Annotated in this window: 60 protein-coding genes and 2 riboswitches; of the genes, 25 read left to right on the plus strand and 35 right to left on the minus strand. The window is 41.0% G+C overall.

The window, feature by feature from the left end; translation table 11 throughout:
- Nucleotides 1-102 precede the first annotated feature (102 nt).
- The 4 genes from ACTHRG_RS15370 to ACTHRG_RS15385 all read right to left on the minus strand — a co-directional run bounded on the left by ACTHRG_RS15370 (nt 103) and on the right by ACTHRG_RS15385 (nt 5,505).
- Complete coding sequence (locus tag ACTHRG_RS15370; RefSeq protein WP_048010725.1) at nt 103-894, minus strand: enoyl-CoA hydratase; 792 nt, start codon at nt 892-894, stop codon at nt 103-105.
- Between the two features lie 207 nt (nt 895-1,101).
- Nucleotides 1,102-2,727, minus strand: a complete 1,626-nt coding sequence (locus ACTHRG_RS15375) for a long-chain fatty acid--CoA ligase (RefSeq protein ID WP_076262440.1) — start codon at nt 2,725-2,727, stop codon at nt 1,102-1,104.
- 142 nt (nt 2,728-2,869) lie between these two features.
- Nucleotides 2,870-4,384, minus strand: a complete 1,515-nt coding sequence (locus ACTHRG_RS15380) for a coproporphyrinogen III oxidase (RefSeq protein ID WP_440231568.1) — start codon at nt 4,382-4,384, stop codon at nt 2,870-2,872.
- Nucleotides 4,385-4,638: 254 nt separating this feature from the next.
- On the minus strand, nt 4,639-5,505 hold the full coding sequence (locus tag ACTHRG_RS15385) for a Cof-type HAD-IIB family hydrolase (RefSeq protein ID WP_076262444.1): 867 nt from the start codon (nt 5,503-5,505) through the stop codon (nt 4,639-4,641).
- A 216-nt stretch (nt 5,506-5,721) separates the two neighbouring features.
- A riboswitch (TPP riboswitch) is annotated at nt 5,722-5,823 on the plus strand.
- An 86-nt stretch (nt 5,824-5,909) separates the two neighbouring features.
- On the opposite strand from ACTHRG_RS15385, the gene ACTHRG_RS15390 reads away from it, so the two are divergent.
- From ACTHRG_RS15390 to ACTHRG_RS15410, 5 genes are all read left to right on the plus strand, one after another.
- Entirely contained in the window at nt 5,910-6,515 is a 606-nt protein-coding gene (locus ACTHRG_RS15390; RefSeq protein ID WP_076262446.1) for a YkoF family thiamine/hydroxymethylpyrimidine-binding protein, read from the plus strand.
- Between the two features lies 1 nt (nt 6,516).
- Nucleotides 6,517-7,113 carry an ECF transporter S component gene (locus ACTHRG_RS15395; RefSeq protein ID WP_076262448.1) on the plus strand — a complete coding sequence of 199 codons (597 nt, stop codon included), beginning with the start codon at nt 6,517-6,519 and terminating at the stop codon, nt 7,111-7,113.
- Nucleotides 7,097-8,797, plus strand: coding sequence for an ABC transporter ATP-binding protein (locus tag ACTHRG_RS15400; protein WP_076262450.1), 1,701 nt, complete (start codon nt 7,097-7,099; stop codon nt 8,795-8,797). The genes ACTHRG_RS15395 and ACTHRG_RS15400 overlap by 17 nt, the downstream gene beginning before the upstream one ends.
- On the plus strand, nt 8,784-9,563 hold the full coding sequence (locus ACTHRG_RS15405; protein WP_076262452.1) for an energy-coupling factor transporter transmembrane component T family protein: 780 nt from the start codon (nt 8,784-8,786) through the stop codon (nt 9,561-9,563). The genes ACTHRG_RS15400 and ACTHRG_RS15405 overlap by 14 nt, the downstream gene beginning before the upstream one ends.
- Before the next feature lie 250 nt (nt 9,564-9,813).
- Complete coding sequence (locus ACTHRG_RS15410) at nt 9,814-10,014, plus strand: alpha/beta-type small acid-soluble spore protein (RefSeq protein ID WP_009331452.1); 201 nt, start codon at nt 9,814-9,816, stop codon at nt 10,012-10,014.
- Between the two features lie 66 nt (nt 10,015-10,080).
- Here ACTHRG_RS15410 and ACTHRG_RS15415 read toward each other — a convergent pair whose 3' ends face one another.
- From ACTHRG_RS15415 to ACTHRG_RS15425, 3 genes are all read right to left on the minus strand, one after another.
- Entirely contained in the window at nt 10,081-10,605 is a 525-nt protein-coding gene (locus ACTHRG_RS15415) for a D-glycero-alpha-D-manno-heptose-1,7-bisphosphate 7-phosphatase (protein WP_076262454.1), read from the minus strand.
- Between the two features lie 128 nt (nt 10,606-10,733).
- Entirely contained in the window at nt 10,734-11,084 is a 351-nt protein-coding gene (locus ACTHRG_RS15420) for a YlbF family regulator (protein WP_076262456.1), read from the minus strand.
- A 106-nt stretch (nt 11,085-11,190) separates the two neighbouring features.
- Nucleotides 11,191-12,330: a DUF445 domain-containing protein gene (locus ACTHRG_RS15425; RefSeq protein WP_076262458.1), complete on the minus strand. Its 1,140-nt coding sequence runs from the start codon at nt 12,328-12,330 to the stop codon at nt 11,191-11,193.
- Nucleotides 12,331-12,556: 226 nt separating this feature from the next.
- On the opposite strand from ACTHRG_RS15425, the gene ACTHRG_RS15430 reads away from it, so the two are divergent.
- From ACTHRG_RS15430 to ACTHRG_RS15445, 4 genes are read left to right on the plus strand one after another with little or no spacing between them, the layout of a single operon-like run.
- Nucleotides 12,557-13,972 carry a YheC/YheD family endospore coat-associated protein gene (locus ACTHRG_RS15430; RefSeq protein WP_076262460.1) on the plus strand — a complete coding sequence of 472 codons (1,416 nt, stop codon included), beginning with the start codon at nt 12,557-12,559 and terminating at the stop codon, nt 13,970-13,972.
- Entirely contained in the window at nt 13,932-15,035 is a 1,104-nt protein-coding gene (locus tag ACTHRG_RS15435) for a YheC/YheD family endospore coat-associated protein (RefSeq protein WP_076262462.1), read from the plus strand. Before ACTHRG_RS15430 ends, ACTHRG_RS15435 begins: the two co-directional genes overlap by 41 nt.
- A complete protein-coding gene (locus ACTHRG_RS15440) occupies nt 15,013-16,377 on the plus strand; it encodes a YheC/YheD family endospore coat-associated protein (RefSeq protein WP_076262464.1) in 1,365 nt (454 codons plus the stop codon). Before ACTHRG_RS15435 ends, ACTHRG_RS15440 begins: the two co-directional genes overlap by 23 nt.
- Complete coding sequence (locus ACTHRG_RS15445; protein WP_076262466.1) at nt 16,374-17,543, plus strand: YheC/YheD family endospore coat-associated protein; 1,170 nt, start codon at nt 16,374-16,376, stop codon at nt 17,541-17,543. Before ACTHRG_RS15440 ends, ACTHRG_RS15445 begins: the two co-directional genes overlap by 4 nt.
- Before the next feature lie 83 nt (nt 17,544-17,626).
- Here the strand turns inward: ACTHRG_RS15445 and ACTHRG_RS15450 are convergent, their stop codons facing one another.
- The gene (locus tag ACTHRG_RS15450; protein ID WP_169799746.1) at nt 17,627-17,797 is read right to left on the minus strand and encodes a hypothetical protein; all 171 of its coding nucleotides are present in this window, start codon (nt 17,795-17,797) and stop codon (nt 17,627-17,629) included.
- 98 nt (nt 17,798-17,895) lie between these two features.
- Here ACTHRG_RS15450 and ACTHRG_RS15455 point away from each other — a divergent pair, with 98 nt between their 5' ends.
- Nucleotides 17,896-18,102 (plus strand): YheE family protein, encoded by a 207-nt coding sequence (locus ACTHRG_RS15455; protein WP_076262468.1) that lies wholly within the window; start codon nt 17,896-17,898, stop codon nt 18,100-18,102.
- A gap of 89 nt (nt 18,103-18,191) precedes the next feature.
- Nucleotides 18,192-18,377, plus strand: coding sequence for a hypothetical protein (locus tag ACTHRG_RS15460; RefSeq protein ID WP_076262470.1), 186 nt, complete (start codon nt 18,192-18,194; stop codon nt 18,375-18,377).
- A gap of 317 nt (nt 18,378-18,694) precedes the next feature.
- Here ACTHRG_RS15460 and ACTHRG_RS15465 read toward each other — a convergent pair whose 3' ends face one another.
- On the minus strand, nt 18,695-18,955 hold the full coding sequence (locus ACTHRG_RS15465; RefSeq protein ID WP_076262472.1) for a metal-sensitive transcriptional regulator: 261 nt from the start codon (nt 18,953-18,955) through the stop codon (nt 18,695-18,697).
- A gap of 128 nt (nt 18,956-19,083) precedes the next feature.
- Between ACTHRG_RS15465 and ACTHRG_RS15470 the strand changes: the two genes are divergently transcribed.
- Both ACTHRG_RS15470 and ACTHRG_RS15475 read left to right on the plus strand, forming a co-directional pair.
- Nucleotides 19,084-19,977, plus strand: a complete 894-nt coding sequence (locus ACTHRG_RS15470; protein WP_076262475.1) for a PucR family transcriptional regulator — start codon at nt 19,084-19,086, stop codon at nt 19,975-19,977.
- Nucleotides 19,978-20,092: 115 nt separating this feature from the next.
- The gene (locus tag ACTHRG_RS15475) at nt 20,093-21,202 is read left to right on the plus strand and encodes an ABC transporter ATP-binding protein (RefSeq protein ID WP_076262477.1); all 1,110 of its coding nucleotides are present in this window, start codon (nt 20,093-20,095) and stop codon (nt 21,200-21,202) included.
- An 89-nt stretch (nt 21,203-21,291) separates the two neighbouring features.
- On the opposite strand, the gene ACTHRG_RS15480 is transcribed toward ACTHRG_RS15475, so the two are convergent.
- On the minus strand, nt 21,292-21,534 hold the full coding sequence (locus ACTHRG_RS15480) for a hypothetical protein (protein ID WP_076262479.1): 243 nt from the start codon (nt 21,532-21,534) through the stop codon (nt 21,292-21,294).
- Between the two features lie 296 nt (nt 21,535-21,830).
- Between ACTHRG_RS15480 and ACTHRG_RS15485 the strand changes: the two genes are divergently transcribed.
- Nucleotides 21,831-22,049, plus strand: coding sequence for an alpha/beta-type small acid-soluble spore protein (locus ACTHRG_RS15485; protein WP_035326833.1), 219 nt, complete (start codon nt 21,831-21,833; stop codon nt 22,047-22,049).
- 68 nt (nt 22,050-22,117) lie between these two features.
- Here ACTHRG_RS15485 and fumC read toward each other — a convergent pair whose 3' ends face one another.
- The 10 genes from fumC to ACTHRG_RS15535 all read right to left on the minus strand — a co-directional run bounded on the left by fumC (nt 22,118) and on the right by ACTHRG_RS15535 (nt 32,612).
- Nucleotides 22,118-23,500 carry a class II fumarate hydratase gene (gene fumC, locus ACTHRG_RS15490; protein ID WP_076262482.1) on the minus strand — a complete coding sequence of 461 codons (1,383 nt, stop codon included), beginning with the start codon at nt 23,498-23,500 and terminating at the stop codon, nt 22,118-22,120.
- A gap of 544 nt (nt 23,501-24,044) precedes the next feature.
- Complete coding sequence (locus ACTHRG_RS15495) at nt 24,045-26,057, minus strand: ABC transporter ATP-binding protein (protein WP_076262485.1); 2,013 nt, start codon at nt 26,055-26,057, stop codon at nt 24,045-24,047.
- Nucleotides 26,054-27,811 (minus strand): ABC transporter ATP-binding protein, encoded by a 1,758-nt coding sequence (locus ACTHRG_RS15500; protein WP_076262488.1) that lies wholly within the window; start codon nt 27,809-27,811, stop codon nt 26,054-26,056. The genes ACTHRG_RS15495 and ACTHRG_RS15500 overlap by 4 nt, the downstream gene beginning before the upstream one ends.
- A gap of 787 nt (nt 27,812-28,598) precedes the next feature.
- Nucleotides 28,599-29,387, minus strand: a complete 789-nt coding sequence (locus tag ACTHRG_RS15505) for an alpha/beta fold hydrolase (RefSeq protein WP_076262491.1) — start codon at nt 29,385-29,387, stop codon at nt 28,599-28,601.
- A gap of 207 nt (nt 29,388-29,594) precedes the next feature.
- A complete protein-coding gene (locus tag ACTHRG_RS15510) occupies nt 29,595-29,912 on the minus strand; it encodes a YbjQ family protein (RefSeq protein ID WP_048011864.1) in 318 nt (105 codons plus the stop codon).
- The gene (locus ACTHRG_RS15515; protein WP_061792357.1) at nt 29,893-30,096 is read right to left on the minus strand and encodes a hypothetical protein; all 204 of its coding nucleotides are present in this window, start codon (nt 30,094-30,096) and stop codon (nt 29,893-29,895) included. The genes ACTHRG_RS15510 and ACTHRG_RS15515 overlap by 20 nt, the downstream gene beginning before the upstream one ends.
- Nucleotides 30,097-30,111: 15 nt before the next feature.
- A complete protein-coding gene (locus ACTHRG_RS15520; RefSeq protein WP_048011862.1) occupies nt 30,112-30,312 on the minus strand; it encodes a hypothetical protein in 201 nt (66 codons plus the stop codon).
- A complete protein-coding gene (locus tag ACTHRG_RS15525) occupies nt 30,309-30,659 on the minus strand; it encodes a YxlC family protein (protein ID WP_440231569.1) in 351 nt (116 codons plus the stop codon). The genes ACTHRG_RS15520 and ACTHRG_RS15525 overlap by 4 nt, the downstream gene beginning before the upstream one ends.
- Nucleotides 30,613-31,230 carry an RNA polymerase sigma factor SigY gene (sigY, locus tag ACTHRG_RS15530; RefSeq protein ID WP_440231570.1) on the minus strand — a complete coding sequence of 206 codons (618 nt, stop codon included), beginning with the start codon at nt 31,228-31,230 and terminating at the stop codon, nt 30,613-30,615. Before sigY ends, ACTHRG_RS15525 begins: the two co-directional genes overlap by 47 nt.
- Nucleotides 31,231-31,325: 95 nt before the next feature.
- A complete protein-coding gene (locus ACTHRG_RS15535) occupies nt 31,326-32,612 on the minus strand; it encodes an MFS transporter (RefSeq protein ID WP_083675419.1) in 1,287 nt (428 codons plus the stop codon).
- 257 nt (nt 32,613-32,869) lie between these two features.
- On the opposite strand from ACTHRG_RS15535, the gene ACTHRG_RS15540 reads away from it, so the two are divergent.
- Nucleotides 32,870-33,193: an HPr family phosphocarrier protein gene (locus ACTHRG_RS15540; RefSeq protein ID WP_076262498.1), complete on the plus strand. Its 324-nt coding sequence runs from the start codon at nt 32,870-32,872 to the stop codon at nt 33,191-33,193.
- A gap of 144 nt (nt 33,194-33,337) precedes the next feature.
- On the opposite strand, the gene ACTHRG_RS15545 is transcribed toward ACTHRG_RS15540, so the two are convergent.
- Genes ACTHRG_RS15545 through ACTHRG_RS15555 form a run of 3 tightly spaced genes read right to left on the minus strand, consistent with a single transcriptional unit; the run spans nt 33,338 to nt 36,230 of the window.
- A complete protein-coding gene (locus tag ACTHRG_RS15545; RefSeq protein ID WP_440231572.1) occupies nt 33,338-33,946 on the minus strand; it encodes a class I SAM-dependent methyltransferase in 609 nt (202 codons plus the stop codon).
- On the minus strand, nt 33,925-34,083 hold the full coding sequence (locus ACTHRG_RS15550; protein WP_440231573.1) for a hypothetical protein: 159 nt from the start codon (nt 34,081-34,083) through the stop codon (nt 33,925-33,927). The genes ACTHRG_RS15545 and ACTHRG_RS15550 overlap by 22 nt, the downstream gene beginning before the upstream one ends.
- Before the next feature lie 56 nt (nt 34,084-34,139).
- Nucleotides 34,140-36,230 (minus strand): transglycosylase domain-containing protein, encoded by a 2,091-nt coding sequence (locus ACTHRG_RS15555; RefSeq protein WP_076262502.1) that lies wholly within the window; start codon nt 36,228-36,230, stop codon nt 34,140-34,142.
- Between the two features lie 319 nt (nt 36,231-36,549).
- On the opposite strand from ACTHRG_RS15555, the gene ACTHRG_RS15560 reads away from it, so the two are divergent.
- A complete protein-coding gene (locus tag ACTHRG_RS15560; protein ID WP_076262504.1) occupies nt 36,550-37,086 on the plus strand; it encodes a universal stress protein in 537 nt (178 codons plus the stop codon).
- Nucleotides 37,087-37,132: 46 nt separating this feature from the next.
- Here the strand turns inward: ACTHRG_RS15560 and ACTHRG_RS15565 are convergent, their stop codons facing one another.
- A complete protein-coding gene (locus ACTHRG_RS15565; protein WP_076262506.1) occupies nt 37,133-37,603 on the minus strand; it encodes a helix-turn-helix transcriptional regulator in 471 nt (156 codons plus the stop codon).
- A 269-nt stretch (nt 37,604-37,872) separates the two neighbouring features.
- On the opposite strand from ACTHRG_RS15565, the gene ACTHRG_RS15570 reads away from it, so the two are divergent.
- The 5 genes from ACTHRG_RS15570 to ACTHRG_RS15590 all read left to right on the plus strand — a co-directional run bounded on the left by ACTHRG_RS15570 (nt 37,873) and on the right by ACTHRG_RS15590 (nt 43,277).
- Nucleotides 37,873-39,012 (plus strand): histidine kinase N-terminal domain-containing protein, encoded by a 1,140-nt coding sequence (locus ACTHRG_RS15570; protein WP_076262509.1) that lies wholly within the window; start codon nt 37,873-37,875, stop codon nt 39,010-39,012.
- A 104-nt stretch (nt 39,013-39,116) separates the two neighbouring features.
- Nucleotides 39,117-39,659 carry a GNAT family N-acetyltransferase gene (locus ACTHRG_RS15575; RefSeq protein WP_076262511.1) on the plus strand — a complete coding sequence of 181 codons (543 nt, stop codon included), beginning with the start codon at nt 39,117-39,119 and terminating at the stop codon, nt 39,657-39,659.
- 206 nt (nt 39,660-39,865) lie between these two features.
- Nucleotides 39,866-41,158 (plus strand): hemolysin family protein, encoded by a 1,293-nt coding sequence (locus ACTHRG_RS15580; protein ID WP_076262513.1) that lies wholly within the window; start codon nt 39,866-39,868, stop codon nt 41,156-41,158.
- 297 nt (nt 41,159-41,455) lie between these two features.
- Nucleotides 41,456-41,857 carry a MerR family transcriptional regulator gene (locus ACTHRG_RS15585; RefSeq protein ID WP_076262515.1) on the plus strand — a complete coding sequence of 134 codons (402 nt, stop codon included), beginning with the start codon at nt 41,456-41,458 and terminating at the stop codon, nt 41,855-41,857.
- Nucleotides 41,858-41,921: 64 nt separating this feature from the next.
- Nucleotides 41,922-43,277 (plus strand): hemolysin family protein, encoded by a 1,356-nt coding sequence (locus ACTHRG_RS15590; protein ID WP_076262518.1) that lies wholly within the window; start codon nt 41,922-41,924, stop codon nt 43,275-43,277.
- 46 nt (nt 43,278-43,323) lie between these two features.
- Here ACTHRG_RS15590 and ACTHRG_RS15595 read toward each other — a convergent pair whose 3' ends face one another.
- Entirely contained in the window at nt 43,324-44,733 is a 1,410-nt protein-coding gene (locus ACTHRG_RS15595; RefSeq protein ID WP_076262530.1) for a sensor histidine kinase, read from the minus strand.
- Nucleotides 44,723-45,421 (minus strand): response regulator transcription factor, encoded by a 699-nt coding sequence (locus ACTHRG_RS15600; RefSeq protein WP_076262533.1) that lies wholly within the window; start codon nt 45,419-45,421, stop codon nt 44,723-44,725. Before ACTHRG_RS15600 ends, ACTHRG_RS15595 begins: the two co-directional genes overlap by 11 nt.
- Before the next feature lie 183 nt (nt 45,422-45,604).
- On the opposite strand from ACTHRG_RS15600, the gene ACTHRG_RS15605 reads away from it, so the two are divergent.
- Nucleotides 45,605-46,243 (plus strand): hypothetical protein, encoded by a 639-nt coding sequence (locus tag ACTHRG_RS15605; protein WP_076262520.1) that lies wholly within the window; start codon nt 45,605-45,607, stop codon nt 46,241-46,243.
- A gap of 83 nt (nt 46,244-46,326) precedes the next feature.
- Nucleotides 46,327-46,644, plus strand: a complete 318-nt coding sequence (locus ACTHRG_RS15610; RefSeq protein ID WP_035326772.1) for an ArsR/SmtB family transcription factor — start codon at nt 46,327-46,329, stop codon at nt 46,642-46,644.
- Nucleotides 46,645-46,706: 62 nt separating this feature from the next.
- Here the strand turns inward: ACTHRG_RS15610 and ACTHRG_RS15615 are convergent, their stop codons facing one another.
- The gene (locus ACTHRG_RS15615; protein ID WP_076262522.1) at nt 46,707-47,624 is read right to left on the minus strand and encodes a cation diffusion facilitator family transporter; all 918 of its coding nucleotides are present in this window, start codon (nt 47,622-47,624) and stop codon (nt 46,707-46,709) included.
- 216 nt (nt 47,625-47,840) lie between these two features.
- Nucleotides 47,841-49,136, minus strand: a complete 1,296-nt coding sequence (locus tag ACTHRG_RS15620; protein ID WP_076262525.1) for an NCS2 family permease — start codon at nt 49,134-49,136, stop codon at nt 47,841-47,843.
- Nucleotides 49,137-49,226: 90 nt separating this feature from the next.
- Nucleotides 49,227-49,328, minus strand: a riboswitch (purine riboswitch).
- 192 nt (nt 49,329-49,520) lie between these two features.
- Here ACTHRG_RS15620 and ACTHRG_RS15625 point away from each other — a divergent pair.
- Nucleotides 49,521-49,835 (plus strand): DUF948 domain-containing protein, encoded by a 315-nt coding sequence (locus tag ACTHRG_RS15625; RefSeq protein WP_048009322.1) that lies wholly within the window; start codon nt 49,521-49,523, stop codon nt 49,833-49,835.
- A gap of 416 nt (nt 49,836-50,251) precedes the next feature.
- Here the strand turns inward: ACTHRG_RS15625 and ACTHRG_RS15630 are convergent, their stop codons facing one another.
- Complete coding sequence (locus ACTHRG_RS15630) at nt 50,252-51,154, minus strand: YihY/virulence factor BrkB family protein (protein ID WP_076263414.1); 903 nt, start codon at nt 51,152-51,154, stop codon at nt 50,252-50,254.
- A gap of 320 nt (nt 51,155-51,474) precedes the next feature.
- On the opposite strand from ACTHRG_RS15630, the gene ACTHRG_RS15635 reads away from it, so the two are divergent.
- Nucleotides 51,475-52,368 carry a YitT family protein gene (locus ACTHRG_RS15635; RefSeq protein ID WP_076263412.1) on the plus strand — a complete coding sequence of 298 codons (894 nt, stop codon included), beginning with the start codon at nt 51,475-51,477 and terminating at the stop codon, nt 52,366-52,368.
- Nucleotides 52,369-52,397: 29 nt separating this feature from the next.
- On the opposite strand, the gene ACTHRG_RS15640 is transcribed toward ACTHRG_RS15635, so the two are convergent.
- From ACTHRG_RS15640 to ACTHRG_RS15665, 6 genes are all read right to left on the minus strand, one after another.
- Nucleotides 52,398-52,760 (minus strand): YidH family protein, encoded by a 363-nt coding sequence (locus ACTHRG_RS15640; protein WP_076263410.1) that lies wholly within the window; start codon nt 52,758-52,760, stop codon nt 52,398-52,400.
- A gap of 100 nt (nt 52,761-52,860) precedes the next feature.
- Nucleotides 52,861-53,637 (minus strand): sulfite exporter TauE/SafE family protein, encoded by a 777-nt coding sequence (locus ACTHRG_RS15645; protein WP_076263409.1) that lies wholly within the window; start codon nt 53,635-53,637, stop codon nt 52,861-52,863.
- Between the two features lie 64 nt (nt 53,638-53,701).
- The gene (locus ACTHRG_RS15650) at nt 53,702-53,929 is read right to left on the minus strand and encodes a sulfurtransferase TusA family protein (RefSeq protein WP_035326750.1); all 228 of its coding nucleotides are present in this window, start codon (nt 53,927-53,929) and stop codon (nt 53,702-53,704) included.
- 52 nt (nt 53,930-53,981) lie between these two features.
- Complete coding sequence (locus tag ACTHRG_RS15655) at nt 53,982-55,103, minus strand: MBL fold metallo-hydrolase (RefSeq protein ID WP_076263406.1); 1,122 nt, start codon at nt 55,101-55,103, stop codon at nt 53,982-53,984.
- Nucleotides 55,104-55,144: 41 nt separating this feature from the next.
- Entirely contained in the window at nt 55,145-55,723 is a 579-nt protein-coding gene (locus ACTHRG_RS15660) for a sulfurtransferase TusA family protein (protein ID WP_076263405.1), read from the minus strand.
- A 21-nt stretch (nt 55,724-55,744) separates the two neighbouring features.
- On the minus strand, nt 55,745-56,221 hold the full coding sequence (locus ACTHRG_RS15665) for a DsrE/DsrF/DrsH-like family protein (protein ID WP_076263403.1): 477 nt from the start codon (nt 56,219-56,221) through the stop codon (nt 55,745-55,747).
- Nucleotides 56,222-56,236: the final 15 nt, after the last annotated feature.

Genomic DNA, 56,236 nt, shown 5'->3' on the forward strand with positions numbered 1-56,236 from the left:
TAATTCAAGTATATAAAAAATACCTGTAGGTTGAACACTCTCTTTTTCGAGTGTCCTTCCTACAGGTACCATTTTAGCTCTTTGCTTTTCTTCTATCAATCTTTATTTCCCTTTAAACACAGGCTTTCTTTTCTCAATAAAGGCCTGGATTCCTTCTTTGTGATCCTCTGTTTGCCGCATTTTATGCTGGCCTAGCTTTTCGAGCTCAAGCACTTTCAGCAGGAGCGGCCGGTTTTTATCAGCAAGAATTTTCTTTGTCTTAATCATTGCTTCTGTCGGTCTGTTCAGCCATTGGCTTAATTTCGCATCAACTGCTGTGCTTAAATCTGCTTCTGCTATTTCGTGAATCAGCCCCATTTGCAGAGCTTCATCTGCAGTCAGCACTTTTCCTTCCCAGATTAAATGCTTCGCTTTATCTTCGCCAATGCGCTGCTGCAGGAAGAAATGAGCCCCTCCGTCAGGAATTAAGCCGATTCCAATAAAATTCATGGCAAGTTTGCTGTTCCTGTCTGCCAATATATAATCAGTGGCAAGGGCCAGGCTTAGGCCCAAGCCGGCAGCTGCCCCTGTTACAGCACTGATGGTCAGCTTCGGCATGCTATAAAGAGTTACAGCCAGCTCGCTGATGCAATCCATCACATCCGGGAAATCGCTTTCATTTGTTTCCAAAAGCATTGTTTTAATATCTCCGCCTGAGGAAAATGCGCGGCCCCTTCCTTTCAATACAACAATATCAATCTCATCCATTTGGCCAATATCTTTCATAGCAGCCAGGAGTCCTTTGAGCATTTCTACATTCAATGCGTTCAATGATTCAGGCCTGTTCATTTCAACCGTCGCCACACGCCCATCAAACTGCACGCTGACAGTCTCAGTTACAAAATCTGTTGTCAAAATCTTTCCCCTCCTTTAAATACTTCTTTTATTATAAAGAGTATTATTATATTTAAAAAGTGTTTTGTCTAAAAATTTTTAATTTTGTCACTTATTTTCCACTTCTTCGATACGCTCTCTCTATTAAACCATTTGGCTAAGTTATGAACTATTTTAATGATATTAAAAAAACAGCATCCCCAAAAAGATGCTGTAAATGACCCATTTTTACTTTGCATGACCTGTATATTCTTTTTGGACCTGCTCTCTTAAAGCCATTTTGAGGAATTTTCCTACAGAGGTTTTTGGTATTTCCTCAAAGAAAAGTATTTCATCCGGAAGCCACCATTTTGCAAATTGCGGCTTCAGGAAATCATAAAGCTCCTCTTTTGTGGTCTGCCCTTTAAATGGCTCTTTCAGAACAACGCATGCAACCGGCCTCTCCTGCCATTGCTCATGCGGGACAGCAACAACCGCTGCTTCAAATACCGATTCATGAGCCATTAAGGCATTTTCGATATCAACGGAAGAAATCCACTCCCCTCCGCTTTTAATTAAATCTTTTGTCCGGTCAACGATTTTCATAAATCCTTCTTCATCAATGGTAACCACATCTCCCGTGTAGAGCCAGCCATCACGGAATGCTTCATTCGTCCGTTCATCTTTATAATATTCAGAAGCGATCCATGGCCCTCTTATAGCGAGTTCCCCCATTTCCTTTCCGTCCCATGCTGCTTCCCCATCCTTGCCGGCAATCTTCATTTCCAGCCCAGGTACAAGAATGCCCTGTTTGGCTTTTATATCCAGCTTCTCTTCTGCTGATAGCTCTTCCTGATAGCTTTTTAAAGTCGAAATAACAACAAGCGGGCTTGTTTCAGTCATTCCATAGGCATGCATGAATGGAATTTTGTGCTTTTGCTCGAAGGCTTTAATCATGCCTTTTGGCGCTGCCGAACCTCCACATAGTACCGATCGGAGTGAGCTCATATCATATTTATTTTCATCAAGTTCTTTTAATAATCCGAGCCAGATTGTAGGCACTCCGGCTGTTATGGTAACTTTCTCAGATTGAATAAGCTCTGCCAGAAGTTTAGGTGTAAAATATGGCCCCGGCAATACAAGAGTGGTTCCAAACCAGACAGCAGCAAACGGCAGCCCCCATGCGTTTACATGAAACATCGGCACTACCGGAAGAGCGATATCTTTCTCGCTGACAGCTGCACTGTCTGCCATCCCAAGTGCCATACTGTGAAGGACAATTCCCCTATGGGAATAGACGACCCCTTTAGGGTTGCCTGTAGTTGCTGAGGTATAGCACATTCCCGCTGCCGAATTTTCATCCAGATCATCAGGAAATTCATAGGCACCGCCTGCTTCATTGATAAGCTTTTCATAGTGGAAAACCGGTGAAAGAGAAGTCTCAGGCAGTTCTTCTTCATCTGTCATAATGATGAACGCCTTGACCGTCTTCAATTTATCTTTAACCTTCTCAATTAGCGGGACAATGTCAGGGTCGATCAGCAGCACTTTATCTTCTGCATGGTTAATAATATATGTAATATGCTGAGGTGACAGACGGATATTAATCGTGTGGAGAACGGCTCCGCTGCATGGGATTGCGAAATAAGCCTCCAGGTGGCGATGATGGTTCCATGCAAGTGTTCCGACCTTATCTCCTCTTTCCACTCCCAGCTTTTGCAGGCTTTCTGCCAGCTTCCTGGTCCTTTCTGCAATCTCCTTATATGTCAATCTCTGAATTCCGCCGGCCGTTCTTGATACGACCGTTTTCTTTGGAAAATACTTTTCTGCCCGCCTGATCATTTGCGTCATAGTCAAAGGTGTCTGCATCATCATTACAATTCCCCCTTTTTAGAAAACGCTTACATTTAGAGTCATAGAGATCTATGATCTTTTACCTATTCATTCTCTTTATTTTCAGGAATTCCTTTAATATTTTTCTTAATTTTCCAAAATATTTTCATAAAAAAATCCCCGCCTATTCGGCTAGGGATTCATGTTTATTAAATAGCTCTTTTAATATTTTCAATTTCTCATCTGTATAATGTTTAAAACTGTCATTATACGATTTTGGATCCTTCGGGTTTGCAAAATGAGTGATTTTTCCTGTCTCAGGATCAATGAACTTACTGGAAGCCCCACATCCAAGCCCGATAATTGTCTGCTGTTCTTCCATAATCATAATGTTATAAATGCTTTCCTGGTTTGGAAGGGCATAGCCGACATTTTCAAGATTGCCGAGAATATTCTTCTGGCGGTAGAGATAATAAGGATGGTAATTATGCACTTTCGTCCAATCCTCAGCCATGTCCATCATTTTTTCAATCTCTTCACGATCGGCAACTTTATATTTTTGCTTGTTCTTTGTCATTTCCGAAGCTCGTTTAAAGGATAAAGTATGAACAGTCAGGGATTCCGGCATTAGTTTTTCTGTTTCACCCAGAGTATGCGCAAATTCCGGAACACCTTCTCCAGGCAATCCAATGATCAAATCCATATTGATATTGTTCATGCCCATATTACGGGCCAAATGGAATTTATCCACGGTTTCTTCTACTGTGTGGTGACGGCCAATCGCTTTCAAGGTCTCCTGAATATAGGACTGAGGATTGATGCTGATACGGTCAATATTCCATTTTTTAAGCACTTCAAGCTTTTCAGGTGTAATCGTATCCGGACGGCCTGCTTCCACAGTGACCTCCCGAATGTTTTCTACATCTGGAAAAGATTCATACATTTCCTCATAAAGCATATCCATCTCTTCTGCCGTAATGCTTGTCGGGGTCCCTCCGCCATAATAGACAGTGGTGATTTTTACATTATTTTCTTTTAGCCAAACACCAATTTTGCTCATTTCAAAATGAAGGCCGCCAAGAAATGAGTTAACAGAACCCTGCCTGCCATTAATCGCATAGGCAGGAAAAGTACAATACGCGCACTTTGTCGGGCAGAACGGAATGCCAATATATATGCTTACCTCATTTTTTAGGTCATAAAGATCCGGCACAACAGCAAGCTGCCGGTCAACAATATTCTGCATAAGCTGAATTTTTTCATCTGTTATCAAGTACTCTTCCTTCAGCTGCTGATGAGCTTCCTTGAGAGGTGTCTGATTCTGCATGGCACGGTGAAGCAATTTTGTGGGACGGACTCCGGTCAGAATCCCCCACTTTTGAGTAATGCCAGTCCAGTCCTGCAAAACAGTCAGGTATACATGTGATACTGCATTCTTAACTTGCCTGAAAGTCTCTTTTTCTGACTCAGCCGGAACAAATTCCTTTTCAAAATTGGCTGTAAGGTTCCTGCTGTCTTTATCAGTAAGCTTTGCAATGGCTTTAATGCGATCTCCTTGCTCAAGCTGAAAAGAAATTGTCAAATCTGCTGCAGCATTCTTACCAAGCACCACTTCACATTCTTCAAAAAAGAGGTTCCCGATCAGCCGAAGCGGCCGATGGAACCGTTCATCCTGTATGCCTAAAATTGAAATGTTCAAATCTATCACCTTTTTTTAGAAAATATAATAAATCTGCCGGTGTTTCATCTCACTGACGGCAGCTGCAGAGTCTTTATTATTCATGTTGACAAACTCCTTTTAGTGTACAGAAATGGGGAAACAAGGTCAATATCAGGGAAGTGAATCCCATTGGATCGCTTTGTTTATTTCCCTCTCTTTTTCTCTTTCTCTTTATCCAATGCCTGAATCAAAAAGAGAGCCCATCTGCCTGACTGGACTCTCTTTCATTCATTTTATTTTAACAGATTCATTTTCTTCAGGAAATCGATTGGATGCTGTTTGCGGAAATGTTCTTTAACCATGTAGCTTACGCCGCTCTGGTCATTGGATCGTGTCAGCCAGTCTGCTGCTTTTTTTACTTCTGCCGGGGCATTGCCCATTGCCACACCCAGACCGGCGGCTTCAATCATTTCCAGATCATCTCCAGAATCTCCTATAACGACCATTTGATTTCTGGAAATCCCAAGGTGCTCACATAAATAGAGCAAACCATTCAGCTTTGAAACTCCGGCAGGAACAATGTCCATCCTCAGATCATTCAGTTTAATGACTTCCACATTTTCAAACATGCCCCAAATGGCTGTCTTAGCATCCTCAAGGTCTTCTTTATCTTCAAAGTACACTTCAATTTTCGGCGGTGTAACAGGCTCATCTAAAATGGTGTCACTTAATGAATCCACAAACTGCTGGGAATAAAAAATGGGATCACCGGTTGTAAAAACAGTTTTAGCAAGCATATTGGTATTGAGCTTCGTTTTGTTGGCAAGGGAATATTTTTCGTGCACCAGCCTGATTTGACAGGTAAAGCCTTCAAGCAGGCGCACGATTTCAAACGTTTCATCTTCTTGAATCCTTTTTACAAAGATCGGCTTTTCCTGGGAAGCTGCAATATATGCCCCCCTGTGGGTGACCAGCAAAGAATTGATTTTCAATGCTTTAGCCACTTTTTTCGCGGATGGAAAGCTTCTGGACGTAACAAGTGTTACATAGATCCCCTTTTGCTGCACATATTCTATCGCTTCTTTTGTTGATTTATGAAGTCTTCCATTTGATTGGAGTAGTGTTCCGTCTATGTTTAAAGCAAGCATTCTGTATATCATCCAATTTGCCCCCTATTCTCGGTGTAAAATTGTCCTATTACACTTTTATGAAGGGAAGGACTTGATTAGAACATAACATGGACAATGTGGAAATATATTTTCATAGCTTAAGATCTTAATGATTTTCCGATCATGAGATATAAAAATGATAAATTATTCATTTACATTTTGTTTGCTCCGTATTAAGATGGAGTCATAAAAAAACTGCATATCCAAGTTTTGCACTAGGGGAGCTTTTTGGCTGAGAAGAACAATCCGTTCTGACTCTTATCACCCGATCTGGATAATACCAGCGTGGGGAAGTGCAGGTGAACGGCTATCATTCTAGTGTATTGATACATTCAACTGCATTTCCTTATGGGAATGCAGTTTTTTATTTTCATTATTACTAGGAGGATGGCAAAATGCAGGGAAATTTTTTATGTGGAACTAGTGAAATTACAGGGTGCAGGTTTTCAATTTACCCAATGACTGACAGGTTTGCAGATGTTATTTTATCAGCTCTAAAAGAAGTGGACAAGAGTAAGGTATGGATGGAAACAGATGATGTGAGCACCTGTGTGCGAGGCAGGTCTATTCATGTTTTCGATGTGGTCAAAGCTATTTATCTTGAAGCAGTTAAGCATGGAGACCATGTAGTGTTTAACGGCACTTTTTCAAATGGATGTCCCGGTGATACTGCAGGCGATGCTTATCTTGCTGAAAATGAGGAACGGGCGAATGAAGAATCAGCAGCAGGGATCAGCCAGGAAGTCGCTGTCCAGTTCGCCCTTTATCCGATGGGTATTCCTGATTACATGAACGTTATTATGGACCAGGTCGAGCTCGCAGCGAATCGGGGAACTTTTACTAAAGGGGTGCATTATGCTTCAAGACTAGATGGAGATGCACACGCTGTGTTTAAAACACTTGAGGATGCTTTTGAAAATTGCAAGAAAAGCGCTTCTACGCATATTGTTATGACGGTGAATATGTCAGCCAATAGTCCTTCCAAAAAGGGGGCTGAGTAATATGCTCGACAAGTGGAAGCTTCGTGAGGTCATTGTCCTGTCTGTACTCGCAGTTGTGTTTGCAGTTGTTTACCTGGTGTTCATGCACTTTGGCAACGTGCTATATGGAATGTTCGGCTTAATTGGCTATGATCTTATTTTTGGCATTTGGTTTATTGTTTCGATCATCGCAGCGTACATAATCAGAAAACCCGGTGCAGCCTTTTTATCGGAAACCATCGCTGCAGCCATTGAAGTCATGATCGGCAACGCAGTTGGTCCCCGTCTGATTCTGTCAGGGATGATTCAGGGGATTGGAGCGGAAGCTGTTTTTGCGGCCACGAAATGGAATAATTACCGGACATGGGTTTTAATTGCTGCAGGCATGGGTTCTTCTGTTACTAGTTTTATTTGGGGCTATTTCATTTCCGGCTATACGGCCCTCTCACCCGGTTATGTAACGGCTATGTTTTTTGTGAGGCTGATCAGCGGTGCTTTACTAGCTGGATTGCTGGGCAAATGGCTGAGCGAGAGCCTTGCGAAAACCGGGGCATTGAACAGCTTTCCAATTGGAAAAGAGCTGAAAAGGGGAAAACCGGAAAATGGAATTACAGGATAACCGGCATATATTAATAACTGAACAGCTTTCCTTCAGGTATGAAGATGTGAAAAAACCAATTATAAAAAATGTGCAATTCAGCCTTTATCCAGGGGAAGCAGTTCTATTATTGGGCCCAAGCGGCTCGGGAAAAAGCACACTTGCTTTCTGCTTAAATAAGTTGTATCCCGAGGCCGTTGATGGCAAATTGGACGGGACTATTTCATTCAAAGGAAAGATGATGGAAGAGTTCGGCCCTGGCGAAATTAATCAGCACATTGGCATTGTGTTTCAGGACCCTGAAAGCCAATTTTGCATGACCACAGTCGAGGATGAGCTGGCATTTGGGCTTGAGAATTTGAAAACACCTCCTGAAGAAATAGAGAGTAAGATTGATGAAGCATTGGAGCTTGTTCATCTTTTGCCATATAAACATTCCTTAATCCACACTCTTTCCGGGGGCCAAAAGCAAAAGCTTGCACTGGCATGTGTTTTATCATTAAAACCGGATATCCTGATTTTGGACGAACCGACAGCAAATCTGGACCCTGCTTCAAGCTATGAACTTACCCGCATCATCAAAGAGCTTAAAGAGAACCAGGCATTTTCTCTTCTAATAATTGAGCACAGGCTGGATGATTGGATTGATTTGACCGACCGCTGCGTGGTGCTAAACCGGGATGGCGAAATTTTATTTAATGGAAGCACCGCAGAATGCTTTAATCAATATGCAGAAGAACTTCTGCATGAGGGCATCTGGCTGCCAAGCGCGGTTAGAGCCGGCCTATCAGGAAAAAAAGAAGGTATTTACAAAGGGGAAAAACTCCCGTTAACTGATCGGGAATTAATCGCCGGATTTGCAAATCCCTTTAGCGCACTTCAGAATTTAGACAACCGGAAGAACAAACACCAAGCTCTTGAAGAGCAGATCATCCTATCAGCAGAGAACCTATCTTTTAATAAAGCTGGTAAGGACTTGCTAAGAAATATTAGTTTTTCAGTAAAAAAAGGCGAATTTGTGGCAATTGCCGGTTCAAACGGATCAGGAAAAACAACGCTTTCCAGACTGCTGGCTGGTCTATATACCCCTTCCAAAGGCAAAATTCTTTTTTATGACCGCCCTCTTTCCCAATGGAAGGAGCAGAAGTTAAGACAGAAATCAGGTTACGTTTTTCAAAATCCCGAACACCAATTTATTGCTGATTCTGTCTTTGATGAAATTGCTTTTAGTCTAAAGATACAGCAGATTCCTGATGCCGATATTCAAAAAACAGTTGAGGCTGCTCTTCTTCAAGTGGACTTGCTCCAGTACGCTGACATGCATCCTTTTTCCTTAAGCCAGGGGCAAAAGCGGCGGCTTAGTGTCGCATCAATGCTTGTGAATGACCAGGAACTGCTCCTCCTTGATGAGCCAACCTTTGGACAGGATGCCAGGACGTCCGGGGAGCTTATGAAGCTATTGGTAACAAAAATTCAATGCGGAGGTTCCGTGGTGATGATCACCCATGACATGGAAATCCTCCATTCCTATGCGGACAAAGTGGTTGTTCTTTCAGAAGGAGAGAAGATTTACGAGGGTTTGCCTGATGCATTATGGAAGAAAGATGAGATTATGAAAATTGCTTCCCTAAAGGTTCCTTACATAGAAAAACTCAGGAACGATATCAAGTCCATGGCAGGGAGGGAAAAGCTTGTTCTTACATGAATTTAACCCCAGCATTAAAGCATTCACTGTGATAGTCTGTGTGTTAATTCTATCGGTTTTCTTTGATCCCGTTACACCTTTTCTGACCTTAGTGATGACTGCAGCAGCCACCTTTATTTTTGGAAGAGTTTCATTCAAAAGATGGATTCTGCTTTTCTCGCCATTTATTTTCATGGCTGCAATATCTATTTGGTCAGCTTTAATTTTTTCTAAAACGATTGAAGGAGAAACCATATTATGGACATGGGGGATCTTCACATTGACTGAGGAGGGCTTTTTGCGCGCCCTCTCCCTTGGAATGAGGGTATTAAGCTTTACCTCTCTGTCCCTTCTGTTCATTTTAACTACAAAGCCGACAGAATTTCTGCTCAGTTTAATGCAGCAATGCAGGCTCCCTCCAAAGCTTGCATATGGAATTATGGCAGGCTACCGGTTTTTGCCATTAATGAAAGAAGAATTTGAGATTATACGAAGCGCCCACCGGATCAGGGGAGTACCCAAAGCCGGGACATTTCCGGAAAAAATGGCTGAGCTTAAGAGATATACAGTTCCTCTCCTTGCCGGAGCGATTCGTAAAGCTGAGAGGACGGCCATGGCAATGGAATCAAAAGGGTTTACCGGAGATAAAAACCGGGATTTTTATCATAAAATCTCGGTTTCCTGGAAAGATTGGGCTTATTTTACCTTCTTTATAGGGGCAGTACTGGCTAGTGCCTATATTTCATGGCTTTTCGGGTTTTTACAGCTTTATAATGGCGAACTTTAACAGCTTATTCTTGATTTCTGTGCGGATAGCACCTTTTTATGTCGGATGGAGCAATTTTATGTACGCATAAAATTTTTTCTGTAAGTACAGCTCCAATTTATGTGCGGAAAGCGGCTAAGAGCCGTACCCGCCTTTTTCACACACGAAAAAATACCATAAAATACCACAAACAACTATGAATAAATCTTATTTACTCTCCTAAAGCTATAATTGTAACAATCAAGAAAACTACACCAAGGAGATGATTTACATGGCAAGAAACAGCAATTCTAATCAGCTTTTAGTATCAGGAGTCAGTCAGGCAATTGATCAAATGAAGTATGAAATTGCAACAGAATTCGGTGTGAACCTTGGCCCGGAAACATCTTCAAGAGCAAATGGATCAGTAGGCGGAGAAATTACGAAGCGCCTTGTGCAAATGGCTGAGCAGCAGCTTGGCGGAGCACGCTAGTCCAAAAACGAAATCATAGTAAAATAAAATGCCGCTTCCAGCTAATCCCGGAAGCGGTTTTTCACCCTATTTAAGCATATTCAATATATCATCCACTGCCTCAAAAAGAGATGACGCCTGGATATCTGCACTAGTTGGATCAGAGCCGATAAAAACAGTTTTACAGCCTGCCTTCTTACCCGCCTCAATGTCCCGTTCATGATCGCCTACCATAATGCTTTTAGTTAGATCAAGATTGTGCCTTCCAGCCAAATCCACCAGCATGCCTGCATTTGGCTTGCGGCATTCACAGCCTGCTTTCGGCTTATGAGGGCAATAGGCAACCTCTTTAATATGTCCCCCTTTTACTGAGACAAGCTCCTGCAGCCTTTCATGAATTCTCTTTAGCTCCCTTTCTTTCAAAAAACCGAGTCCCACGCCGCCCTGATTGGTCACAACGAAAATTTCATAACCGGCTTTGGTCAGTTCTGCCACAGCTTCTGCTGCCCCTTCCAGTAAATATAACTGCTCAGGCTTGTTAACGAATTTTACCCTGTCTGATAGAACCTCGTTCAAAACGCCGTCCCGGTCCAAAAAAATGGCTTTTTTCAATGTGCTGCCCCTTTCATTAAATCGATATCTATCATAAAGGTACCCAAACCTTGTTCAGTTTAATATCGGAAGATGCTTTTTTCGTATAAAAAACTCCCGGATCAATTTCCGGGAGTTTTCTCATGGTATTATTCAGCTGCACCATAAAGGTCTTCAAGAGGCTTCATGATGATTTTGTTCATTTCTGCAATCATCATGCTCATGCGCTGTTCTGCTTCCATAAGCTTTGAAATCTGGGCGTGCTGCTGTACAAGCGCGACTGTCTTTTGAGCCTGTTCTACTTCTTCCTGTGTAATATCCTGGCCCATCATTTGTTTTTGCTGAAGTTCCATCTGGATTTTGCGGAAGTTATCAAACATTGCTTTTGCAGACGGATCTGCATTCACATCATCATATGCTTGCTTTAAAGCCTTATATTCATCGCTTTCCCGCACTGCTTTTTCTAATTCATAGGCTGAGTCATATAAATTTACTGCCATTAAAAACACTCCTTCCGATTCTTGTTCAAAATGGACAATACACTCTCCGTTTCGAACATCCACTACACTATAACAAACTATGACAGTAAACGCGAGGCGATACCCTTTAATTAATCAATATAGCAATGATTCCCTGTACGAGACCAATAATACCCCCAAGCAGAAAACCTAAATTTGTAATCATGGCTAACTCGCTTTTGATGATGGAAAAGACCATATCTTCTAATCTTTCAACCGAAAAATTGCTGACCTGTTCCCGGACAATTTCTGCCAGACGAAGCCGTTCCATAACCATTTCTGTCTTTCCTGAAAGCCAATCAGAAAGCATCTGAACACTTTTAGGAGCCAGCTCTTCTATCAGTACTGTCCTATAAGGGTCCATAAAAGATGAGATAGGCTTTCTAAATACATTCTCCAGATTAATGACTCTATGTGCAATATTCTTTAATACTGAAAGAATCTGTTCCTTTTCGAGCTGGTCTTCAATAACTGCAGCTTCCATCTCAAGGATTTTGCGCCACTCTTTTTGTAAAAGTGTTGTAATCAGGTCGGCCGTACCCTCATTACTTAAAAACCTAATGATTTCCGGCTGAATTTTATCCCCAAGATTGATGTTCCCCATGAACATCTGCAGCATATTGCTGAGCACGCCGCTGCGTTCACGAACAAAATCATCAGCCATTCTTTGGATCCTCATTTTACCTTCAATGCTGGAGAAATAATCAGCCCCCTTTTGAAGGATCATTGAACTGATAGCCGGGATTTTTTCATCCGCTTTATCCAAAAGGCCCTGAGGAATAACTTCTTTAAGAGGCAGGCCTCGATATTCACTTATAATCTTTTCATATTTCTGCTCAATTAATAAGTTTATGCGGTTCTCCGTTTTCGATTGGCCATCCGTGATTCCAAACGCTGCAAGAATGTCCTCTGCTGATTTTTCTGATTGCAGGATAGTTTCCATCTCTTTCTGAACAATCCCGGTTATATCACGCTGAAATTGATCATTGATGAACTTTTTCTTGATGCTTTCCGGTGTCAGAAGATGATTAACAACCAGCTTTCCCATCTGATCTGCCATTTCATCTCTTCGTTTAGGAATCAGCCCAGGGGTAAATGGAACCTTCCATTTACCTATGTACACGGCATTATAAGGTTTAAAGAGCATTTTAATAGCCAGGTAGTTAGTAAACCCGCCAATGAGAGCCCCAATTATCATCATTAAAATTATTGTCATTGCAATTTCCATAGATATCTCTACCTTCCTTAAGTTACAGGCGCCTCTCTTGACGCACCATTTAATTGCCCAGAACATACGATATGGTATCAGCTTTTGCCTATTTTTTCATTATACAGTGAAAACTTCATCAATGGGAGTTTTGCACATTCTGCGGAATAAATTCAGCATTCAATTTGCAGACTGCATGAGGTTGTTCAGAATAGGCTCAAATAAAGTAAGCAAATGAGGAATGATCATGACAGTTTCTTTATTGCCTATTACGATTGTTCCGGTAAAAATGTTTCAGGAAAATCATTTTCGCATTCAACTTAGCCATTCTCTCGTACATTACTGGAATATTGATTTGCAAATGCCCCATTTGCTGCGGATCGGCATGCATGCCATTCAGGTAACCATTGAAGGAGCAAACATTACAAAAGATGAAATTATGTTCTGTGAACGGCTTTTTCAGGAATGCTGCCTGCCAATGGAAGATATCCATTTTGTCGCCAGTTACTCCAGAAAGGACTTTACTATTACTGCCGGGCCGGTTATTGGACTGATGACGGATTTTAATGAAAGTGGCGAAGAGCCTGATTTCCGATCCATTCATTCTTTTTGCGAAGAATTGCATGAAGTTGTTTCCGGCCTGCGCGGATATTTCTATGTATTTCATTTTCGCGACTGCATTGAAGGAAAGCTGCAGGGTTATTGCCTGCGTGAGGGAAAATGGATAAAACGTCCCGTTCCTTTGCCTAGTGTGATTTATAACCGGATCCACTCCCGGATGCTTGAAGCAAGTTCTGCTTTTCAATCATTTAAATATAACTTGATAAACTGTAACATCCCAATGTTTAATGACCGTTTTTTATCGAAAAAGGAAGTTCATAACCTCCTCTTTTCTGAGGATCATATGCATCCCTATCTGCCTGATACAGCCATTGCAGATGAACAAACCATCAGGGAAATGCTGGCCAGACACAGGTTAATATTCCTTAAGCCCATACATGGCAGCCAGGGACGGAATATTATCAGACTGAGTATACAGGACGAAGAAATCATGACAGAAGTATCCACAGGAAACGGCAGGGAAAATACGCTCACATTCAAAAATTATGACCGTTTTGCACAATGGTTCAAGCAGTACCAAAAGAAAACGATTTTTCTGGCACAGCAGGCCATACCTCTGCAAACTTATAAGAACAGGCAGCTTGATTTCCGCGTGCTCTGCCATAAAAACTTTCAAGATATCTGGAGGGCAACTTCTGCAGTGGCAAGGATTTCTGCCGAGCAGCAATTTGTTTCCAATATTGCAAGAGGCGGGGAAATTATGAAGCCTCTAAGAATTTTCACGATGCACTCTGATCAGAAAACAGCGGTTCAGCAGCTGGCGTTACTGAAGGAGCTTGCAGTGGAAACAGCAACAATCATCAGTCAGAAATGCGAAGGCCTTGTTGGAGAACTCGGGATTGATATTGGATTAGACACTAATGGAAAACTTTGGATTATCGAAGTGAATTCTAAACCCTCCAAGAACTTTGAAGACAAAGAAAAAAGAATAAGACCCTCTGCCAAGGCACTGATCGAATATGCAACGGCTTTATCATTTATCCAAAAAGGAGGACTACAAAATGCTTTCATTCGGAATCATGACTTTAAACAAACGGAGTGAACAGCCATACTTTACGGAATTGGCGAAGAGAGCTAATGAATATAACATTAACTGTTTCAGGTTTGTGCCTACAGATATCAATCCTGTTTCAGAAAGGATTGCAGGTGATTCCTATAACCCTTCTTCAGGAGAATGGGAGCCGGCAGAATTTCCAGTGCCGGAGATTCTTTATGATCGCTGTTTTTACAGAAATGACTCCCGCTCAAAACAATGTATATCCATCGTGAATTGGCTAAAGGCAAGAAATGACATCCAATTCCTTGGCTACGGATTGCCTAATAAGCTTGAATTATATGAAATTCTCTCCTGCTCAAACATATCACCTTATTTGCTGAAAACGGCTCGATTTACCGGAGCTGACAGTTTCATAAACAGCCTCATTCCCGATCAGCCCTGCATTTTAAAACCGGCAAGCGGGTCACAGGGACATGGAATCTATTATATTGAGAAAACGGGCAAAGATATTCTTGTTAAAACAGATAAAAGGAATGCCCAGGTTTCACGCAGCTTTGAAACTGAAGAAAAGGCAGCCCGATGGCTGAATAAATTGACCTCGAAACAGCAGTACCTCATCCAGCCATATGTGAATCTCTCAAACAAGGACGGTCAGCCCTTTGATATAAGAATATTGCTTCAAAAGGACAGGAATGGTGCCTGGAAGGAGCTGGGCCGGGGCATTCGCACAGGCAGAGAAGGAGGCATCGTCTCCAACTTAAGCGCTGGCGGCAGCAATATTTCTTTTGAGGAGTGGATCACTCAATACCCACCTTCTTTAAAAAGTTTTCTTACCGATGAACTTTATGACATTATCGATACACTTCCTGCTGCCCTTGAACGAAAGCTTTCCCCGCTATTTGAGATGGGAATCGATATCGGAGTGGAATCTAACGGCTCTATTTGGATACTGGATATTAACTCAAAGCCAGGAAGGAAAACCATCCTGAACAGCCAGCCTGAGAAGGAGGAAGAGTTATATACCGCTCCCCTTCTCTATGCCAAATTCCTGGCAGCCAATAAGGAAATGGAAAGGAAAACGAATCATGAGAAAACAATATCAAATTGAAATTTCCGATTCCGCCTCCAAAACAGTTTATATTCCAAATGAGCTGAACCTTCATACTCATTTGACGAAACTGGCATTTGGCACTCATTCGGCAGATTCTTCTTTCTTACTCCAAAAAACAAAGAAGAACTCCATCATCATAAGTAAAGATGTTGCCGAAGCACTGCATTTCCCTGATCTCAAGATTCCTCTGCATGCATTTGCCAATAAGGGTACTCTGTACCTCGGCCCGCTCGTAGGTATCTTCACATCAGGATTCACCTCTTTTCCTTTAAGACCAGTTGGGGATCGGACCCTATTTTTTGCCAAACTGCTTTCGGTCAAAAAAACGGTTGGTGCCATTCCGTTTTTATTCGGTGACCAGCAAATCAACTGGGAAAAAGAAACCATCCATGGGCTTTTTTATCATGAGGAAGGCTGGGAAACCTTTGAAGTCCCTTTTCCGAATGTTGTTTATGATCGGCTTCCTAACCGAAGAAGTGAAAGAAGGAATGAGCTGAAGGAAGTTCGCGCCCGGCTTCAGAAAGACTATTTAATTCCCTGGTATAATCCTGGTTTCTTTAATAAATTAGATGTTTATGAAAGACTGCAGAACGATGATGATATTAGTCATTACCTGCCTGAAACCCACCCTTTTTCTTCTTTTTCTGTAATTGAAAGAATGCTGGCTGACTATGGCCATGTTTTCCTGAAACCTATTAATGGAAGCCTTGGGCTTGGGATTCATCAAATTATTTATGATAAAAAGGATGGGTTTTATTATTGCCGATATAGAGTGCGGGACGAAAATCGTCTGAGAAGGTTTAATACTTTGGAAAATTTAATGCGGAATGTTTTTGCAGGACGAAGTTTAAGCCGGATGCTGGTTCAGCAGGGAATTCATTTGCTCCGTTATGAACAGAGAGCGATTGATTTCAGGGTTCATACGAATAAAGATGAGAATGGGGAATGGAAAGTAACCGCTTCAGCTGCAAAAATAGCAGGACCTGGAAGTGTTACAACTCATGTGAAAAGCGGTGGTGAAATCAAAATCCTTGAAGAAGTATTTGAATCGGATGCAGAAAAAACAGAGGCAGTAGCGAAGTTAAGTGAGGCGGCACTTCATATCAGCAAGGCACTGGAACGAAACATGGAAGGTATTATCGGTGAAATCGGCTTTGACTTTGGATTGGACCGAAATGGTCATGTGTGGCTGTTTGAAGCAAACTCAAAGCCCGGAAGATCTATATTCAAACACCCTCAGCTCAGAGAGTTCGACTTTCTTACCCGCAAGCTATCACTTTCATTCGCCGTTTTCCTTGCCGAAGCATCTATTATGAAGCCACAGGAAATAGTCAGATGAAGGTTTATTATGACCGGGCCAGCAGGACCTGGTTCGGCAGCAGCATTTGTACCCTTGGAAGCAGCCAACACCCTTTAAGCATTATTAGCCTGCAGGCGGCACGAGATTTGCTTTCCTTTTCATTATCCTTGCGGAACGGTAACGCGGGGCCGGTGATTGGCATTCTTACCGGAAAAGGAAAGGATCAGGCTATTGCCGGCAATGGTCCTTTATTTAAGGCCCTCCAGAAAAGCATCCTTCAAAAAAACGGAGTTTCCTATGTATTTACACCAGAGGACATGAATGATAATTCCGTGAACGGCTATATTTATATTCCCCGGCAGGATAAGTGGATTGAAGCCAGGTGCCCACTTCCGCATCTTGTCTACAACAGGGTTCCATTCCGGAAATTTGAAAAAACAGAAGCCTTCCATAAAGCAAGCCGTTTTTTTAATGAGCAGGCTATTCCATTTTTCAATCCGGGCTTCCTGGATAAATTCGAAGTATACCAGCTTTTAAAAGACCATCCGCCCTTGCAGGATTATATTCCTGAAACCATTCTTGTCACCGGGCCAAAGGCTCTAAAGGATTTTATCCACAGATATAATAATATCTACTTAAAGCCGGCAAACGGGTCCAAAGGCAAAGGGATATACCAATTAATCAAGCTGGAAAAAGGCATCTCATTAAATGGTCTGCACGATTCATTCAGTTACGCTGATTTTGAACATTTCTGGAACCAATGGGACACTCACCTGATGAATAAACCTTATTTAGCACAGAAAGCGATAAGCCCTGCCAAAATAGAAGGCAAGCGATTTGATTTTAGAATCTTAGCCCATTTCAGCGGAGGCAGCTATTCGGTTACAGGGATTGGCATTAGGCAGTCTCAGGAACAGGACATTACAACCCACATACCGAATGGCGGGGTAATGATTCCATATGAAAGTGTCCGCGCAAAAGAACATGATGCGTTTATTCATACTGCAGCATCGGAGGCAGGAAATCTCCTTGGGAAGACGAAAGGTTTTCATGGAGAATACTCTATTGATGCCGGATTAACTGCACAGGGCACTTATGTGATTTATGAAATAAATTCAAAGCCGATGAGTTTTGATGAAGCCTGGATAGAAGAAAAAAGAATTGAAGAACTGACCCGCTTATTTTTCACCATGTCGGGGTTCTAGAATGCTAATAAAAATAGCCGTACACCCACAGCGTGTACGGCTATTTTTATGCGATTCTTTTACAAATGTCCTTGTCAAAGGATTTAATAAGTCGTCACAGGGCTTTTCGCTGTCTTAACCCTATTTTTTTTAGAGGCACTTCCGGCGAAAGATTTAAACTGGTCTTTAAGCTTTTGGCGTGACTCCGGGTTTCTCATTAAATAAGCTGCTCCAAGGGCCATGGCTGACATCATAAATTTGTTGTTTCTTTTCATCCTTTTTGCCTCCTTTTAATGTTAAAATGTTTCTACATCTGTTCCATTCCCCTTTTCAGGAACATTAAACGGATATTACAACATCTGGAGGAATCCTAATGCTGACACACTTTCAATTCAAGCCTTTATATGAAAACAAACAATTGCCGGGATGGACATTTTCTTTTTACTTCAAAAAGCAAAAAGTTACCGGCATCTATCATCCTGACGGAAAAATTGAATGGACATCCGGAGATCCTGCCGGCCATGAGGAAGACTTGAAATCCCAGATTCATGAATTGATGTTATTTCATGTATATGAATAGGAAAAAAATTAGAGAATCCATGCATGACGATAAAGCTCTTTTGGAAAAATAATCCCGCCAGGATATTTCATTAAAGGAGCGATTCACATATGGATAAGGAACGCCAGGTTACAGAGGACGTACAATATGAAGGCAGAGACAAAGCTTATATGGATATAGACAGGATCATAAACGAAGGTCTTTCCGGAGGCTCGGTCCATGGGCGCGGCGGTGATGTTAATATCGAACAAGCCAGGGAACTGCATGAGGAAGAACCTCCATATGAGGCTGAATAAAAATAAGAGGCACCTGAATTCAGGTGCCTTTTATAAAGATTAAATTCAATTTATTCTGCAGTTGGATAACTGTCTAGCTCCAAGCGCCATCGACTCGAGGTAATAAGCCAATCCGGCCACAAAAGGTTAAAGAACAACCTTTCAGCCGGCTCGTCTTATGCTTGAGGCCCGCAGGACAAGGAAGGCTACGTCAGCATAAACATCGCACGACCAAAAGCGACAGCTTTTGGGAGGAAGCGGGTCATGCAGACGTTGCCACAGGACGTGGCGGTTTTAGTCTGCGTTCCTTTATAAGCGGGCGCCTTCCGCTTTTCTGGTTATCTGCTTTTCACAATCATATTCACAGCTTCCTGGATTGCATCTTCCGCATTTTTGCCTTCATCATTTGCTTCACGGATGCATGTCTCCAGGTTTTTAGCTACAATATATCCCATTGCGCGGTCAACTGCAGAACGGACAGCAGATAATTGTGTAACAACATCCTTGCAGTGTTTTTCTTCTTCCATCATTCGGATCACACCCCGCACCTGGCCTTCCAGCCTTTTCAAGCGGTTTTTCATTTCAGGTGTATATTCCATGAGTCTCACTCCTCACACTCTCAATTCCCTTTATAGAAACATTCACAGATTAAGTTAATTTTTTCAATTAAATTATAACTGCTATAATATAAGAAACACAAAAATTTATCAAACCAAAGGGTAAAGATATGTTAAACAAATTACATGACCGGTATCCGGGCTCTCAACTTCAATTTATAAAACCTGATTTTAGCTATAATTCTGATTTGTACTGGTTTCATCATGAGGAGTCAGGCCAATGGCTTGGCATTCCAGCTCAAGAGGTATCCTCAGATAGTCTGATGGTATTGAAAACTTTGTTTGAATTCCATGACAGCTCCATTCACCTTGCCCCTGCTGCCCAAGCCTGGTTTCAATACTTATTTTCAAATGGGGATCATCCGTCATTCGCAAAAGATGTTCCGTACAGGCTGATTCAATTCAAAATGTCTGAGGGCGAATGGATACGTGAGGATATGGAAGCTGCTTTTAGAGGTTTTTTTGAAAAGGACATAACGATTTTATGGAACGGGAAAGCCACAGGGGTCATCATTGAAGAGAGTAAAGACTCTCTTGCGGAAGAAGAATTCCTTGCTGTTTCCAATGCTTTAGAAAGTGATTTTTTTGTGAAAACAGCCTTTTACATTGGCATTCCGAATAAGACGGGAACACAATTACACCAGCTTTTCAAAGAAGAACAGCTTCTATTCGAGCAGGCTTCCTCATTGCTTCCAGCTGAAAGAGTGCTGAATTTTGAAAAACTCTTCCCCTCTCTTATCACTGGCCATCTGGATGCATTTTTAAAAAAGAGCCTGCTTTCACGCCTTTCTTTACTGGAAGAGGACCCTGAACTCCTGCACACGATAAAAGTGTTTTTACAGAACAGCTCCAATGTTTCATTAACGGCGAAAAAATTGTATATTCACCGGAATACTCTGCAGTACAGACTTGATAAGTTCACAGAGAAGACCGGCATTCAGTTAAAGGACTTTAACAGCGCGCTGACTGTTTATTTAGCCTGTTTGCTGATTGAGCAAACCTGACTTGAGCACATTGCATAAAAACGCTTTCAGTTTTTTTGTGCAGTTTGGCCATATGGGAAAACCCTCATATCCATTAAACTGTTATTAAGAAAAAGATTATTGGGAGGTTACCCTGATGGCAGAATTAAAACTCGATAACATTTATAAAATTTATGATAATAAAGTTACAGCTGTAGAAGATTTTAACCTTCATATTAAAGATAAGGAATTTATTGTTTTTGTCGGTCCTTCCGGCTGCGGAAAATCCACAACTCTCCGTATGATTGCAGGTCTTGAGGAAATTTCAAAAGGCGACTTCTATATCGATGAGAAGCGTGTCAACGATGTTCCGCCAAAAGATCGTGATATTGCAATGGTTTTCCAGAACTATGCACTTTATCCGCATATGTCCGTGTACGATAACATGGCTTTTGGCCTTAAACTTCGTAAGTTTCCAAAGGATGAAATCGACCGCCGTGTAAAAGAGGCAGCAAAAATTCTGGGGCTTGAGCCTTATCTTGACCGCAAGCCAAAAGCATTGTCAGGCGGACAGCGCCAGCGTGTAGCTTTGGGCCGTGCGATTGTCCGTGATGCAAAGGTATTCCTCATGGACGAGCCTTTATCAAACCTTGATGCAAAGCTACGTGTTCAAATGCGTGCAGAAATTGCCAAGCTTCACCAGCGTCTTCAAACAACTACTATCTATGTAACACATGACCAGACAGAGGCCATGACAATGGCTACCCGCCTTGTTGTTATGAAGGATGGAGTGATCCAGCAGGTTGGCGCACCAAAAGAAGTGTATGAAAAGCCTGAAAACGTATTTGTAGGCGGATTTATCGGCTCACCTGCCATGAACTTCTTTAACGGAACGCTTGAAGACGGCAAATTTATTATTGGCAAAACTCAGATTGCAGTCCCTGAAGGTAAAATGAAGGTTCTTCGTGAACAGGGATATACAGGCAAAAACATTATCCTTGGCATTCGGCCGGAAGACATTCACGATGAGCCGGTGTTTATTGATGCATCTGCCGGTTCAAAAATTAATACCCGCATTGACGTTTCAGAACTGACTGGTGCTGAAACAATGATTTACTCAAGCATCGAAGGCCAGGATTTCGTTGCACGCGTGGATTCCCGCACAGATATTAAGCCGGGCCAAAACCTTGAGCTTGCTTTCGATATGAACAAAGCGCATTTCTTTGATGCAGACCATGAAAGAAGAATCCGTTCTGAAAAAGAATAACATTGAAGCCCCGTCAAAGCTGACGGGGTTTTTAATACTGTCTCCCTCAACCTCTCCGTAACAAGGTGCTGCCGCCATCTATATTCATTCTACTCTTTGATAAATTTTACCGAATCATGGCCGCATGATGGACACTTCAGCAAATGGGGGCATTCCTCCTGCTGATAATCCCGGGGATAGCCATCTTCCATTTTCATCTGGTCAATTGGCATATAAGCACTATAATCATCGTAATAGTCCATTACTCTTCCACTGTCCTCCATCCTGCTTCCGCAGGAGCTGCAGGCTGCTTTGATTTTTTCAAAGCCGTTGCAGACTGGGCAAATAGCCATTCAAATCCTCTCACTTTCGTTTTCTTTGCTGATATTTATTATGATTTGTCTGTTTAATCTTCGTTATGTAAGACTCTTAATCAGAGGATTTTCTCAGGAAAAAATTCCCGATTTCCTGAAAGAATAAACTTTTATAAATCAAACATAATAGAGAGTAAACACAGCGGCATCAAGCATTCGCAGTGAAAACCGATGGGTTACGCCAGGCAGTGGAGCAGGACAAAATCCTTGCGCTGGTGCAATTCCAGCTAACCCAGCCAAAAACCAATACACTAATATTTCGAGGAGGAAATCACATGAACAACCAATCATCTAGCAGAAGCAATTCCTCAAACCAATTACTAGTACCAGGAGTAGCTCAAGCACTTGATCAAATGAAGTACGAAATCGCTACTGAATTTGGTGTAAACCTTGGTGCAGAAACAACTTCCCGCGCTAACGGATCTGTTGGGGGAGAAATCACAAAACGCCTTGTACAAATGGCTGAACAACAGCTTGGCGGCGGTTCTTTCTAATAAAGCAAGATAACAATTGAATAAATATGGCTTTGGCCCTCCTTCTTGAAAGGGGGGCCATTTTATATTTAGACCATCTTTTCGGGCACAACCCAATTCTCATATTGTTCTTCCGTGATATACCCTGTTTTTAAGGCTGCTTCTTTCAAGGTTGTATTCTCCCTGAATGCGAGTTTGGCAATTTCCGCTGCTTTTTCATAGCCTATATGTGGATTGAGTGCCGTTACAAGCATTAGTGATCTCTCAACATGGCCATTAATCACTTCTTTATTTGCCTCCAGTCCCATCATGCATTTTTCATTAAAAGAGGCCATTCCATCTGCAAGAATACTGATGCTTTGAAGAAGATTATAGATAATAACAGGCTTGAACACATTCAATTCAAAATTCCCCTGACTTGCCGCGAATCCAATCGAGGCATCATTTCCAAAGACCTGGCAAACCACCATCGTAAGGGCTTCGCTTTGTGTCGGATTAACTTTGCCAGGCATGATTGAACTGCCTGGTTCATTTGCAGGGATCGATAATTCCCCAATTCCGCTGCGCGGCCCGCTTGAAAGCCAGCGTACATCGTTGGCTATTTTCATCAGATCTGCTGCCAGCCCCTTCAATGTCCCATGAAAATGGACAATTTCATTATGGCTGGTCAGTGCCTGAAATTTATTGTCCGACGAACGGAATGAATAGCCTGTAAGTCTGGAAATTTCGTTTGCCATTTCAGGTCCAAATGATTTCTCTGCATTAATGCCCGTTCCGACTGCTGTACCGCCAATGGCTAAGTCAAGCAGATACTGCTTTGCGTCCATAAGCATCTTTTCATTCTTTTCAAGCATGGCACGCCAGCCGCTGATTTCCTGACCTAATGTAAGAGGTGTTGCATCCTGTAAATGGGTCCTGCCTATTTTGACGATTGATTTGAAGGCCTCTTCTTTCGATTTAACCGTCCTTATTAATTCCTTCAATGACGGAAGCAGCTTTTGCTCCGCCTCCGTATAAGCTGCGATATGCATGGCAGTCGGAAAAGTATCATTGGAGCTTTGAGACATGTTGACATCATCATTTGGATGCACCTTACTATCTCGAATTCCCTTCTCAGCCAGCAGTTCATTCGCCCTTTTGGCGACAACCTCGTTTACATTCATATTTGATTGTGTGCCGCTCCCTGTCTGCCATACAGCCAGCGGAAAGTGGCTGTCAAACTTATGGTTTAGAACTTCATCGCAAGCCCCTGTGATAGCTTCCATTTTGTCATGGGAAAGCTTCCCTAGACTGTTGTTGACTACTGCAGCTGAACGCTTTATCTTGGCAAATGCATAAATTACTTCCATCGGCATCTTTTCAATGCCTATTTTAAAGTTATCCTTGCTCCGCTGTGTCTGGGCTCCCCAATATTTATCAGCGGGAACCTTCACTTCGCCTAGAGTATCTTTCTCAATTCTAAAATCAGCCAATTTCATACCTCCTTAAATGATTATTATGTTTCCTTTATATTCTTTTCCCTTATTTTCAAAATTTAATGATAAAAATCAGCAAAACAAAAGCGGAAGCGCCTTGCTCATCCCCGAAATGTACAAGACGAGCCGCTCGGGAAGGTGTTCTTTACCTTTCTGGGCGGCTCGGCTTGTGACCTCGAGGGGGCAGGCGCTGGAGCTAGATGCAAACACTCTTCCACAGAGTTATTCTCTTCGTTCAATTTTATAGTTTCCTCTACAATAAAAAAACTGCCTGGCTAGGCAGCCGGCAGCTATGCTTTTATAATTGTATATCCAATGAAGTATCCCAGAACCATAATACTTGCAATCACCAAGGTAATAGAAAATTCCTCCATTATAATCTCCTCCAGATATGTGTGATAACATAAGATTATCATGTATACAGGATTACAAATTCTTTATACCAGTACTATTCTGTGTCTGAAGTATGAATTTTTTTTGAACAAAGTCCCTTCTAGAATAAAACCATATTTAATAAGAAAGCGCCAGCTGGCGCTTTCCCCTATCCTGCAAGTGTTGAACCCTGCTGGAGCTGATACATCTGATAATATTTGCCCTTTTGCTCCATTAACTCATCATGGGTACCTTTTTCAACGATCCTGCCCCTATCCAGAACGAGGATTTGATCAGCATTTCGGATTGTCGAAAGCCGATGGGCGATGATAAAGGTGGTTCTTCCTTTTTTCAGGACGTCCATGGCTTCCTGGATAATTAATTCTGTTTCAGTGTCTATGCTTGATGTTGCTTCGTCCAGGATCAGAATGGCCGGATCAAAAGCAAGGGCACGAGCAAACGAAATGAGCTGCCTCTGCCCGCTGGAGAGCGTGCTCCCCTTCTCAATAACCGGCTCATCAAAGCCTTTTTCAAGATGCTGAAATATCTTATCTGCTCCGACATCCTTCAGGGCTTTTTCCACTTTCTCCCGCGGTATTTTAGGATCATCAAGGCTGACATTGGAAGCAATCGTTCCGGTGAACAAAAATGGATCCTGAAGGACGATTCCCATATGCTTTCTGAGCTCCTGCCTTGGAATCTGTTTTATATCAATGCCATCAATCATAATTTTCCCTTCCTGGCAATCATAAAAACGGAAAAGAAGATTCATGATCGAACTTTTCCCTGAGCCGGTATGGCCAACCAGCGCAACTGTCTCTCCGTGCTTTGCTTCAAAATTAAGATCCTTCAGCACATATTCCTTCTCCTTATAGCCGAAGTGCACATGATCAAAAGTGACATTCCCTTTATAGCGGGATATTTTATTATCACTGATATCAATGCCTTCTTCATCAAGCAGTTTGAAGACTCGTTCACCGGCAACCAATGCCTGTTCGAGATTGGCCAGTTGGTTGACAATGCCCTGCACAGGCTGAAACAGGCGGTTAATATAGTCCACAAAAGCATATAGCATCCCAAGTGAAATGACAGCTGCCGCATTGAGCGACTCTCCTCCGAAGTACCAGATAAATGCAACAAAAACCACATTTCTCAGCACGCCAACTAGATTATGAGATGTAAGAGAATTCAGGCTCAAAAGTTTATTTTGAAAGGTAAAATGCTCTGTATTCAGCTTTTCAAAATCCTTCTGTGTATCTTTTTCACGGCCAAACGCCTGAATAATGTTCATTCCCTGTATCGATTCGTTCACCATGCCATTGATATCACTCACCCTGGAACGGATAACGTGATTGTACTTTGATGCATACTTACGGTACACAATCGCCCATACATATAAAATCGGGAGCAGGATTAAACATATGGCAGCAAGCTTGGCATTTAAAATAAACAAAGCGATATAAATACCTGAAATATATATGGCACTTGTAAAAAAGGTTGCCAATACAGTCACATAAAGCTCACGGATGGCTTCGGTATCATTGGTTATACGAGCAACCACCTTGCCTGCCGGAAGATTATCAAAATAACTGATTGGCAGCCTTTGTATCTGCCCGAAGACATCCTCTCTCATTTGCTGGATAATCCTATTTGCTGACTTTTGCAGAAAGAAACGCTGGCCGTACTGAAAAAATGCAGCGATAACCAGTAATCCAAAGTAAAAGGCCAAAAGCTGAACAATCTTAGGAATCTCGGGTGAGTAGAATAGCATTAATTCTTCACCAGTCAATGCCTTCCCTGCATAAGTTTCGGTTTGGCCGCTTTTTTCAATAAAGAGTATGCCCTCTTTGAAGGTTCGCTCTCCATCAAAAGCAATGTCACCACTGATAAAGACGAATTGGCTTCCAGCCTGCAGGATGCGGGCCTGATCAATTTTCCGCTCACCCTGATCAAGGTTTTGCTCCTTTTTATAAAACTGGCCATCATACTCCACAGCATCTTTTCCGCCTTCTGTCTGATACCAGACAGATTCTATGCCAAGGATATGGTCATCAATCATCTTCTTCGCGATGAATGGCCCTGCCAGATCTGCTGCTACAGCGACTGTAAGCATCAGCAATGCCGCAATAATCGTTTTTTTATAATGAAGTGCATACTGGAATAACCGCTTTCCTGTGGTCATGAAAGCACCTCCTCTTCAGCAGATGCTTGAGTCTGCTGCCTCAAAAATTGTTCCTTGTACCATCCATCCATAGCCATTAAGTCCTCATGAGTGCCATCTTCTGCTATCATGCCTTCATCAAGCACAATAATATGATCGGCGTGCTGGACTGCTGACATTCTGTGTGTCGTAATGATTGTCGTTTTCCCTTTGCGCTCAGTCCGGATATTATCAATAATTTTCTTCTCTGTTTTAGCATCAACGGCTGAAAGAGAGTCATCAAGGATCAGAATTTCCGGATTCTTCACAAGGGCACGTGCAATCGAAATACGCTGTTTTTGCCCTCCTGATAAGGCCACTCCTTTTTCACCGACCATTGTTTCAAGTCCTTCCGGCAGAAGCTCAAGGTCTTTTCGGAAAGCTGCCAAATCAATCGCTTTTTGCATATCCTCTTCAGTTGCTTCCTCTTTTCCAAAAAGGATGTTTTCTCTAACTGTCCTAGAGAAAAGAACATGATCCTGTGGAACATAACCGATCCATCCCCTTGTTCTTTCAAGCTCCTGTTCTTCAATCGGAACATCGGCAATCGCAAGCTTCCCTGTGCCTGTCGGATATTCTCTTAATAGCTGCTTTATAAAAGTGGTCTTTCCGCTTCCTGTTTTCCCTACAATGCCCAGTGTTTCCCCGCGTTCAATATGCAGCTTAATCCCTGTGAGATTAGCCGTTTTTGAGGAAGGATATTGGAAATGAACATCCTTGAAGATAACATTTTCAGGTATGTCAACGATAGAAGGGTTTTCAGGATTCACAATATCCTGCTTAGCGGACAAGGTTTCCTGTACCCGGTCAAGGGATGCATTCCCCCTTTGCATGACATTAATTAATTCTCCAATAGCAAACATTGGCCAAATCAGCATGCCTAAATACACATTAAAGGACACGAGCTGGCCCAGGGTGATGGTTTGGTGGAAAACAAGATAAGCACCGTATCCTAGCCCTATAAGATAGCTTAAGCCCACAATCACCTTTATCGTCGGCTCAAATAGTGAATCAATTTTGGCCACTTCAATATTTTTGCTGTAAACATCTTCAGTGAGTTCATGGAAACGCTGCTGATCCGCTCTTTCCTGAACATAAGCGCGCACCACCCGAACTCCCGAAACTGATTCAAGAACCCGGTCATTTAGTTCACCGAAGGCATCCTGTGCGCTCATAAACCGCGTATGAATCTTCTTGCCGTAAATTTTTATCAGATAGGCCATGATAGGCAAAGGCAATATTGCTGCAAAGGTTAGTTTCCAGCTAACCAGAAATCCCATCGTAAACAATATTGTCAACATGAAGACGCTGGAATCCACCAGTGTTAATATTCCGAAACCGGCCGTTACCGAAATAGCTTTTAAATCATTTGTTGCCCTGGCCATTAAATCACCGGTCCGGTTTTTCTCAAAAAATGTAGGAGTCATTTTCAATAGGTGACCCATAAATTGTGAACGCAATTTTCTTTCTACCAGGAATGCCCCTCCAAAGAGCTGGTACATCCAGATATAAGTGATTGCATAGGACACAATTGTGATGATTCCCAATAAACCAAGGTACTCCATTATTTTAGCACTGCTCATTTGACCAAGATGTATATCATCAATTGCCATTCCAACAAGCCTTGGAGGCATAACATCAAGGATTCCGACAATGATCAGCAGAGTAATGGCAATTGTATACCTTTTCCAGTTTTCTTTAAAAAACCAGCTTAATTTTCCTAAAATCGAAAACAACGATCTCTCCCCTTTCCGGTATGAAGCTCACGTTTCTAAAGAGAGCTTTCATACAAAAACCATCAGCAAATACATAACTAGCCTCCATCCAGATCCTCCGGCAAAATTGTTTTTCTTTTCATTCTTACTGCATTCATAAAATTTTCCTCCCTTTTTTATGGCTGCCGACAACAGCCGCTATTAAAATATATGGAAACAGGCAATACCTGTATTTCCTAATGATGATATTTGATAATTAAACGAGAAAAAGACATACCGCGGCATGCGATATGTCTTAAGAGACAAAAGAGCCCACGTTACGAAATGTAACCTGTGCTCCATCAAAATAAATGTGCAGGAAAATCCTGTTTACATTTTTATATCTTCTAAAGGAGAGGTTACAAATTTTAATTTTTGTGTTGTTGTTTGATGATGATGAATTAAGATCATTTTGTAGCCCTCCTTTTCATTTTTTTCCATATTGGTAAGATTATCACCGCTTAAACTAAAAGTCAATCAGCTTTTTACCTACTTTTAGAAATTTTCTGTTATTTATTATAAAGGCTCTTTTCGTATGAAGTGCTGTTTTTCCTCTATCAATGTTGTCCGTTGATTTCCGCTCCAGGCTGCTCGCTTTCCGCGTGGCGGGCGGTGAGCCTCCTCGACGCTACACGTCTGCGGGGTCTCACCTGTCCCGCTACTCTCGCTGGAGTCTCGCACCTTCCGCTCCAATCAACTCAGTAAATAAAATACAAAAATCAATAAACCTTGTAAAACAGCATTTAAAAAAAGGATCCGCCGGGATCCTTTATGAAGCCAACCTTCTTTTTTGCCTGTTGATGAAGTCAATGGTAATCCTGTTAAAGGCATCAGGTTTGTCGATGTTGCATACATGTCCTGCATCTGTGATGATTTTGACTGTAGCTGTTTTAGCTTTTTGGGCAATGCTTTTTACAGACTTAATGAACAAGTGGTCTTCCTGTCCCATAATAAAAAGGGTAGGGATGTGGGAAATGCTGGATTGGATTTTTCCCAGGTACGGATTAACCGATTTTGTTAAGGACAGCCAGTTGATGAATTCTTTTTGACACATTTTTGCTGCCTGCCTTACAAAGGCATGTCTTGATTCAAGATGGTTCCTTTTTGGCATAATAATCCATGCAAAAAGCTTATAAAGCAGCATATATGGCAGCATATACTTAGTCAAATTCGCAATGGCTATCAAAAACCTTGTGCGCCAGTTCAATTCAGTAATGGCACCGCCCAAAATCATGGAAGCTACTCTTTCCGGATGATTCTGCGCGATTGTCTGGATCACTATAGTCCCCAGCGAAATTCCGACAAAGTGGGAGTCTGTAATATGAAGATGATCGAGCACATCCACTATATCCTGAGAAACTTCTGTAAAATGATCTCCTTCTTCCCAGGTGCCCTTTCCTGATTGACCATGTCCCCGCAGATCTACCAGCAGAACATTGAAATGCTTTTTGTACTCTCTCATTTGTTTATACCAAATTGCAGAGCTGCCCCCTGCACCATGAACAAAGGTAACCCATGGCAGGGACTCATCTTTCACATACGTACGGTAATATAGCATATATACTCCAATCCACATTCTAGTGTCATTTTCTTAGTTATGTTTTTAAGAAGTTTCATTCTATTGTAAAGGATTTCAGCGAAAAATGCTTATAATATCACAAAAAATTCATTAGTTTCTTTTCAAGTATTTTCTGCCAAATATTCATCCTTTCCCTATTAAAGACATTAAAAAACCAGCTAACTATGTCAGCTGGTTCTTCTCCTGCTATTCTTCAATTATTGCTGCAGTCCCATAGGCTATGATTTCTGCAGCATTCTGCATAACGGCTGAGGTTTGCAGCCGCATTCCAATGATTGCGTTTGCCCCTTTTGCCTTTGCATCTTCAACCATTCTGCCAATTGCCTTCTGTCTGGCTTCATCCATCATTTCAGTATATTCGCCAATTTCTCCGCCTACAATTGTTTTTAATCCTGCCAGAATATCTTTTCCTATATGCTTTGTCTGGACTGTACTCCCCCTTACAAACCCTTTAATCTCTTTAATCTCTTTTCCGGATACCGTATCAGTAGTCACGATAATCATTTTGTTCTTCCTCCTCTTTTTCTCTTTTTCTCTCAGCTATCAGCACAATAAATAATGCAATGATCATTAAAGCATATAAAATATAAAACATAATTGCAGCCTTCATATTAATAAACAGCATGACAATCCCGAGAAGCTGGCCGCCACCGGCTGCAAGAAGCAGCATCTGTTTTAATTTTTTCATCCTTCCATCCCTCAATTAATCTTTTTTCTGCCAGATCTTTCTGACGAAAATCAAGTAAAACAGCGTCGGCATTGGCGCCTGAATTAAACCGATAATTCCCCATAGCCAATAATTGTGGCCGTGCTTTCTTGCATCAAGAAATAGGAACGTGCTCTGTGCTATTAAGATGACTCCCACAATAATCAGCAGAGGAAGAGATATTTCTTCACTGTTCATGTGCCATTCACCTGTTTCACGAAGCTGACTGTGCTATAGGCCATAATAAAAACTGTGACAACTCCCTGCAGAATAAAAAATACAGATGGAACCTGATACAGCATGAATAATACAGAAGTTACAATGAGGAGTGCTGCAACAGTGAAGATAGCTAACTCCCTGATTAATTTCCTTTTCATTGCCTGTTTTTGCTCTGCAACTAAGTTTTCAAAAAATTGCAGATCAGGTGTATATACCGGGATGTTTTCTTCCAGCGTTTCCAATCCGTTTTCTATCTCCTTGACTGCAGCCAATAACTGCTCATCTTGATGATCTTGTTCCAGCTGCAGCACTTTCCTGTTCGCCATGAAGCTTCAACTCCTCTCTTACAGACATGATTCCATTGTGCACTCTTGATTTGACAGTGCCTGAAGATATGTTCATCATTTTTCCTATTTCCTCATACGAGTAGCCATAATAATGTTTAAGAACAATAGGTATCCTTATCTCATCTTTTAGTTTTCCCAATGCGGATAAGACATCATTCCATTCTTCATTTCGGCTTTCAAGATGCCATTTCATGCGTCTGAAAACCTCTTCCTGCGTTTTCCAGTTCTTCTCTCTTTTCGACTTTCGCTTCTGATCAATATACAAATTCGTCGCAATGGTTATCAGCCAGGAGGAAAATTTCGATTTCCCATTAAACAGGCCGATCTTTTCAACACATTTGGCCATTGTTTCCTGAGCAAGTTCTTCAGCTGCATCGGGATTCATTGTGATTTTGATTAAGTATTTAACCAGAAAGGGATAGTTATTTTTAAAAAGCATGGCAAAAGCGAGCTGATCACCTCGTTTGGCACTTACTATAAGGTCTTTCTCCTCCATCAGCTTCTTTCCTCTCTTCTTATCATCCCGCTGTTTACTGTTTATTTCACTCATAAGACGTTCCAGAGATGAAAAGGTTCATTATTTTTTTAATTTTTTTTTACACATAAAAAGCCCCTATTATAGGGACTTTTTTTCCGTTTATTACATTATACTGCATCAGTTTGTTCCAAAGAATGTGCTTCACCTGTTTTTTCTGACTTTTTCGTTAATCCCGGGAGAACAAGGCTGTAAAATACACCGACAAGTGCTAAACAGCCTCCTACCATCCAATAAAGCATTTCCACTTTGAGGAACCCCGGAAAGCTGACAGCAATAAATCCGAGTGTTATGGATTGAGAAAGCATCATCAGCGGACTTATCCATCCCTGTACTCTTCCCATCATCTTCGGATCAACAATGCTTGGCATCCAGCCGCCAATTGCGATGTTCACTAAAGGGAGTCCAAAAGCTGCAGCAAATAATAAAGATAGGAAAATAAACGTGTTCTCTGCAAAAGAAGCAGCAATGATGAAGCTTCCGGATAACAGCAATCCGGTAATGACCAGCTGATAAAGTTTGAATTTTTGAGTAAGCAAAGAGGCCACAAAGCTGCCAATAAGAACCCCAATTCCAAATGTTATTCCGAGCAGAACTGAGTATTCCTCATAGGATTGCGGCTCGAGTTTGTATTTCAGCATAAAAATAGGCATGACTGAAAATCCGCCGTTTACCACTCCGAAAACGAAAAAGCCGACAAGCAAGGCAGATAATAATTTGTGCTGGAGAATATATTTTATCCCCAGATTAAAATCCTTGAAGACAAGCGGGATATTCAAGTCTTTAAGACCATGTGCGCCATTTGGCAGCCGGACCTCTTCGGGTATACGGCAGGATTTTATTAATAATGCACTGATGATAAAGGTAAGTGCATCAGCCACAATCGCACCGTATACTCCCACTGACCAGTAGGCAAAAATGCCAAGGCCGTTTCCGAACAGCATGAAAAGACTCATCACCACCTGATTAAGGCCTGCAGCAGTTGTATAATCCTCACTTTTCAATATGCCTTGAATCATTGCATGTTCAGCGGGAAAGAAGAATTTCTGAATGGCACTCCTCAGGAACAATACTGTAAATACCAGAGGCATCCAGCCAATAATAATAGTCAGTAAAAGCACAAACGATAATAACGCGCTGATCCAATCACAATGATAAGCTATTTTCTGGCGATCCATCCTATCCGCAAACACTCCAACTAAAAAAAACACCGCCAGGGTCGGAACCGAGAACATCAATTCAGTTAATGTGGCATAAAAAGGCTGTTCCGAAAAACGATCCAGCAAATAAAACATAAATGCTGTTAAACCAATCGTGCTGCCCATCTGAGAAGTAAAGTTGGCGAAAAATAATTTCACATAATTGGCATTTTGAAAAATCCCTTTGAAGTTCTTCATCCCTTTTACCTCAGTTTCCCTGTTTATATCTCCACTATAAATTGCGACTAACATCTGATAAAGCGGCTTTTGATGGTTTTTATCTCCATCTGCAGACTGATGGCGCCTCAACCCTTAATACTTATTAATTTAAAAGGTAATTATTCACACTGGGAACCCGGGTGGTTTACGGTTGTGATTACCGGGGTAATTCCATAGTACAACCAAATCATTAATCGATTAATATATAAAATACTTTTTTAAAGGAGATTATTAAAATGAAAGAAATTATTTCTACTAATGTATTAGTTCAAAACAAGTTCACAATGAAGAAAATGCTTGAAATTTACCAGGCGTCAAAACAATTTGAAGGCACCACTTATCTCTACAGCAAACACAAAGCGGTGGATGCCTCAAACCTTTCTAAATTAGTGTCTTTCCTTTTAACAGTGAAACCGCAAACGAGTCTGAAGATCATTGTGGAAGGAACTGACGTCCAGAACCATCTGGAGCATATCAAAGACATGTGCAGCAACCATGTTTCGGTGCTTCGCATGTCAGAAAAACGCTTAATCAATACTGCTGAAACAATTCAGCTATAATTGACTATTTTATTGCAGAGTGAATGGAGTGAAAATAGATGATACGTACAATTTTTATGGTAGTTGGAGCGATTGTGGTAATTGGCGCACTAATCAGCTGGTTATTCTAAATTATTCTATTAAAAAAGGCCGAATGGCCTTTTTTTATTTATATACAATGGCAATTGGCTGATAAAATCCAGACTCTTCCGGGAGCAGCCATTTGACCTGCCGAAAACCAGCTTTGCGCAGAAAATTGTTTAACTCTTCCCTTCTGTAGGCCCTATACTGAGAAAGTCTTTCTGACACAGACCAGGTTCCCTCCTTTTCCACCATTGTAAAATGCCTCAAATTATATATATCAGAATTCTGAAGCCAATCCCAAAGCTGAAAGGTTATGGTGTGATCCCTTTTTGCTGGCAAGGTGGATGTTGGCCTCTCTTTAAGAATTTCATCATAATTTCTGATAGAAAAGAGAAAAATGCCTTTCTCGCTGAGTAAACTGTAAACCTCTTTAAGTGCCTTGATGCATTCTTTTTCGGTGATAAGGTGCGGCAAGGCGTTATCCATAGAAATAATGGCATGAAAAGATTCACTGTGCACAGATGATAATGCCCTCATGTCTGCCTGATAAAATTGGATGTTCAGCTGTCTCAGTTCTGCTTCTCTTTTTGCCCTTAAGATAGACTTACCGCTAATGTCTGATGCAGTTATTTTGTACCCCTTTTGGGTGAGAGCTAATGTCTGAGTCCCTATTCCGCAAGAACAATCCAAAAGAGATGAATTTTTTTTATGCCTTCTGCCGATAAAAGATTATCCAGTACATCGCCCTGTCTGGCAATGGAACGATCCCAATTCTCAAATATTAAGTGATACTCTTCCGCTAACTCATCATAAAATTGTTCTGCCATATAGATGACCTCCTTAAAAAAAAGAGTACAGCTTTTCACTGTACTCGTAAAATGTATTAATCATTCTTCTTTTCTTTATCTTTCTTTTTATCTTTATCTTTTCCCTTGTGTTTCTCTTTCCCCTTATTCCATTTCTCCTTCCATTTCTCTTTTTCTTCTTCAATTCTTTCTTTTATCTTCTCTGTTTCTTTTTTTATGTTGTCTTCCCATGCTTTCCTTTGCTGCTCCCTTTGCCTCTGTTCCATCAAGCCGGCAATATGAGGGACATTAAATGACTTTGCTTCCTGATTTTTCAGGGCTTCTGACATGATTGCCCGGAATATCGGAGCTGTACCTTCACTGCTGGAGGTAGTAAGATAATTATTCGCATCTGTCTTATCATGGCCTACCCACACAGCACCGACCAGCTGTGGTGTGTAGCCGACAAACCATTGATCCTTAACTCCGTCAATGCCTTCGATGGTCATTTGTGTACTGCCCGTTTTCCCTGCAACTTCTCTGCCTGGTAATTGGGCAGCCTTCCCTGTACCATGCTGAACTACCCCTAGAAGCATGGTGGTCACTTTATCTGCAACATCCTTGGAAATGATTCTTGTATTCTCACCTTTCCACTCTGCGACTGTGACTCCATCTTTATCAACTATTTTTGTAATGGAATGTGCTTCCGGCCTCTCGCCGCCATTTGCAAATACAGCATATGCCTGCGCCATGGTCAGAGGAGAAACTCCAACACTTGTGCCCCCAAGAGCAAGTGCAAGATTTTGATTGATGGCTTCTTCAGGTATGCCAAACCTCTTTGCCGCATCAACCCCTTTGTCCACACCAATCTCATCTAAAAGCCATACAGCAGGAACATTTAAAGAGTCCTTGACTGCTTCATACATTGGCACATTTCCCCGGAACTGGCCATTATAGTTATTCGGCTCATAATCTTTGCCGAATGTCATTCTTTCATCTTTAAGTTCATCTGTGATCTTCCAACCCGCCTCCAGTGCTGCTGTGTATGGCACAATCGGCTTCATGGTCGATCCCGGCTGGCCTACTTTATGAACGGCACGGTTATGTCCAAGAAGGGTATGTTCACCTCTTCCGCCTGCTAGGGCACGGATTCCGCCATTCTTTGGATCCAGAAGTATGGCTCCGCTTTGAACCTGCTGATCTCCAGTACCCTTAGGAAATAATTGATCATTTGTGTAGGTTTCTTCAACACTGCTCTGCATATCCTGATCAAGCTCTGTATATATTTGATATCCGTCACTTAAAAGCTCATCAAGTGAAATATTGTATTTATTAATCGCTTCTTCCAGAACCACATCTACATAATATGGGTATTTCCCTTTAAAGGGATCACCGCCGCTGTCTTCAAAAACAAGCTTTTCATTTTTTGCTTTCTCCCATTCCTTTTCAGTAATAAAGTTGTGTTCTTTCATACGGTCAAGGACGGTATTCCTTCTCTCAATTGCCTTTTCTTCATTTTGGTAAGGGTTGATGGCTGATGGGGCTTTAACCAGCCCTGCCAGCAATGCTGCTTCACTAATGGAGAGATCCTCAACATCTTTTCCATAGTACTTCATCGCCGCACGTTTAATCCCCCATGCGCCTTCCCCGAAATAAACCTGGTTTAAATACATTTGAAGTATTTCGTCTTTGCTGTATTCCTTTTCAATTTCAATGGCCAGGAAAAACTCTTCCAGTTTTCTTTTGTATGTTTTTTCTGCAGACAATAGTGCATTTTTGGTCAGCTGCTGGGTAAGCGTGCTGCCGCCCTCGACTATTCCGCCTGCTTTCACGTTTGTAAAGAAGGCCCTGCCTATACCTTTTAAATCGATGCCCCCGTGTTCATAAAAGCGGTGGTCTTCAATGGCAATAACTGCATTTTTCATATGATCAGGAATTTGATCTATGGAAATGCCTTCATTTTTATTTGCTGAGATCTTGCTTGCTACTTCCCCATCAGCGTCATAAATGACTGTGGATTGTGCAAGCCCTGCTTCGAGTGCACTGATATCCGCATCCTTATATGAAAAATAGACGAAGCTTAAGAAAGCCAGGACCAAAGTAGATGCAAGCAATATGGATACCTGTGTCAAGTGAAGCTTATTCCAAGTTGACTGAAACTTTTTAATAACTGAAGTTTTCTTTCTCATATTTCCTCCAAATTCTTGCTGATGATTAATTTGCATTTGTGCGGAAGTCTTCAGATTACACCGATAACAGCATAACTTCAATGAATATGTTTTTATATAGTATTTGTTTCCATGCAAATTTCTGAAGGTCATATAAAAAATACCCTGAAATTCCCAATGTTACTCTTCACTATGCTGAAAAATGTGCATTAGAATTTACGGAGCCCGGTCATTTTTTATGGGGGTATTTTGTTTTCAAGCTGTATTTTTATGATTTACTCTTCGCAGCAGAGGGTATAGAACCAATAAGTTTCCTTACTATAAGAAGGAGTGAACACTGATGAATTTTAATAAAATTGTATTGGGCTATGATGATACAGACGGAAGCAGACAGGCTTTGAATATGGCAATCGGATTAGTTAAACAAAACCCTGATGCTCAGCTGCTGGTTGCTCAGGTCTTTGAAGAAACAGTTGAAAATATTCACATAAACAACGAAAAAGCGGTAGAGCCTGTAAGAACGAATGGCTATCTGCTTGAAGGAATTCAGATCCCTCCTCTTCCGGTATATCATGATGAATCCTCTTCCAATACACACGCAAGAGTAAAGCATAGCGTAGACAATACTTTTTTCAATGCAAGGGAAATCCTTGAGCCTTACAGCATTAATGCGAAGTTCGATGTTATTGAGGGAAATCCTGCAGAAAGCATTTGTGAATATGCAGCGGCTGAAAACGCAGACTTAATTATTGTGGGAAGCTCAGGCAAGGGCGGAATTAAAAAGATGTTCCTGGGCAGCACCAGTACAAAAGTTGCCAGGAATGCGCCTTGCCCCGTGCTTATAGCTAAGGATAAGGAAAGTCCGCAAATCCCTTAAAATAGAAAAGCAGCCCGGTGGCTGCTTTTTTATGTGAATACAGCTATTATTCGTGAAGGTCTTTATTCTCTGCTGCCAGCTCCTCAAATCGTTCTTTAGAAGACAATTCATCGAAACTGCTGTAAATTCTAAAATGGTCCTGATCAATAATCCGGTAGTGCTGGCTGATGATATTCTGCTGAAGGATCAGACTGTTGCTTCTCTTCAATTCCCTCCACCAGAGCTTTCCGCCAAGAGTCTTTTCCTTCCTGTAATCAATTCCTTCTCTGGCAATAGTCTCCAGAACTTCTAATGGTTCATTTCCAAACAAAAACCGGACCGTTTCCGTTTCTCTGAATAAAGCACAAACGGCTACCACTGTCGACCAGCCTGCCTCTGCCCGCCCTTTCTCAATTTGAACAAGCGTCTTTTTTGAAACACCAATAATTTCTGCCATTTTATCCTGTGTGTATCCTGCCTCTGTACGTATAAGACGGATCTTATCTGAAACTTTCAGTATAATTTCATCTCTAGTCAATGCAGCTTCATTCCCTTTTTGTTGTTGGTGTAAATTTACACCTGCCTCTATATTATAAAAGAAATAATAACCATTTTACAAATAAAAAACTGCCTTTTTCTTTAACTATACCAATTATCACAAAAAAATGACTGTGCTTTTAGTCACAAGTTGGCCTTATTCCTCAGGGTAAAATTGCTGATATTTTCCATTAATTTAACAGAGGATTTTGCCGGATTCTATCGAAATCTATTGGTTAACTGTTATTATGCAAAAAAGTGGAGGATAAAATGACGATTGAAACAAATAATGCCATATTGCAACTTCTGCTGACGGAAAAAGAAAACCTTTTAAGTGAATGGAATGAGAAAATCCTCATAAATAAGGATGACCCTTTTAAAGATAAAATCAAGGAGAATGGCGATGCCATGTTCCAATTAATTATTCAAATCTTAATAAAAGACGGGAAAGAACTGGAAAACTATATTCAAAAACTGGCCTACACTGTCGCTGAACAGCGAGTAAAAGCAGATATTAATATTGGAGACTTTGTTTATAATGTCAACTTGGGAAGAACAATCGTCCTCAATATATTTAATCGTTCCGAAATACATTTTCATGAACTCCAGAGACAGTACGAAAGAATCGGTTATTGCTTCGATAAATTCTTATATCACGCAGTGTCCAGATATACCGATGCCAAAGATCAGATTATTAAGGAAAAAACACAATTTATTGATTCCACCCATAAAGATAGATTAACTCTTCTGGGCCAAATGACTTCAAGCTTTATTCATGAGTTCAGAAATCCGCTTACCTCTGTACAAGGGTTTATTCAGCTTTTAAAATCCGAAAATCCCTCCATGAAGTATTTGGATATCATTTCAAATGAACTGGAGCAGCTGAATTTTAGAATTTCACAATTCCTGCTCCTCTCTAAAAAGGAACTGATCGGAAAAGAAAAAATTACATTCTCTTTAAATGAATTAATAGATGAAGTCCTGATATTCTTATATCCCAGTATCCTGGATGGAAAGGTTACGATCCTTCAGGATATAAAAGATGATATCTATTTGGTTGGCTATGCGGATGAAATCCGCCAAGTCTTCATTAATATTATCTTCAATGCCATTGATGTGCTTACACAGTACCGCAGCGACCCTGTCATTCATATTAAAAGCAAATGGACTTCAGATGGGCACATAAGATTGGATATTTCTAATAATGGGCCAAGAATTCCTGATCATCTTATCAATTCCATTTTCGAGCCATTTGTTACAACAAAAACACTCGGAACAGGGCTGGGTCTATTTGTCTGCAGAGAGATAATTGAAAAACATCAAGGGACTCTGACATGTGATACCGAATCAGACTGGACCGTTTTCAGCATAACTTTGCCAACTGAAAAGCTGACTAAAGATATGAGCTGACTCTGAATCCTGGGAACAGCTTTTTCGTCTTTCATACTAAAAATGCTTCTATGATTTAAACAATAAATTATTATATTTATAGTTTGCCGGAGGGGGTTTGTCACTTGTTTTCTTTAAAGGTAGATGAGGATATAGAATTGCAATTGTTCCAGCTTCATCATTCAGAAGAGCTTTTCAGCTTGGTGGACCGGAACCGCAGCCACTTAAGAGAATGGCTTCCATGGGTAGATAATATGGCTTCACCTGTTCAGTATCATTCGATCATTCCTATTTGGCTGAAACAGTTTGCCGATAATAACGGCTTTAATGCCGGAATCCGTTATCAGGGAAAACTTGCAGGCTCTATTGGTTTTCACCATATAGACTGGAACAACAGACAAACCAGCATTGGATACTACCTTGCCGAAAATTTTGAAGGCAGAGGAATTATGACACGAAGTGTGCAGGCCATGGTCAATCATGCTTTTTTTGATTTAAAATTGAACCGCATCGAAATACGCTGCGGAATCAAAAATGGAAAAAGCCGTGCGATTCCTGAACGGCTCGGCTTTCGGCAGGAAGGAATCATCCGGGATGGCGAGTATCTTTATAATCGATATCACGATCTTGCCGTATATGGACTTCTGTCAAGAGAATGGAATGTTTAAACAAAAAGCCTGCTCAGGCTTTTTTATTTTTCCCTGCATACAAAAATATTGGATTAATTATTTCTCCTGATTACATCTCTTAAATAAGGGTAATTTCAATTAAAGTAAATCCTTTATTCATGGTTTATTTGTAAAATTCATGAATGAGGGAAAAGTACTTATTATAAAGGAGGTGCCGGCCCCTTACATTTCGTGTAAGGGATAATATGATCACCCTTAACCTTTTCTTATTATTTTTATTAATCGCATTAACTGCTTTTTTTGTTGCATCTGAATTTGCCATTGTTAAAGTAAGGACTTCACGAATTGACCAGCTTATGCTGGAGGGAAATCCTAAAGCCCGTTCTGCAAAACAAGTTATAAGCAGTCTGGATGAATATCTATCTGCCTGTCAGCTTGGAATTACAATAACCGCACTGGGTCTCGGGTGGCTCGGTGAACCGACTATTGAGAGACTGCTTCATCCGGTATTTGAAAGTCTTAACTTGCAGGCTTCCGTAACTCATTTCCTATCCTTTGTCATTGCTTTTGCTGTTGTGACATTTCTCCATGTGGTCATTGGAGAGCTTGCGCCAAAGACCTTTGCGATTCAAAAAGCAGAAGCCATTACTTTAACTTTTTCGAAGCCATTAATATTATTTTACAGGGTTATGTATCCGTTTATCTGGATTTTAAATGGTTCAGCCAGAGTTGTTACAGGATTATTCGGACTGAAGCCAGTTTCAGAGAGTGAAATGGCCCACTCAGAGGAAGAACTGCGGATTATTCTATCTGAAAGCTTAAAGAGCGGTGAAATTAATCCCTCTGAATACCAGTATGTGGACCGGATATTTGAATTTGACAATAGAATCGCCAAAGAGATAATGGTTCCCCGGACCGAAATTGTTACCATTCCGGAAGATTCATCACTGGAAGAAACTCTCGATCTCATATTAAATGAGCGTTATACCCGCTATCCGGTTACGGCGGGCGATAAGGATAATATTCTCGGAATCATTAATGTTAAGGAAATTTTAACTGACTGTGTAAGAAAAAAATGTGAAGGCAAACACCCCTTACTGCAATATATTAAACCTGTCATCAGGGTGATTGAAACCATTCCCATTCACGATTTGCTCCTTAGAATGCAAAAGGAGCGTTCACATATGGCGATTCTTCTTGATGAGTACGGCGGAACCGCTGGAGTGGTCACAGCTGAAGATATCCTGGAAGAAATCGTAGGTGAAATCCGGGACGAATTTGATGCCGATGAGCTTCCGCTTGTTCAAAAGACAGGAGAAAACCATTATATCCTTGATGCGAAACTGCTGATTTCAGAAGCAAATGATCTCCTGGGAACAACATTATCTGATGATGATGTGGACACTATCGGCGGATGGATTATGACGCAGAAATATGATGCTGCTCAGGGAGACTTTGTTGAGCAGGAAGGATACAGATTTATGATTAAAGAAATGGATGGACACCATATTTCTTATATTGAAGTTGTGAAAATATAATCTGCATTTTTTTAAACCGGGAGCACACTTTTGCTCCCGGTTTTTGCTGACCGCGGACTGCTTAAGTTCCACCTTTTTCAAACTCAATAAAAAATTTAATTTTTCCGAATCTTTTTACTTCATATTTAAGGAATAATTTCATAAAATAAATGTAATCCTTTTTTCAAAAACTGCTACGTTTGACTGTATGGTTTCCGCTAACGTATAATTGATTCTAACTATATCTCTTGTTGTAAAGCATTATTATGGAGATATAAGTATTCAAAACAGAGGTGATATGATGGGGCTTACTATCGTATCGGCGAATTAGCCAATATTGCTAACGTTTCCAAAAGAACCATTGACTACTACACTAGCATTGGCCTAATAAAAGCGAAACGCTCAAAATCAAATTATCGCATATATTCAGAAGAAGTTTTGTCTGATCTAAGATTTATCGATGAATGCAAAATACTGCATCTTCCGCTTGAAGAGATTAAGAGAAAACTAGAAATGAAAACGAAAAGGGAAATTCAGACAGGGGAAGTTGAAAAGCATATCAATGCAGTCACATTACAGATGAAACAGCTGCAGCAGGAAATAGCTGTCCTCATGCCGCTCATCAATACAATGAATGAGGAGCAGAAAGATGGCTTCTCCAGTAGGCTGACTGCCGAGAGTACTGCTTTGCTCCGTTCCCTTTCCGGCTTAACAAGCTAATCCCATTTTTCACAAAATCAGGAGGTGACACCCTGCCCGTTCAGGCGGGATAAGGGGAACTTATTTGGACATATTAAACTTGGTTTTTATAGCCATTTTAATTGCTTTAACGGCTTTTTTCGTTACTTCGGAATTTGCCATTGTTAAAATACGAAGTTCCAGAATTGATCAGCTAATTGAAGAAGGCAATAAAAATGCAATTGCTGCGAAGAAAGTGATTTCGAATTTGGATGAATACCTTTCAGCCTGTCAGCTGGGAATTACCATTACAGCACTCGGTCTTGGCTGGCTGGGTGAGCCGACAATTGAACACCTGCTGCGTCCGGTGATAAATAGTTTCGGTCTGCCGTCATCCATTTCACATGTTATCTCATTCAGCATTGCTTTTGCTTTTATCACCTTCCTGCATGTAGTTGTGGGAGAATTGGCTCCAAAGACTTTGGCGATACAAAAAGCAGAAGCGGTAACACTTTTAACAACACGTCCTTTAATCTGGTTTTACCGGGTTATGTATCCAATCATTTGGGCGTTGAATGGTTCTGCCCGCCTATTGACCAGCATGTTTGGATTAAAGCCTGCTTCTGAACACGAATTAGCACATTCTGAAGAAGAACTTCGCATTATTTTATCAGAAAGCTATGAAAGCGGCGAAATTAACCAATCTGAGTTTAAGTATGTAAATAAAATCTTTGAGTTTGATAATCGGATTGCGAAAGAAATCATGGTTCCGCGTACTGAAATAGTTTCTCTCTCAAAAGATGATACACTTGAAGACTTTCTGCAAATCGTTCAGGAAGAGAAATTTACTCGATATCCCATTATAGATGGAGATAAGGATCATATCATTGGCATGGTCAATATTAAAGAAGTCATGACAGATCTCATTATGAACCGGGAATTATCATCAAGCACGCTTGAATCATACATTCGTCCCATTATCCGGGTCATTGACAGCATACCTATCCATGAGCTGCTGCTTAAAATGCAAAAAGACCGCATCCACATGGCCATCTTAATGGATGAATACGGCGGTACCTCGGGGTTAGTGACTGTTGAGGATATCATTGAAGAGATTGTTGGCGAGATCCGTGATGAGTTCGACATGGATGAAGTACCGATGGTCAGAAAGACGCAAGAAGGCCAATATATCATTGATTCAAAAGTTCTTGTCAGCGAAGTCAACGACTTGCTGGGTACCGATATTAATGATGAAGATGTTGACACCATTGGCGGATGGATATTGACTGAGAATTACGAAGCCCAACAAGGCGACATAATCGAGCACGAAAAATATCGATTTAAAATTCTGGATATGGAAGAGCACCATATTAAGTATCTTGAAGTAACAGCAGTACCTGAAACAGAAGAGCCGGCACCTGCAAAAGAACTGCCCTTTACTGAATCACAAGTATTGTCATAATAACCAAAGGAACAGCCTCCTGGAGTGCTGTTCCTTTTCTTTAGCCTTATTGCTCCCTCGGAAATTTAATCGTAAATTGGGTCCCTGCCCCTTTTTCACTGCTTACAGCAATTTCTCCGCTGTGCAGCTGAACAAGCTGTTTGACAATGGAAAGACCAATGCCAAATTCACCAAATGAATGATTGGTCCTGGATAAATCCGCTTTATAAAAACGCAGCCAGATCGACTCAATTTCTTTCGGGTCGATGCCCATACCTGTGTCTTCTATTACGATCAATGTCTGATCGGGATCTTCTTTGCCCCTTAAAAATATGGAGCCCTGCTCCGTGAATTGAATGCTGTTTTTTACAATATTCACCAGGATCTGAATTAGCCGGTCATAATCCGCATATACCGAAACCCCTTCTTCAGCCTCTATATAAATCCTGTTACCTTTTTCCTCTGCCTGAATTTCCAGCTGTTCCTTAACAATTTCAAAGGCTTCCATGAGATCAATATCCATTTTATTCAGCTGAAGCTGATTGGATCGGATCTTCTCATAATCCAGATTTTCATTCACCAGCCGGATAAGCCTCTTCGCTTCCCTGTCTATCAGGATCATCCCTTTTTCTGTATCCGCCTCTGGAATCAGACCTCCCTTAATGCCTTCAGCCAAACCGCTGATAGTGGTCAAAGGAGTCCGAAGCTCGTGCGAGACATCAGCAATGAATTTCCTTCTTCTATTTTCCAGTCTTTTAATTTCTTCATTTGATTCTCTGAGCCTTGCTGCCATATCATTAAAGTCTTTAGCCAGTTCACCAATTTCGTCCATATAGGTATAAGGAACATTGATATCATAGTTCCCGGATGAAATCATAGAGGCAGCATTTCTAAGCTCCGTTATCCTCTTAATCAGATTTTTAGAGAGAACCAGACTTAAAAGGATGGTTGCAGAGAGAGAAATAAAAATGGTATATAATAAAAATCGATTTAATTGGCTGACAACCTCCATAGCCCCTGTTATAGGAGACAGAAGTAAAACTCCGCCAACAAGACTGCCCCCTTGCATATATGGCAGGGCAACCAATGTTACCTCCTGGCCGAAGCGTTTTATATCATGCTTTACAGTCACTTTATTTCCTTTCGAAATTTCAGCCCACTCGGATTTGGTCAGCTGAATCATCGGATCTGATTTAAGTTCAGGGTACAAGACCCTCCCTTTATGATCAAAGAGGATGTATTTGATGTTTCTGGCATCGAGCAGCTGGCTGTATTCTGTTAGAAATTGTTCATCCCCCTCTATCCTGACTGTTATGTCTGTCAGGATCTGCTCTCCATAGGAATCGAGCTCTTCCACTTTATTTTCAAAAATATAATTCTCCACAAACTGTGAGAATAGAAGGCTTAATAACAGGAATGCCAATATTAGGATGCTGACATGACTGATCAGCAGCTGATAAAAATACTTAACCTTCATTTTCCGCTGCCGTTTCATCGAATTTATAACCTACACCCCAAACAGTATGAATAAAGGGCTGCTCATCCGTGCCTATTTTTTTCCGTAGCCTTTTTATATGTACATCTACCGTTCTTTCATCTCCATAAAACTGATAGCCCCATACACTATCAAGCAGCTGCTCTCTTGTAAAAACCTGTTTGGGATGTTTTACAAGATAATACAGCAAGTCAAATTCTTTTGGGGTCAAATTCTTTAAAAGCTGTCCATTATAATATGCCTCTCTGGATTCTTTGCTGATTTTGAAATATTCACTGGCAACATAGTGATGTTCATCTGTTCCTGCTTCAGCCTGGAATCTGCGTGTCACGGCTTTAATCCTGGCCATCAGCGTCAATGGGCTGAATGGCTTGGTCACATAATCATCGGCACCCATTTCAAGACCCAGAACCTGATCGGATTCGCTGTCTTTAGCTGTCAGCATAATAATCGGAACTTTGCTCAGTTCTCTTATTTTCCGGCAGAGCGTCACTCCATCCATGACTGGAAGCATCCAGTCAACGATAATTAAGTCCCATTTTTCTTTATTAAAATGCTCAAACCCCCGCTGGCCATCGTGAACAAACACACCCTGATACCCTTCTTTCATAAAGAACATCTCCAGCATTGAACAGACACTTTCATTATCTTCCACAACAAGTATTTTCAATTTCCCTTCACCGCCCATGAACAGTCTTTTATTCTTAATGTAATCGATATGAGTGTTTTTTTTCAATGAATATCTCTGACCTTAATGTTTTTTTATAAAAAGTCAGCCAACTTATTTATTGTTTAGCTATATCTTGGGAAATGCTAATTACGACTTATCATTTTGAAAGGAGTGCAGTATAAGATGAATAAAAAATTTCTTTTATTAGTATCTTTTTGCTTTATTTTAATAGGTGCCGCAATTTCGGTTAATGCTGAATCTGCGCCAAGGGGAAAGTCACCGGCACAGGAGCAAAAACATGAACACCATCACAGAATGATCGATGAATCCCTAATGAAATCCCTTCAGGAGCAAGGATTCACGAAAAGAGAAATCTTCATAGCTGCCCACATTGCGAAGTTTTCAGATAAACAGGTTACAGAGGTATTGACTTTTTATAAAAAAAATAACTCCTCCTGGGAAAAAACAGCTCAGCAGTATGGAGTGGATTTAGAAAAAATAAAGAAGCACCATCATCACATGGATAAGTTCCTTGAAGCGAACAAGGGGGTTGTTCTGCAAAAGGTCTCCGAGTACTCCGGCAATTCGACTCAAGTGCTGCATGGGTATCTTGACAAAGGAGTTCCGCTACGTTTCCTTGTTTCGGGTGCAGCCATTGCAAAGGCGGCAAATAAGGATTTGGGTGAAATAATCCAATTGAGGGAACAAGGAAAATCATTACCAGAGATTAAAAAAGAATTAAATGTTGATAAAGAACAAATCCATGCTGAAATGAAAAAACTGGTTGATGAAATTCACAAGGAAATCAGAAAGGCAAAATAATAAGGCAGAACCGCAGAGTGAACATCTCTGCGGTTTCGTTTTATATAAAACAGACTTATAATGAGAGGGAGAGGTGAAACAAAATGACAGATGAAAACCCGGTGTACCCAGCCGACCTGGATGAAGAAACTTTATTCATGGTGTCCCAGACTTTTAAAGCTTTATCAGATCCAACAAGGCTTAGAATTCTTCACTTATTATTTCATGGAGAGTATTCTGTAAATGAAATTGCCGAAAATCTATCCCTGCTCCAGTCTACCGTTTCTCACCAGCTTCGCTTTTTGAAAAACCTGCGTCTGGTAAAATTCCGCCGTGAAGGAACTACTCTCTTCTACAGCCATGATGATGAACATGTTATAAGTTTATTGAACCAGGCAATTGAACATAGCCAGCATTCATAAGAAAAGCGGAAGAGCCTTGCCCACAAAGGAACGCAGAAGAATAAGCTGTCCTAAGGGCCTTATTAATTGCAGCTTTCATTATGGCCGGGACAGCCTTTTCTTTCTCCCTCCACTTGTATCGTGCTGTGCTCAATCCCATATTCATCATGCAGCACAGATTGAGCCGCATGAAGGACTGCATCGTGTCCGCCCTCATTTTCAATTACAAGATGGCAGCTAAGAGAAGGAAAACCGGAAGTAATCGTCCAAATATGAAGATCATGAACGTCTTTTACATGTGCAAGTCCGAGGAGCGCACTTTTAATATCCTCTGGGTTCAGGTGGGAAGGTGTCCCCTCCATTAGAATGTGGAAAGACTCTTTTGTCACTCTCCATCCGCTTACAAGAATGAGAACTGCTACTATTACACTTGCTATTGGGTCTGCAATGCCCCACCCGAAGAAATAAATTAAAAGTGCAGCGGCAATTGCTCCAACAGAACCAAGCAGGTCACCAAGAACATGCAGAAAAGCACTTCTGACATTTAAATTATGATCCTTATCCCCGCTCATTAATATGAATGCTGCTGCAATATTGACGAGAAGACCAATCGATGAAATCACGAGCATTCCCATACTTTGAACGGCCGGCGGCTCAAGAATGCGGTGATAGGCCTCATAGAAAATATAAAGAGAAATTAGGAGCAGTGTAATGCCATTTATTGAAGCAGCAATAATTTCAAATCGTTTGTAGCCAAATGTTTTTGAATTCGTCGCCTTTTTTTCACCTATTTTGATCGCCAGAAAACTCAAGCCAAGCGCAGCTGCATCACTCAGCATGTGCCCGGCGTCCGATAGCAGCGCAAGGCTATTAGTCCATATACCGCCAATCACTTCTACAATCATAAATGAAGCAATTAAAATAAATGCCCACATCAACGCCTTTTTATTGCCAGTGTGATGGTGGTCATGTGAATGCCCGTGCCCATGACTGTGTCCCATATAATGCACCCCTTTTATATGAATATATGCTCATATATATTATGTATGACTTTGGCTTATTGTTCAATAATTTTTATTATTCCCATTTAATTTAGACTAAATAAATACGCTCAAACATCTTCTGACGAAATCAACAAAAAACAGCAGAAAATTGAAATCCATGTAATTATAGAAATCACAAAAAGGCTGCCCGACTCTGCAGGCAGCCCCTTTCCCTTATGCAAGATAAACAAAATAACCCATAAATGCAATACATAGTCCATACATGATGGGATGGATCTCTTGTGGCCTTTTAAGTGCCAGCATTGTAATTGGGTATAAAATAAAACCGAGTGCAATCCCTGTTGCTACACTGAAGGTCAATGGCATCATTAAGATGGTCACGAACGCAGGAATTGCGATTTCCAGTTTACCCCAATCAATATGTTTTACCTCCATGGCCATCAGTGCTCCAACAATGATCAGTGCCGGCGATGTTACTTCAGCCGTTATCACACTGAGCAATGGAGAAAAGAATAATGCAACCGCGAAGCATGCAGAGATAATTACTGATGTAAAACCTGTTCTGCCTCCAGCTGCAATCCCTGAACTGGACTCAATCATGGAAGCAGTTGTAGAAGTTCCAAGCACAGAACCTACTACAGTTGCACTGGAATCAGCCAAAAGCGCTTTGCCGGCATTAGGAATTTCATTATTTTTCATTAAGCCAGCCTGACTTGCAATCGCTATTAAGGCTCCGGCTGTATCAAAAAAGGCAACAAATAAGAAAGTAAATATTACTGCCAGCATTTCCGGAGTAAAGACTTGATCGATATGAAGAAAAACCTCACCAAATGTCGGTTCAAGGCTCGGGATGGCCCCGATGATTTTTTCCGGCTTATCAATAATGCCAATTAACATTCCGGCAGCTGCTGAAATGACCATACCATAGAAAATGGCCCCTTTAACTCCTCTTACCATTAAAACGATTGTTAATATAAAACAGAAAACAGCCAGAAGCGTGACTGGGGATTTGATATCGCCAATCGCCACAAATGTCGCATCATTTCCTACAACAAGGCCCGCATTTTTCAATCCTATGAAAGCAATAAAAAATCCGATGCCGCCTGCAATTGCATGCTTTAAATCCTTCGGTATAATGTTAATAATTTTTTCGCGTATTTTTAATAAACTTAAAATCACAAATAAGATCCCTGAGATAAAAACACCTGTTAATGCCGTTTGCCACGGAATACCCATTCCGATGCAGACAGAAAAAGTGAAGAAAGAATTGAGGCCCATGCTTGGGGCAATCCCAATCGGATAATTGGACAGCAGGCCAATTAATAAAGAGCCAATAATAGCCGAGAGTGCCGTAGCAGTAAAAACAGCCCCTTTATCCATTCCGGCCTGGCTAAGGATAATTGGATTTACAATTAGAATATATGCCATTGATAAAAATGTGGTTAAACCTGCAATTGTTTCCTGTTTGTATGATGTTTCTCTTTCATGAAACCGGAAAAAAGATGACATGCCATTCCCTCCTTTTTTTTGGAAAATAAAAAAGCTCCGCAAGATGCGAAGCTGCCATAAAGAAAAACAGAAGAAAATAGCATGCCTATTCAAACAAGCTATATCCCCTGTAGTCAAGCTATTTACGGCAGCCCGGTAGAAACGCTCAGACCCTATCTCTGAACATATACAGGTAAAATGTAAGGCTCAGCACATCAATTAGTGTACTGCCCAAACATTATATATTGATATAATGAAACCAATTCTAGCAAACTCAAATTTGGACGTCAATTCTTTAATTTATTCTGAGAATTCTCTTTATCAAAGTGGTTAAGAAGATTTAACGTTAATTTTTTGCGTTAATGGGTAAATAATAAGAAAACCCGCATGAGGAGGCAGGTCGTAATGTTCATTGTTTATGCAAGCTTGATTCTTATAGCAGCATCTCTGATTTTTCTGGGCATCTATGCTTTTAAAACGTACAAGGATGCCAAACCCGCAATTAAGAAGCTGACAGCAATAAGCACTGTCATGCAGCTAAAAGCAGATCAAGTGAAAAATGGGGTTGACGAACTGACAGCAACCCAGAAAGAAATCCAAAGGGATATCAATTTTAAGAAACAAACATTTAATAATACAGTGGCTGCTGTTAAAGAAACACCAAAAAAAATTAAAAAGTGGTGGAACATTAAAATACCTTTTATCCATCAGATAAAGTGAAACTTCAATCAGTGAGGGTTTTCCTTATCCCCCACTGATTGTTAGTCGCGTTCTAGTGTCGCTAAGATCTCCGCTAGCGCTTCGATCAATCGACACTACGAACCCGATTGGTTCAACTAAGCCTCTGCCTGCGCGTCGGCAAGTTTCACTGTATCTCACCAATCGGGCCTTTACATTATAAAGCGAGGCGACTTGCCTTGGGGTGACAAGCATAAGACGAGCAGATGGTGGGGAGTGCTTTTCTTCCCATCAGCTGATTGGCTTATGACCTCGAGCCCCTAGGAGCCGCAGCTAGATCGGGCAGTTTGCCCCCCACTTACCCTCCTTTGATTCCTCTGAGTCCTGAAGTGGGGGTCTTACTGCCCGTTAGACTGCGATAAAATAAAACGAGGGCTGAGCCCTCGTTTTATTTTGCCCTATTTGATTGAAAGTGTACGGTACGCTTCTCCATCGGATTGTACTTTGTGGTCTTTTTTATCATCTTTCTTTCCGCTGCCCGGTTTAAATGTATTATTTCTGTGATAGAGGGCACTTATTTCTCCGCCAATAACAAGTGCAAGGCCGGTTAGAAAGAACCACAGCATTAATACAATAACTCCGCCAAGGCTTCCATATGTGGCTGAATAATTCCCAAAATTGCTTACGTAAAAGGATAAGCCAAAAGATATGATCTGCCACATAACCGTTGCGGCTATTGCACCCGGCAATACCTGTTTGAAAGGAAAATGTTTATTCGGTGCGACTTTATAAAGAATAGCCAGGACTGTAACCATGATCACAAAAGCAACGGCCCATCGCAATACATTGATCAGAATTTGCATCCCTTCAGATATATTTATAAAATTCCCAATAAAATTCAAGATAACTTTTCCGAATACAGGAAGAACCATGGCAACAATGAATGCTGCAAGCAGTCCAAGTGTTAAGCCTATGGAAACAAGTCTTGATTTTATAAATGATCTCGATTCCTTTACATCAAACGCATCATTCATGGCCCTAATGAAAGCCTGCATTCCATTAGAAGCCGACCATAATGTACCGATAATACCAAAAGTCAGCAGACCGCCGTTTGGCTTCGTAATGATATCTACCACATTATCCTCGATCACACTAAACGAATCAGACGGCATTACACTCTGCAAATATGTTAATGCTTTTTGAGGATCCAGTGATAGATATGGAACAATGGAGATAAGCAGGATTAATAAAGGAAAAATGGAGAGCATATAATAATAGGCTTGTTCGGCTGCAAGCCCGGTTGCCCGATCATTCTTAAACTCCTTTCCGAGCTTCTTGCCAAATTGAATAACCTTATGCATGTAACTGCCCCTCCCTTATACAGCTGATTTGCTTGTATGTGTTTATTTCCCCGAAGAGCTTTGAACTAATCGTATTTTCATAAAATATTCAATCAGGCTGGTAAAAAAGATACCATTGTATGATCCTTACAAAGGAGTACAGAACTAAGAGTATTATTTAACCCCATGAATCCCTCATCTAATATAAGAAATGTTATAATTAGACATAGTGATTATCAGACTTGCCGAATAATTAGTTTGAGCTAAAAATGCACAAGCTATCATATTATATTACTAGCTTATACAGATACTCGGTTATCATATAAAAATGGGGGTCATTTATGAACGTTTCACTCGAAACTGCTGTTGAAGCAAATGTACATAAAGGATTGACTAAAGGAAAGCTTGCAAAAAGAATTTTCTTCATCATAGTTGGAGCCATACTTATGGGCGTAGGGATCGAAGAGTTTCTTGTGCCCAATAAAATTCTGGATGGCGGAATAGTAGGCATCTCCATTATCCTCTCTCACCTGTCCGGCTGGAAACTGGGCTGGTTTATTTTCATCCTTAATATCCCATTTTTTTACATAGGATACAAACAGATAGGGAAAACCTTTGCGTTGTCTACGCTGCTCGGGATTGCCGTATTATCAGCAACCACTCTCCTTTTGCATGACGTTCCTGTTTTTACTGAGGACTTGCTGTTAGCCACGGTATTTGGCGGCATTGTTCTTGGTGTTGGGGTCGGCATGGTGATCAGGTATGGAGGATCCTTAGATGGAACAGAGATTCTGGCCATTCTGGTAAATAAAAAACTTCCATTCTCTGTCGGGGAAATTATTATGTTTTTCAATATCTTCATTTTTGCTACGGCAGGCTTTGTTTTCGGCTGGAACAGGGCAATGTATTCCATCCTCGCTTATTTCATTGCTTTCAAAACAATAGATGTGGTGATCAGCGGGCTGGATGAATCAAAATCAGCCTGGATCATCAGTGACCAGCATAAGGTAATCGGCGAAGCGATTCTTGCACGGCTGGGAAGAGGAGTTACCTACTTAAATGGGGAAGGTGCTTACACAGGGGATGATAAAAAAGTAATCTTTTGTGTCATCACCAGACTGGAAGAGGCAAAATTAAAAGCCATCGTGGAAGAAATAGATCCCAGTGCTTTTTTAGCAGTTTCTGATATTGCGGAAGTCAGGGGCGGAAGATTTAAAAAGAAAGCCATTCATTAATTAATAATTTATAAACATGGATGCACCAGTTAAATCAAAATAACAAATAAATATATTAGCAATAAGATAAATATCAAAAAGATTACAGCTGTTATTAAGTATATCAGTGATCGGGATGATGAGTAGGTCTGCAGGTTAATTCTTTTTCTGACCTGAAAATAATTCAAGGTAGAGTAAACCAGGATTGTCAGGCCGGTAACCAGAGAAAACAGACTTAATGAAATGGCAATGCTATCTGCAAACTTATTTACTCTCTGCACATTATTAAAATGCAGTGTGGAAGCAAGTACACCTATTCCAATTACAGCGATCGATGTTCTTACCCATGCCAGGAAGGTTCTTTCATTTGCCAGATGCTGCTGTATGTATTTCGACTCTTTGGATTCTTCCATCAGAAACAGCTCTCCCTTATCTGAAGTATACGATTATTTTTACCGCTTAACCACAGGTTAAACATTAAAGGGAACAGCACCCGCTGCCCCCTCCCCGGAATTATAATATATCCATCCAGATCTTAATGGATGTAGCCAGAATTAGTACAGCCAAAATAACCTGGAGAATTTTTGTATTTACTTTCTTTCCTGAAGCAGCTCCTAATGGAGAAGCAATTAAGCTGGCAATAATCATAATGGCTGCAGGAACGTAGTCTACTTGTCCGGTTGCTAATTTACCAGCTGTAGATCCAATCGATGAAATAAAAGTGATTGCCAGTGATGTCGCAATCGTCATTCTTGTAGGAATCTTCAATACAACCAGCATAATAGGAACCAGTAAAAAGGCACCTGCTGCACCGACGATACCAGCCCCGATGCCGACAATCAAAGCAAAGAAGGCTGCAAGCCATTTATTGAACTTTACTTGATCCAAAGGGATATCATCCAAGCCTTTTTTCGGCACAAACATCATAATTGCCGCAATTAAAGCTAAAACACCATAAACAAGGTTAATGCCGCCTTCAGTCATAAACCTTGAACCGTAACTTCCGATTAAACTTCCGGCTAATATGGCTGAACCCATATAAATAATTAGTGTTTTATTCAGATATCCGCCTTTCCTGTAGGCCCAGACACCTCCGATTGTTGCAAAAAACACCTGTACAGCACTGATTCCTGAAACTTCATGAGCAGAAAAGGCTGCTAATCCAAATAACGGCGGAATGTATAATAGCATTGGGTATTTAATGATTGAGCCGCCAATTCCCACCATTCCGGAAATATAAGACCCGATAAAACCAATTAAAAATATAACGATCAAAAAAGTAAAATCCATGTGGCCATCTCCTCCTTTTAAGCAATAAAAGGGAGTGCAAACTCCCTTTTATCTTTTCAATAGATCAGCCTTTTTTTATCCAGAACTTTAACACTCCATTGTCATCCTCATGTTTTAAAAGCTCATGTCCTGTTGACTCTGTCCAGGCAGCCAAATCTTTAACTGCTCCTTTGTCTGTTGTATGAACTTCAAGCACTTGCCCTGATTCGATTTCACCTATTGCTTTCTTTGTTTTTACGATTGGCATTGGACAAGCTAAACCCTTTGCATCCAGTACTTTTGCTGCGTTCATATTTCATTCCTCCAATTATTATTATTAGTTTTTGATAAATCCTTCAAAAAAATTATCTTACAGCACAGCGATTTGGACCGATTTCCATCTCACGCTGTTTTTCTTCGTCCGGGCTGATTTTTCCCATATTTGTTTCGCGGATTTCCTGATAAGCATTAGGCTGAGGAGGAAGATTTTCAGAAACTAACTTTCTGAACTCTCCTTCGTCTTCAATGTTTAATCCGTGATTTTTAGCAAATAATGTGCCAAGCTTTTCGGATACGCTGCCATCCTCATTTAATTCTTCAATAATCATGAAGTGTGCAGGCATAACAACTAATTCGCCTGATAGGTCTTTATAGCGCTTATAAAGTGTTTCTCTTAAATCACCAGCCCAATCCCCGGCTTTACCGGCAAGGTCGGGACGTCCGATAGAATCGATGAATAGGATATCACCTGAAAGAAGGTATTGATCGTCCACTGCAAAAGATGTTGAACCAATTGTATGGCCTGGTGAGTAAATAGCTTGAATGCTGATTTTAGTAGAACCAATCATGACTTCGTTTCCATCTTCAAGACGGCTGTATTCAAATGTTACTTCTTCAGCATCCTTAGGAGGAAGCCAGTAAGAAGCACCCGTTTTTTCAGCAATTTTGCGTCCGCCTGAGATATGATCTGCATGCAGATGTGTATCAAAGACATGCTTAATCTCTGCATTCTTTTCAGCAGCAAAATCAGTAAATACGTCAGTCATTCTTGTGGCATCGACGATTGCAGCTTCACCATTTGAAATCACCATGTAGGACAGGCAGCCTTTTCCGATGCGGACGAATTGATACATTTCTCCGCCATCCTTCAAATCACCCACTTTAACAGGCTCAAGGTGTTCACTCCATGATTTCATCCCGCCTGCAAGGTATGAGGCATTGCGTCCTGCTTCTTCAAGCATTTCTGCGACCATGACAGAAGAACCTTCTTTTGCACACACTACTAAAAGCTCTTTATCAGCCGGAATTTTATCCAGAATAGGTTCTACGCCATCAAGAAGTTCGAAGTATGGAACATTCAAGTATTCAAAGTTTTTGCCTTCAATCTTCCAATCGTTAAAGTCGGTTTCATTGCGTACATCAAGTATAAATAATTCTTCATTTTGAATAACCTTTTTTGTTACTTCACTAGCAGTCATTGCATTCATCGTTAGTATACCCCTTAATGTATAATTTAGTTTAAAAAATTTTAGTTAAGCTTCGTTTCGGTCGGTCCATTCCATTCGGACATTCCCGGCACTACATTAATTACATTTGAGAAGCCTTTTTCAGCTAATACCTGGGATGCCATATCACTTCGGCTCCCTGTACGGCATACTACAAAAATCTTTTTATCCTGGTTTAGCTCGCTAATTCTTTCCTCCAATTCTCCGAAGGGAATCGAAATAGCATTGGGAATATGGCCGAATGCATATTCAGCAGGTTCCCTGACATCGAGAACAACAATATCATCATTAGAATCCATCTCTTTTAAAAGATCATCGTTAGAGGCAACAGACTCAAAAGTTGCAGCTTCACGCTCTTCATTTTCACCTGCTTTTCGTATATAATGCTTAAGCACTTCGCCTTCTTCCATTGTGCCAAGATATTGGTGTCCAGAGCTTTTTGCCCAGGCCTGAATATCTGCTTTTGAACCTTTATCTGTTGCAAGTACCTCAAGTACTTCCCCAGGATTCAGATTAGTGATTGCCTTTTTCGTTTTTACAATCGGCATTGGGCAGGCAAGCCCTTTTGCATCTACTGAAGAGTTTGTTTTTAAAGTTTCCATTTAATATTCCTCCTTATAACTTTAGATAAATAAGTTGACATTACCGTCTTCTGCATCTGCAAGATAAGCAGCTACACCGGCAAATTCTACACCATCAATGATTTCTTCCTGTTTGAAACCAAGAAGATCGACAGTCATTTGACAGGCTACAAGCTTAACTTCCTGTTCTTTTGCCATTTCAATAAGGTCGCTTACTGGCATTGTGTTGTGCTTTTTCATAATATCTTTGATCATCTTAGGACCCATTCCAGCCATATTCATTTTCGATAAGCCCATTTTTTCCGGACCTCTTGGCATCATTTTGCCAAACATTTTTTCCATAAAAGTTTTTTTGACTTGAATTGGCTCATCTTTTCTAAGAGCATTCAGTCCCCAGAATGTGTGAAAGATGGTTACCTCATGATCGTAAGCAGCTGCACCGTTTGCAATGATATAAGCCGCCATCACCTTGTCATAATCTCCGCTGAATAGAACGATTGTTGTTTTTTTCTTTTCCAATCTTTTATCCTCCCT

Origin of the sequence: Cytobacillus sp. SAFR-174, from assembly GCF_051964675.1 — a bacterium.
GTDB lineage: Bacteria > Bacillota > Bacilli > Bacillales > Cytobacillaceae > Cytobacillus.

Bases quoted from the DNA above. Each gene is read 5' to 3' on its own strand.
- ACTHRG_RS15375 (WP_076262440.1), bottom strand. From the start codon at position 2,727: ATGATGATGCAGACACCTTTGACTATGACGCAAATGATCAGGCGGGCA.
- ACTHRG_RS15385 (WP_076262444.1), bottom strand. From the start codon at position 5,505: ATGATATACAGAATGCTTGCTTTAAACATAGACGGAACACTACTCCAA.
- ACTHRG_RS15390 (WP_076262446.1), top strand. From the start codon at position 5,910: ATGCAGGGAAATTTTTTATGTGGAACTAGTGAAATTACAGGGTGCAGG.
- ACTHRG_RS15395 (WP_076262448.1), top strand. From the start codon at position 6,517: ATGCTCGACAAGTGGAAGCTTCGTGAGGTCATTGTCCTGTCTGTACTC.
- ACTHRG_RS15400 (WP_076262450.1), top strand. From the start codon at position 7,097: ATGGAATTACAGGATAACCGGCATATATTAATAACTGAACAGCTTTCC.
- ACTHRG_RS15410 (WP_009331452.1), top strand. From the start codon at position 9,814: ATGGCAAGAAACAGCAATTCTAATCAGCTTTTAGTATCAGGAGTCAGT.
- ACTHRG_RS15420 (WP_076262456.1), bottom strand. From the start codon at position 11,084: ATGGCAGTAAATTTATATGACTCAGCCTATGAATTAGAAAAAGCAGTG.
- ACTHRG_RS15425 (WP_076262458.1), bottom strand. From the start codon at position 12,330: ATGGAAATTGCAATGACAATAATTTTAATGATGATAATTGGGGCTCTC.
- ACTHRG_RS15430 (WP_076262460.1), top strand. From the start codon at position 12,557: ATGACAGTTTCTTTATTGCCTATTACGATTGTTCCGGTAAAAATGTTT.
- ACTHRG_RS15435 (WP_076262462.1), top strand. From the start codon at position 13,932: ATGCTTTCATTCGGAATCATGACTTTAAACAAACGGAGTGAACAGCCA.
- ACTHRG_RS15440 (WP_076262464.1), top strand. From the start codon at position 15,013: ATGAGAAAACAATATCAAATTGAAATTTCCGATTCCGCCTCCAAAACA.
- ACTHRG_RS15445 (WP_076262466.1), top strand. From the start codon at position 16,374: ATGAAGGTTTATTATGACCGGGCCAGCAGGACCTGGTTCGGCAGCAGC.
- ACTHRG_RS15450 (WP_169799746.1), bottom strand. From the start codon at position 17,797: ATGAAAAGAAACAACAAATTTATGATGTCAGCCATGGCCCTTGGAGCA.
- ACTHRG_RS15455 (WP_076262468.1), top strand. From the start codon at position 17,896: ATGCTGACACACTTTCAATTCAAGCCTTTATATGAAAACAAACAATTG.
- ACTHRG_RS15460 (WP_076262470.1), top strand. From the start codon at position 18,192: ATGGATAAGGAACGCCAGGTTACAGAGGACGTACAATATGAAGGCAGA.
- ACTHRG_RS15465 (WP_076262472.1), bottom strand. From the start codon at position 18,955: ATGGAATATACACCTGAAATGAAAAACCGCTTGAAAAGGCTGGAAGGC.
- ACTHRG_RS15470 (WP_076262475.1), top strand. From the start codon at position 19,084: ATGTTAAACAAATTACATGACCGGTATCCGGGCTCTCAACTTCAATTT.
- ACTHRG_RS15475 (WP_076262477.1), top strand. From the start codon at position 20,093: ATGGCAGAATTAAAACTCGATAACATTTATAAAATTTATGATAATAAA.
- ACTHRG_RS15480 (WP_076262479.1), bottom strand. From the start codon at position 21,534: ATGGCTATTTGCCCAGTCTGCAACGGCTTTGAAAAAATCAAAGCAGCC.
- ACTHRG_RS15485 (WP_035326833.1), top strand. From the start codon at position 21,831: ATGAACAACCAATCATCTAGCAGAAGCAATTCCTCAAACCAATTACTA.
- ACTHRG_RS15495 (WP_076262485.1), bottom strand. From the start codon at position 26,057: ATGACCACAGGAAAGCGGTTATTCCAGTATGCACTTCATTATAAAAAA.
- ACTHRG_RS15505 (WP_076262491.1), bottom strand. From the start codon at position 29,387: ATGCTATATTACCGTACGTATGTGAAAGATGAGTCCCTGCCATGGGTT.
- ACTHRG_RS15510 (WP_048011864.1), bottom strand. From the start codon at position 29,912: ATGATTATCGTGACTACTGATACGGTATCCGGAAAAGAGATTAAAGAG.
- ACTHRG_RS15515 (WP_061792357.1), bottom strand. From the start codon at position 30,096: ATGAAAAAATTAAAACAGATGCTGCTTCTTGCAGCCGGTGGCGGCCAG.
- ACTHRG_RS15520 (WP_048011862.1), bottom strand. From the start codon at position 30,312: ATGAACAGTGAAGAAATATCTCTTCCTCTGCTGATTATTGTGGGAGTC.
- ACTHRG_RS15525 (WP_440231569.1), bottom strand. From the start codon at position 30,659: ATGGCGAACAGGAAAGTGCTGCAGCTGGAACAAGATCATCAAGATGAG.
- sigY (WP_440231570.1), bottom strand. From the start codon at position 31,230: ATGAGTGAAATAAACAGTAAACAGCGGGATGATAAGAAGAGAGGAAAG.
- ACTHRG_RS15535 (WP_083675419.1), bottom strand. From the start codon at position 32,612: ATGAAGAACTTCAAAGGGATTTTTCAAAATGCCAATTATGTGAAATTA.
- ACTHRG_RS15540 (WP_076262498.1), top strand. From the start codon at position 32,870: ATGAAAGAAATTATTTCTACTAATGTATTAGTTCAAAACAAGTTCACA.
- ACTHRG_RS15550 (WP_440231573.1), bottom strand. From the start codon at position 34,083: ATGGCAGAACAATTTTATGATGAGTTAGCGGAAGAGTATCACTTAATA.
- ACTHRG_RS15555 (WP_076262502.1), bottom strand. From the start codon at position 36,230: ATGAGAAAGAAAACTTCAGTTATTAAAAAGTTTCAGTCAACTTGGAAT.
- ACTHRG_RS15560 (WP_076262504.1), top strand. From the start codon at position 36,550: ATGAATTTTAATAAAATTGTATTGGGCTATGATGATACAGACGGAAGC.
- ACTHRG_RS15570 (WP_076262509.1), top strand. From the start codon at position 37,873: ATGACGATTGAAACAAATAATGCCATATTGCAACTTCTGCTGACGGAA.
- ACTHRG_RS15580 (WP_076262513.1), top strand. From the start codon at position 39,866: ATGATCACCCTTAACCTTTTCTTATTATTTTTATTAATCGCATTAACT.
- ACTHRG_RS15595 (WP_076262530.1), bottom strand. From the start codon at position 44,733: ATGAAGGTTAAGTATTTTTATCAGCTGCTGATCAGTCATGTCAGCATC.
- ACTHRG_RS15605 (WP_076262520.1), top strand. From the start codon at position 45,605: ATGAATAAAAAATTTCTTTTATTAGTATCTTTTTGCTTTATTTTAATA.
- ACTHRG_RS15610 (WP_035326772.1), top strand. From the start codon at position 46,327: ATGACAGATGAAAACCCGGTGTACCCAGCCGACCTGGATGAAGAAACT.
- ACTHRG_RS15615 (WP_076262522.1), bottom strand. From the start codon at position 47,624: ATGGGACACAGTCATGGGCACGGGCATTCACATGACCACCATCACACT.
- ACTHRG_RS15620 (WP_076262525.1), bottom strand. From the start codon at position 49,136: ATGTCATCTTTTTTCCGGTTTCATGAAAGAGAAACATCATACAAACAG.
- ACTHRG_RS15625 (WP_048009322.1), top strand. From the start codon at position 49,521: ATGTTCATTGTTTATGCAAGCTTGATTCTTATAGCAGCATCTCTGATT.
- ACTHRG_RS15630 (WP_076263414.1), bottom strand. From the start codon at position 51,154: ATGCATAAGGTTATTCAATTTGGCAAGAAGCTCGGAAAGGAGTTTAAG.
- ACTHRG_RS15635 (WP_076263412.1), top strand. From the start codon at position 51,475: ATGAACGTTTCACTCGAAACTGCTGTTGAAGCAAATGTACATAAAGGA.
- ACTHRG_RS15640 (WP_076263410.1), bottom strand. From the start codon at position 52,760: ATGGAAGAATCCAAAGAGTCGAAATACATACAGCAGCATCTGGCAAAT.
- ACTHRG_RS15645 (WP_076263409.1), bottom strand. From the start codon at position 53,637: ATGGATTTTACTTTTTTGATCGTTATATTTTTAATTGGTTTTATCGGG.
- ACTHRG_RS15650 (WP_035326750.1), bottom strand. From the start codon at position 53,929: ATGAACGCAGCAAAAGTACTGGATGCAAAGGGTTTAGCTTGTCCAATG.
- ACTHRG_RS15655 (WP_076263406.1), bottom strand. From the start codon at position 55,103: ATGAATGCAATGACTGCTAGTGAAGTAACAAAAAAGGTTATTCAAAAT.
- ACTHRG_RS15660 (WP_076263405.1), bottom strand. From the start codon at position 55,723: ATGGAAACTTTAAAAACAAACTCTTCAGTAGATGCAAAAGGGCTTGCC.